Source organism: Kitasatospora sp. NPDC043949, from assembly GCF_056435365.1.
In genome coordinates this window covers 1-55,821 of record NZ_JBWKEQ010000011.1, presented here as the reverse complement: position 1 = coordinate 55,821, position 55,821 = coordinate 1, and the positions used below count along the sequence as shown (strand labels likewise).

The 55,821-nt window shown below is 72.7% G+C and carries 54 protein-coding genes (1 of these 54 only partly in view); 18 read left to right on the top strand and 36 right to left on the bottom strand.

The window, feature by feature from the left end:
* The 5 genes from ftsH to dacB form a co-directional block, all read right to left on the bottom strand.
* Window positions 1-1,790, bottom strand: partial view of an ATP-dependent zinc metalloprotease FtsH gene (ftsH, locus tag AC07AL_RS11790; RefSeq protein ID WP_363586576.1) — the 5' portion only. The gene continues 265 nt to the left of window position 1, outside the view; the window shows 1,790 of its 2,055 coding nt (coding positions 1-1,790); the start codon lies at window positions 1,788-1,790; its stop codon lies off the left edge, out of view.
* A gap of 228 nt (window positions 1,791-2,018) precedes the next feature.
* On the bottom strand, window positions 2,019-2,573 hold the full coding sequence (gene hpt / locus AC07AL_RS11785) for a hypoxanthine phosphoribosyltransferase (RefSeq protein WP_063348252.1): 555 nt from the start codon (window positions 2,571-2,573) through the stop codon (window positions 2,019-2,021).
* A gap of 70 nt (window positions 2,574-2,643) precedes the next feature.
* Window positions 2,644-3,771 carry a tRNA lysidine(34) synthetase TilS gene (gene tilS, locus AC07AL_RS11780; RefSeq protein WP_363586575.1) on the bottom strand — a complete coding sequence of 376 codons (1,128 nt, stop codon included), beginning with the start codon at window positions 3,769-3,771 and terminating at the stop codon, window positions 2,644-2,646.
* 301 nt (window positions 3,772-4,072) lie between these two features.
* Window positions 4,073-5,248 carry a zinc-dependent metalloprotease gene (locus tag AC07AL_RS11775; protein WP_363586574.1) on the bottom strand — a complete coding sequence of 392 codons (1,176 nt, stop codon included), beginning with the start codon at window positions 5,246-5,248 and terminating at the stop codon, window positions 4,073-4,075.
* A gap of 102 nt (window positions 5,249-5,350) precedes the next feature.
* Window positions 5,351-6,991: a D-alanyl-D-alanine carboxypeptidase/D-alanyl-D-alanine endopeptidase gene (gene dacB, locus AC07AL_RS11770; protein WP_478317369.1), complete on the bottom strand. Its 1,641-nt coding sequence runs from the start codon at window positions 6,989-6,991 to the stop codon at window positions 5,351-5,353.
* Between the two features lie 76 nt (window positions 6,992-7,067).
* Between dacB and AC07AL_RS11765 the strand changes: the two genes are divergently transcribed.
* Entirely contained in the window at window positions 7,068-7,559 is a 492-nt protein-coding gene (locus AC07AL_RS11765; protein WP_063348256.1) for an inorganic diphosphatase, read from the top strand.
* Window positions 7,560-7,774: 215 nt separating this feature from the next.
* On the top strand, window positions 7,775-8,443 hold the full coding sequence (locus AC07AL_RS11760) for a biliverdin-producing heme oxygenase (RefSeq protein ID WP_363586572.1): 669 nt from the start codon (window positions 7,775-7,777) through the stop codon (window positions 8,441-8,443).
* A 94-nt stretch (window positions 8,444-8,537) separates the two neighbouring features.
* Here the strand turns inward: AC07AL_RS11760 and AC07AL_RS11755 are convergent, their stop codons facing one another.
* Both AC07AL_RS11755 and AC07AL_RS11750 read right to left on the bottom strand, forming a co-directional pair.
* Entirely contained in the window at window positions 8,538-10,181 is a 1,644-nt protein-coding gene (locus AC07AL_RS11755) for an HtaA domain-containing protein (protein WP_478317368.1), read from the bottom strand.
* A gap of 57 nt (window positions 10,182-10,238) precedes the next feature.
* A complete protein-coding gene (locus tag AC07AL_RS11750) occupies window positions 10,239-11,789 on the bottom strand; it encodes an HtaA domain-containing protein (RefSeq protein ID WP_363632088.1) in 1,551 nt (516 codons plus the stop codon).
* A gap of 185 nt (window positions 11,790-11,974) precedes the next feature.
* On the opposite strand from AC07AL_RS11750, the gene AC07AL_RS11745 reads away from it, so the two are divergent.
* Genes AC07AL_RS11745 through AC07AL_RS11735 form a run of 3 tightly spaced genes read left to right on the top strand, consistent with a single transcriptional unit; the run spans window position 11,975 to window position 14,870 of the window.
* Window positions 11,975-13,000: a heme/hemin ABC transporter substrate-binding protein gene (locus AC07AL_RS11745; protein WP_400808916.1), complete on the top strand. Its 1,026-nt coding sequence runs from the start codon at window positions 11,975-11,977 to the stop codon at window positions 12,998-13,000.
* Entirely contained in the window at window positions 12,997-14,058 is a 1,062-nt protein-coding gene (locus AC07AL_RS11740; protein ID WP_363586567.1) for a FecCD family ABC transporter permease, read from the top strand. Before AC07AL_RS11745 ends, AC07AL_RS11740 begins: the two co-directional genes overlap by 4 nt.
* The gene (locus tag AC07AL_RS11735; RefSeq protein ID WP_363586566.1) at window positions 14,055-14,870 is read left to right on the top strand and encodes a heme ABC transporter ATP-binding protein; all 816 of its coding nucleotides are present in this window, start codon (window positions 14,055-14,057) and stop codon (window positions 14,868-14,870) included. Before AC07AL_RS11740 ends, AC07AL_RS11735 begins: the two co-directional genes overlap by 4 nt.
* A gap of 61 nt (window positions 14,871-14,931) precedes the next feature.
* Here the strand turns inward: AC07AL_RS11735 and AC07AL_RS11730 are convergent, their stop codons facing one another.
* From AC07AL_RS11730 to AC07AL_RS11720, 3 genes are all read right to left on the bottom strand, one after another.
* Window positions 14,932-15,141, bottom strand: coding sequence for a dodecin (locus AC07AL_RS11730; protein WP_063348261.1), 210 nt, complete (start codon window positions 15,139-15,141; stop codon window positions 14,932-14,934).
* Window positions 15,142-15,323: 182 nt separating this feature from the next.
* Window positions 15,324-16,286 (bottom strand): asparaginase, encoded by a 963-nt coding sequence (locus AC07AL_RS11725; RefSeq protein WP_363586565.1) that lies wholly within the window; start codon window positions 16,284-16,286, stop codon window positions 15,324-15,326.
* 74 nt (window positions 16,287-16,360) lie between these two features.
* Window positions 16,361-16,981, bottom strand: coding sequence for an RsiG family protein (locus AC07AL_RS11720; protein WP_363632086.1), 621 nt, complete (start codon window positions 16,979-16,981; stop codon window positions 16,361-16,363).
* A 500-nt stretch (window positions 16,982-17,481) separates the two neighbouring features.
* Here AC07AL_RS11720 and dtd point away from each other — a divergent pair, with 500 nt between their 5' ends.
* Window positions 17,482-17,922 carry a D-aminoacyl-tRNA deacylase gene (gene dtd, locus AC07AL_RS11715; protein WP_363586563.1) on the top strand — a complete coding sequence of 147 codons (441 nt, stop codon included), beginning with the start codon at window positions 17,482-17,484 and terminating at the stop codon, window positions 17,920-17,922.
* A gap of 19 nt (window positions 17,923-17,941) precedes the next feature.
* On the opposite strand, the gene ygfZ is transcribed toward dtd, so the two are convergent.
* The 3 genes from ygfZ to AC07AL_RS11700 all read right to left on the bottom strand — a co-directional run bounded on the left by ygfZ (window position 17,942) and on the right by AC07AL_RS11700 (window position 20,088).
* Entirely contained in the window at window positions 17,942-18,904 is a 963-nt protein-coding gene (gene ygfZ / locus AC07AL_RS11710) for a CAF17-like 4Fe-4S cluster assembly/insertion protein YgfZ (RefSeq protein ID WP_363586562.1), read from the bottom strand.
* 10 nt (window positions 18,905-18,914) lie between these two features.
* Window positions 18,915-19,379, bottom strand: coding sequence for a Fur family transcriptional regulator (locus AC07AL_RS11705; protein WP_363586561.1), 465 nt, complete (start codon window positions 19,377-19,379; stop codon window positions 18,915-18,917).
* Between the two features lie 106 nt (window positions 19,380-19,485).
* Window positions 19,486-20,088, bottom strand: a complete 603-nt coding sequence (locus AC07AL_RS11700; protein ID WP_063348266.1) for a heme-binding beta-barrel domain-containing protein — start codon at window positions 20,086-20,088, stop codon at window positions 19,486-19,488.
* Window positions 20,089-20,436: 348 nt separating this feature from the next.
* Between AC07AL_RS11700 and AC07AL_RS11695 the strand changes: the two genes are divergently transcribed.
* On the top strand, window positions 20,437-20,799 hold the full coding sequence (locus AC07AL_RS11695) for a DsrE family protein (protein ID WP_063348267.1): 363 nt from the start codon (window positions 20,437-20,439) through the stop codon (window positions 20,797-20,799).
* A 3-nt stretch (window positions 20,800-20,802) separates the two neighbouring features.
* On the opposite strand, the gene AC07AL_RS11690 is transcribed toward AC07AL_RS11695, so the two are convergent.
* From AC07AL_RS11690 to AC07AL_RS11660, 7 genes are all read right to left on the bottom strand, one after another.
* Window positions 20,803-21,075, bottom strand: coding sequence for a DUF3099 domain-containing protein (locus AC07AL_RS11690; RefSeq protein WP_350885170.1), 273 nt, complete (start codon window positions 21,073-21,075; stop codon window positions 20,803-20,805).
* Between the two features lie 118 nt (window positions 21,076-21,193).
* Window positions 21,194-21,484 carry a DUF1416 domain-containing protein gene (locus AC07AL_RS11685; RefSeq protein WP_030059605.1) on the bottom strand — a complete coding sequence of 97 codons (291 nt, stop codon included), beginning with the start codon at window positions 21,482-21,484 and terminating at the stop codon, window positions 21,194-21,196.
* A 38-nt stretch (window positions 21,485-21,522) separates the two neighbouring features.
* Entirely contained in the window at window positions 21,523-22,359 is an 837-nt protein-coding gene (locus AC07AL_RS11680; RefSeq protein ID WP_363632085.1) for a sulfurtransferase, read from the bottom strand.
* A gap of 231 nt (window positions 22,360-22,590) precedes the next feature.
* Entirely contained in the window at window positions 22,591-22,671 is an 81-nt protein-coding gene (locus AC07AL_RS11675; protein WP_350517234.1) for an Ms5788A family Cys-rich leader peptide, read from the bottom strand.
* Window positions 22,672-22,971: 300 nt separating this feature from the next.
* Window positions 22,972-23,697, bottom strand: a complete 726-nt coding sequence (locus tag AC07AL_RS11670; protein ID WP_363586559.1) for an LmeA family phospholipid-binding protein — start codon at window positions 23,695-23,697, stop codon at window positions 22,972-22,974.
* Between the two features lie 180 nt (window positions 23,698-23,877).
* On the bottom strand, window positions 23,878-25,254 hold the full coding sequence (locus AC07AL_RS11665) for a hypothetical protein (RefSeq protein ID WP_363586558.1): 1,377 nt from the start codon (window positions 25,252-25,254) through the stop codon (window positions 23,878-23,880).
* 5 nt (window positions 25,255-25,259) lie between these two features.
* Window positions 25,260-25,553, bottom strand: coding sequence for a MoaD/ThiS family protein (locus AC07AL_RS11660; protein WP_363586557.1), 294 nt, complete (start codon window positions 25,551-25,553; stop codon window positions 25,260-25,262).
* 679 nt (window positions 25,554-26,232) lie between these two features.
* On the opposite strand from AC07AL_RS11660, the gene AC07AL_RS11655 reads away from it, so the two are divergent.
* The 5 genes from AC07AL_RS11655 to AC07AL_RS11635 all read left to right on the top strand — a co-directional run bounded on the left by AC07AL_RS11655 (window position 26,233) and on the right by AC07AL_RS11635 (window position 31,732).
* Window positions 26,233-26,964, top strand: a complete 732-nt coding sequence (locus tag AC07AL_RS11655) for a response regulator transcription factor (RefSeq protein WP_350885162.1) — start codon at window positions 26,233-26,235, stop codon at window positions 26,962-26,964.
* A gap of 126 nt (window positions 26,965-27,090) precedes the next feature.
* Window positions 27,091-28,152, top strand: coding sequence for a LacI family DNA-binding transcriptional regulator (locus AC07AL_RS11650; RefSeq protein WP_363632082.1), 1,062 nt, complete (start codon window positions 27,091-27,093; stop codon window positions 28,150-28,152).
* Window positions 28,153-28,277: 125 nt separating this feature from the next.
* Window positions 28,278-29,414 carry a S1C family serine protease gene (locus AC07AL_RS11645; RefSeq protein ID WP_478317367.1) on the top strand — a complete coding sequence of 379 codons (1,137 nt, stop codon included), beginning with the start codon at window positions 28,278-28,280 and terminating at the stop codon, window positions 29,412-29,414.
* Window positions 29,415-29,477: 63 nt separating this feature from the next.
* Window positions 29,478-30,248, top strand: a complete 771-nt coding sequence (locus AC07AL_RS11640; RefSeq protein ID WP_363586554.1) for a response regulator transcription factor — start codon at window positions 29,478-29,480, stop codon at window positions 30,246-30,248.
* A complete protein-coding gene (locus AC07AL_RS11635) occupies window positions 30,245-31,732 on the top strand; it encodes a sensor histidine kinase (protein WP_478317366.1) in 1,488 nt (495 codons plus the stop codon). The genes AC07AL_RS11640 and AC07AL_RS11635 overlap by 4 nt, the downstream gene beginning before the upstream one ends.
* A 74-nt stretch (window positions 31,733-31,806) precedes the next feature.
* Here AC07AL_RS11635 and AC07AL_RS11630 read toward each other — a convergent pair whose 3' ends face one another.
* The 6 genes from AC07AL_RS11630 to AC07AL_RS11605 form a co-directional block, all read right to left on the bottom strand.
* Window positions 31,807-33,606 (bottom strand): bifunctional metallophosphatase/5'-nucleotidase, encoded by a 1,800-nt coding sequence (locus tag AC07AL_RS11630; protein ID WP_363624999.1) that lies wholly within the window; start codon window positions 33,604-33,606, stop codon window positions 31,807-31,809.
* A gap of 248 nt (window positions 33,607-33,854) precedes the next feature.
* Complete coding sequence (locus AC07AL_RS11625; protein WP_363586551.1) at window positions 33,855-35,204, bottom strand: ATP-binding protein; 1,350 nt, start codon at window positions 35,202-35,204, stop codon at window positions 33,855-33,857.
* 54 nt (window positions 35,205-35,258) lie between these two features.
* Window positions 35,259-36,833 carry an SCO6880 family protein gene (locus AC07AL_RS11620; RefSeq protein ID WP_350885148.1) on the bottom strand — a complete coding sequence of 525 codons (1,575 nt, stop codon included), beginning with the start codon at window positions 36,831-36,833 and terminating at the stop codon, window positions 35,259-35,261.
* A 7-nt stretch (window positions 36,834-36,840) separates the two neighbouring features.
* Window positions 36,841-38,130, bottom strand: a complete 1,290-nt coding sequence (locus AC07AL_RS11615; protein ID WP_400808940.1) for a hypothetical protein — start codon at window positions 38,128-38,130, stop codon at window positions 36,841-36,843.
* Entirely contained in the window at window positions 38,120-38,935 is an 816-nt protein-coding gene (locus AC07AL_RS11610) for a hypothetical protein (protein WP_478317365.1), read from the bottom strand. The genes AC07AL_RS11615 and AC07AL_RS11610 overlap by 11 nt, the downstream gene beginning before the upstream one ends.
* 172 nt (window positions 38,936-39,107) lie before the next feature.
* A complete protein-coding gene (locus tag AC07AL_RS11605) occupies window positions 39,108-39,458 on the bottom strand; it encodes a hypothetical protein (RefSeq protein WP_350885142.1) in 351 nt (116 codons plus the stop codon).
* Window positions 39,459-39,706: 248 nt separating this feature from the next.
* Here AC07AL_RS11605 and AC07AL_RS11600 point away from each other — a divergent pair, with 248 nt between their 5' ends.
* Both AC07AL_RS11600 and AC07AL_RS11595 read left to right on the top strand, forming a co-directional pair.
* Complete coding sequence (locus tag AC07AL_RS11600; protein WP_478317364.1) at window positions 39,707-40,924, top strand: C40 family peptidase; 1,218 nt, start codon at window positions 39,707-39,709, stop codon at window positions 40,922-40,924.
* Window positions 40,925-41,109: 185 nt separating this feature from the next.
* Window positions 41,110-41,823, top strand: coding sequence for a phosphatase PAP2 family protein (locus tag AC07AL_RS11595; RefSeq protein WP_363586549.1), 714 nt, complete (start codon window positions 41,110-41,112; stop codon window positions 41,821-41,823).
* Between the two features lie 14 nt (window positions 41,824-41,837).
* On the opposite strand, the gene AC07AL_RS11590 is transcribed toward AC07AL_RS11595, so the two are convergent.
* The gene (locus AC07AL_RS11590) at window positions 41,838-42,035 is read right to left on the bottom strand and encodes a hypothetical protein (RefSeq protein ID WP_363586548.1); all 198 of its coding nucleotides are present in this window, start codon (window positions 42,033-42,035) and stop codon (window positions 41,838-41,840) included.
* Between the two features lie 162 nt (window positions 42,036-42,197).
* Between AC07AL_RS11590 and AC07AL_RS11585 the strand changes: the two genes are divergently transcribed.
* Complete coding sequence (locus AC07AL_RS11585) at window positions 42,198-43,097, top strand: SCO4651 family lipoprotein (protein ID WP_363586547.1); 900 nt, start codon at window positions 42,198-42,200, stop codon at window positions 43,095-43,097.
* Window positions 43,098-43,293: 196 nt separating this feature from the next.
* A complete protein-coding gene (locus tag AC07AL_RS11580) occupies window positions 43,294-43,494 on the top strand; it encodes a hypothetical protein (protein WP_363586546.1) in 201 nt (66 codons plus the stop codon).
* Window positions 43,495-43,564: 70 nt separating this feature from the next.
* Here AC07AL_RS11580 and AC07AL_RS11575 read toward each other — a convergent pair whose 3' ends face one another.
* Window positions 43,565-43,957, bottom strand: coding sequence for a metal-sensitive transcriptional regulator (locus tag AC07AL_RS11575; protein WP_363586545.1), 393 nt, complete (start codon window positions 43,955-43,957; stop codon window positions 43,565-43,567).
* Between the two features lie 414 nt (window positions 43,958-44,371).
* Between AC07AL_RS11575 and AC07AL_RS11570 the strand changes: the two genes are divergently transcribed.
* Both AC07AL_RS11570 and AC07AL_RS11565 read left to right on the top strand, forming a co-directional pair.
* Window positions 44,372-44,992: a DUF47 domain-containing protein gene (locus AC07AL_RS11570; protein WP_063348282.1), complete on the top strand. Its 621-nt coding sequence runs from the start codon at window positions 44,372-44,374 to the stop codon at window positions 44,990-44,992.
* 5 nt (window positions 44,993-44,997) lie between these two features.
* Window positions 44,998-45,993 carry an inorganic phosphate transporter gene (locus AC07AL_RS11565; protein ID WP_063348283.1) on the top strand — a complete coding sequence of 332 codons (996 nt, stop codon included), beginning with the start codon at window positions 44,998-45,000 and terminating at the stop codon, window positions 45,991-45,993.
* 157 nt (window positions 45,994-46,150) lie between these two features.
* Here AC07AL_RS11565 and pstB read toward each other — a convergent pair whose 3' ends face one another.
* The 8 genes from pstB to mshD form a co-directional block, all read right to left on the bottom strand.
* Window positions 46,151-46,927: a phosphate ABC transporter ATP-binding protein PstB gene (gene pstB / locus AC07AL_RS11560; RefSeq protein ID WP_063348284.1), complete on the bottom strand. Its 777-nt coding sequence runs from the start codon at window positions 46,925-46,927 to the stop codon at window positions 46,151-46,153.
* Window positions 46,928-46,970: 43 nt separating this feature from the next.
* Window positions 46,971-48,047, bottom strand: coding sequence for a phosphate ABC transporter permease PstA (pstA, locus tag AC07AL_RS11555; protein ID WP_363586544.1), 1,077 nt, complete (start codon window positions 48,045-48,047; stop codon window positions 46,971-46,973).
* Complete coding sequence (gene pstC / locus AC07AL_RS11550) at window positions 48,044-49,021, bottom strand: phosphate ABC transporter permease subunit PstC (protein WP_363586543.1); 978 nt, start codon at window positions 49,019-49,021, stop codon at window positions 48,044-48,046. Before pstC ends, pstA begins: the two co-directional genes overlap by 4 nt.
* Before the next feature lie 149 nt (window positions 49,022-49,170).
* Window positions 49,171-50,301, bottom strand: a complete 1,131-nt coding sequence (gene pstS, locus AC07AL_RS11545; protein WP_363586542.1) for a phosphate ABC transporter substrate-binding protein PstS — start codon at window positions 50,299-50,301, stop codon at window positions 49,171-49,173.
* Window positions 50,302-50,544: 243 nt separating this feature from the next.
* A complete protein-coding gene (locus AC07AL_RS11540) occupies window positions 50,545-51,003 on the bottom strand; it encodes an NUDIX hydrolase (RefSeq protein ID WP_400808967.1) in 459 nt (152 codons plus the stop codon).
* Between the two features lie 52 nt (window positions 51,004-51,055).
* Window positions 51,056-52,144, bottom strand: coding sequence for a CHAD domain-containing protein (locus AC07AL_RS11535; RefSeq protein WP_363586541.1), 1,089 nt, complete (start codon window positions 52,142-52,144; stop codon window positions 51,056-51,058).
* A gap of 103 nt (window positions 52,145-52,247) precedes the next feature.
* Window positions 52,248-54,425 (bottom strand): RNA degradosome polyphosphate kinase, encoded by a 2,178-nt coding sequence (locus AC07AL_RS11530; RefSeq protein WP_363586586.1) that lies wholly within the window; start codon window positions 54,423-54,425, stop codon window positions 52,248-52,250.
* A gap of 321 nt (window positions 54,426-54,746) precedes the next feature.
* Complete coding sequence (gene mshD / locus AC07AL_RS11525; protein ID WP_363586540.1) at window positions 54,747-55,709, bottom strand: mycothiol synthase; 963 nt, start codon at window positions 55,707-55,709, stop codon at window positions 54,747-54,749.
* Between the last annotated feature and the right edge of the window lie 112 nt (window positions 55,710-55,821).

Here is a 55,821-nt window from a genome sequence, read left to right as displayed (position 1 = left end):
TCGCGGTTCTCGACCAGGATCTCCCAGGCCTCGTTGTGCGCGTTCTCGATGAGCTTCTTGACCTCTTCGTCCACCAGCCCGGCGACCTCTTCCGAGTAGTCGCGCTGGTGGCCCATCTCACGGCCCAGGAACGGCTCCGCGTTGTCCGAGCCGAACTTGATGGCACCGAGCCGCTCGGTCATGCCGTACTGGGTCACCATGGCCCGGGCGGTGGCGGTGGCCTTCTCGATGTCGTTCGACGCGCCGGTGGTCGGGTCGTGGAAGACCAGCTCCTCCGCCGCGCGCCCGCCCAGCATGTAGGCCAGCTGGTCGAGCATCTCGTTGCGGGTGGTGGAGTACTTGTCCTCGTCCGGCAGCACCATGGTGTAGCCGAGGGCCCGGCCGCGCGAGAGGATCGTGATCTTGTGCACCGGGTCGCTGTTGGGGCACGCCGCCGCCACCAGGGCGTGGCCGCCCTCGTGGTACGCGGTGATCTTCTTCTCCCTCTCGGACATGATCCGAGTGCGCTTCTGCGGACCGGCCACGACGCGGTCGATCGCCTCGTCCAGGATGCCGTTGTCGATCAGCTTCTTGTCCGAACGGGCCGTCAGCAGAGCGGCCTCGTTGAGGACGTTCGACAGGTCCGCGCCGGTGAAGCCGGGGGTGCGCTTGGCGACGGCCGAGAGGTCGACGTCGGGCGCGATCGGCTTGCCCTTCTGGTGCACCTTGAGGATGTCCAGCCGGCCCTGGAGGTCGGGGCGCTCGACCGCGATCTGGCGGTCGAAGCGGCCCGGGCGCAGCAGCGCCGGGTCCAGGATGTCGGGGCGGTTGGTGGCCGCGATCAGGATCACGCCACCCTTGACGTCGAAGCCGTCCATCTCGACCAGCAGCTGGTTGAGGGTCTGCTCGCGCTCGTCGTGACCGCCGCCCAGACCCGCACCGCGGTGCCGGCCGACGGCGTCGATCTCGTCGACGAAGACGATCGCCGGGGCGTTCGCCTTGGCCTGCTCGAAGAGGTCGCGGACGCGGCTGGCGCCGACACCCACGAACATCTCGACGAAGTCCGAGCCGGAGATCGAGTAGAACGGCACCCCGGCCTCGCCCGCGACGGCACGCGCCAGCAGGGTCTTGCCGGTACCGGGCGGGCCGTAGAGCAGCACACCCTTGGGGATCTTGGCGCCGACGGCCTGGAACTTGGCCGGCTCCTGGAGGAACTCCTTGATCTCGTGGAGCTCCTCGACCGCCTCGTCGGCGCCCGCGACGTCCGCGAAGGTCGTCTTCGGGGTGTCCTTGGTGAGCAGCTTGGCCTTGGACTTGCCGAACTGCATGACCCGGGAGCCGCCGCCCTGCATCTGATTCATCAGGAACAGGAAGACCAGGACGATGATGACGATCGGGAGCATCGACAGCAGCAGGCTGACGAAGGTGCTCTGCTTCTCGGGGCTGATGGTGTAGCCCTCGGCGAGCGTGCTCTGGTCGTTGTCGTTGATCTGGGCCTGGAGCTTGTCGGCGATCGCAACACCCTGGTCGCCGATGTACGAGGCCTGGAACTTGCTGCCGGACGGCGTCTTGCCGGTACCGGCGTTGGACAGCGTGGCGCCGTCCTTCAGCTGGATCTTGATCGTGTTCGAGTCACCAGTGGTGATCTGCGCCGACTTGACCTGCTTCGCGTCGATCGCCGCGACGACCTGACCGGTGTCCACCGTCTTGTAGCCGTTCGAATCCGAAACGACCTGCATCAAAACGATGACGGCGAGGACGGCCAGCACGATCCACATGATCGGCGCACGGAAGTATCGCTTGACGTCCATCCATGCGGGGCGTTGCCGCCCCGTCCCTCCTGCCACTCAGCGGCGCCGCGGGCTGGGTGCCGCCGGCGCATCCTGGTCGGTGCTCATGTGAAGAGCGGTTTTAATGGACCGTACCGCAGTCGCACCCGCCCATGGCGGGAGCGCAGCGACACGGCCGTCGTTCTTGGTCCCCCCGGTCCAACGGGCGGGAACCGGCTCCTGTTCCCACCCGTAGCCCGAACGGAGCCCTCAGCCCCCGTAGACGTGCGGGGCGAGCGTCCCGATGAAGGGCAGGTTACGCAGCTTCTCCGCGTAGTCCAGGCCGTAGCCGACCACGAACTCGTTCGGAATGTCGAAACCGACGTACTTCACGTCGATCTCGACCTTGGCCGCGTCCGGCTTGCGCAGCAGGGCACAGACCTCCAGCGAGGCCGGGCCGCGCGAGCTCAGGTTGCCCAGCAGCCAGGACAGGGTCAGACCGGAGTCGATGATGTCCTCGACGATCAGGACGTCCCGGCCGGCGATGTCGGTGTCCAGGTCCTTCAGGATGCGGACCACGCCGGAGGACTTGGTGCCCATGCCGTAGGAGGACACCGCCATCCAGTCCATGGTGACCTGCGAGTGCAGGGCCCGGGCGAGGTCGGCCATGACCATCACAGCCCCCTTGAGGACGCCGACGATCAGCAGATCCTTGCCTGCGTAGTCCCGGTCGATGCGCTCGGCCAGCTCCAGGAGCTTGGCGTCGATCTCGTCCTTGCTGATGAGCACCTTCGCGAGGTCAGCGCCCATGTCGTTCTGGTCCACCGGGGATACGTCCTCAAACGTTCGGGGTCTGTGTGGCCGGCGGCCGACTACCCCGGGACATGCCCGCCCGTCAGTCGCCCTGCCGCCGAAAGACCAGCGTGCCACACCTGCGGGTGGCCTCGACGCCCCCGGGTAGGTGCAGCGGCCCCTGGCCGCGCCATCCGGTGACCAGCAGGTCGATCGTCTCCAGGTGCCGCGCGAACAGGTCCCCGGCCGGGCAGCCCGCCCGCAGCGCGGCCCGGCGCAGCACCCGGCGGCGGACCGCGGGCGGGAGCTCGGCGAGTTTCACCGCGTCCAGGGCGCCCTCACCCGTCCGGAGGTCGCGTTCGGCCAGGGAGGCCCACTGGTCGAGGGCGTCCGCGTCGTCGCGGAACAGCCGGGCGGTGCGGGCCAGCGCCTCGACCACCCCGCCGCCCAGGTGCTTCTCCAGCACCGGCAGCACCTCGTGCCGGACCCGGGAGCGGGTGTAGGCGGGATCACAGTTGTGCGGGTCGTCCCAGACCGGGATCGCCTGGGCGGAGCAGGCCTGCCGGGTGGCCGCCCGGTCCAGCTCCAGCAGCGGGCGGCGGTAGCGGCCCTTCTGCGCCGGCATCCCGGCCAACGAGCGGGAGCCCGAACCGCGCGCCAGGCCCAGCAGCACCGTCTCGGCCTGGTCGTCCCGGGTGTGGCCGAGCAGCACCGCGAGCGCGCCGAGCCGCTCGGCGGCCGCGTCCAGGGCCGCGTAGCGGGCGTCCCGGGCGGCGGCCTCCGGGCCGCCGGACCGGCCGACGCGCACCGGGATCGCCTCGACCGGGTCCAGGCCGAGCGAGCGCAGCCGTTCGGCCACCTGGGCGGCCCGGTCGGCGGAGCCGGGCTGCAGGCCGTGGTCCACGGTGACGGCGCCGACCCGCAGGCCGATCTTGGGGGCTTCGAAGGCGGCGGCGATGGCCAACGCCATCGAGTCGGCGCCGCCGCTGACGGCGACCAGCACCAGCGGCGAGCCGGGGGCGGCCGGGGTCCGGGGCAGTCCGGACGGGTGCCGGGCGGCGTTGCCGATCAGGGTGGTGCCGACGGCGGCACCCACCAGGGGCGCCCCGGCCGGACGCTGGCGGGGCTCACGCACGGGCGCGGTGAAGGTGGTACCGGCCTCGGCGGCGAGGTCGGTGAGCGTGCGGCGGACGGCCAGGCGTATCGCTGCGACTGCGGGGTGTGGACCCACGGCGGACGACTCCTCGACGGAGGGGACAGGACGGCGGCTCGCGCGGCGGGGCCGCGCAGCTTCATGAGCGCCCTGTTACCGGGCGCTCACAGATGGTGGCAGAAAGGAGCACCCCGCTACGCCACCCGCGCCACCGGTACGACCACCGTCCCACGTTCGGGTGAATGGAGAAACGTATCTTCACCCTCCGTCTGCCCGATTGGACCACTCGTACGAGCGGGTTTGACCACCACCGACCACCGCCCGGCGCTTGGGGTCCGAGCCCCGTCCGAGCCCCGTCCGAGCCCCGTCCGTGCCCGCCTCAGCGGGCGACGCGGGCGACCCAGGCGGCCGGATCGTGGATCTCCTCCTTGGTCGGCAGCGTGTTCGGGGAGGTCCAGACCCGGTTGAAGCCCTCCATGCCGACCTGCTCCACCACCCCGCGCACGAACACCGCACCGTCCTGGTACTGGCGCAGCTTCGCGTCCATCCCGAGCAGCCGGCGCAACAGCAGGTCGAGCCGGTTCGCCCCGCGGTCCCGGCGCTGCTGGAACTTCTCCCGGATCTCCGCCACGGTCGGCACCACCGCCGGGCCGACCCCGTCCATCACCACGTCCGCGTGGCCCTCCAGCAGCGACATCACCGCCGTCAGCCGGCCCAGGATCTCGCGCTGCGCCGGCGACTGGACGACCTCCATCAGCCCCGCCGACGGCATGCCGTCCCGGCCCCCGGCACCCGGCAGCCCGCCGCCGAGCGAACCCGCCGCGTCCCGCAGCCGCTCCAGCAGGGCGCCGGGGTCCACGTCGGTCTCCGCCAGGAAGGACTGCACCTCGGACTGGATGTGGTCGCGCAGCCACGGCACCGCGGTGAACTGCGTCCGGTGCGTCTCCTCGTGCAGGCAGACCCAGAGCCGAAAGTCGGACGGGTCGACGTCCAGCTCCCGCTCGACGTGCACGATGTTCGGCGCCACCAGCAGCAGCCGGCCCGGCCCCGGGCCCTCCGGCCCCAGCCGGGGCTTGTCGAACAGCGCCGCCGGGCTGTCCGGGGCCTCCAGCGAAGGCTCCGCCGGGGCGAAGGTCTCGTACTGGCCGAGCACCTTCCCGGACAGGAACGCCAGCAGCGCGCCCACCTCGATCCCGGTGGCCTTCTCCCCCACCGCGCCGAACACCCCGGCCGTCGGGCTGCTCGCCCGGCGCGCCTGGAGCTTCTCCACCAGCGGCTGGACCACCGTGCGGAAGCCGGCCACGTTCGCCCGCACCCAGCCCGGGCGGTCCACCACCAGCACCGGCGTCGCGGTGGCCGCCGTCAGACTGCTCGACCGCATCCCCGTGAACGCCCGGACGTGCTCCTCGGCCTCCAGCGCGTGCCGGCGCAGTTCGGCGACCACGGCCGCCGCCTCCGCCCGACTCACCTCCGGCCCCGGCCGCACCAACCTGGTCGCGGTTGCGACCGCGAGATTCCAGTCGACCATGCCAGCACCGCCACTCGCGCTCGTCATGCCCTCACCGTACGTGCTCCCACCCACCAGCGGCAGCCACCCGCCACGAACACCCTCACCCCGCCCCCGGCGGGGCGGGGGCCGCGGGCGGGCGGGGGCGGGTCAGTGGCAGCCGCAGGCGGCGAGGCGGGCGGCGATGCGGTCCATGGCGGCGCGCGCGGTGTCGGCGGGGGCGGTGGTGCGGGTCATGACGGCGAAGGCGAGGAGGCGGCCGTCGGCGTCGACGACGGTGCCGGCGAGGGTGTTGACGCCGCTGAGGGTCCCGGTCTTGGCACGGATCAGGCCGGCCGCGTCGGCGGCGCCCGAGCCGGTGCCGTAGCGCTTGCCGAGGGTGCCGGTGAAGCCGGCGATGGGCAGGCCGGTGAGGACCGGGCGCAGGGTCGGGTGCTGGTCGGAGGCGGCCAGGGCGAGGAGTCGGACGAGGACGGCCGGCGGGACGGCGTTGCCCGGGTGCAGTCCGCTGCCGTCGTTCAGGGACACGCCCGCCATCGGCACGCCGAGCTTGGCGAGTTCCCGGGTGACGGCGGTGGCGGCGCCCTCGAAGCTGGCCGGTTGGCCCGCGGCGAGGGCCGCCTGACGGGCCATCGCCTCGCCGATCTGGTTGTCGGAGGTGGTGAGCATGCGCTCGACCAGCCGGGCGACGGTCGGCGAGTCCACCCGGCCGAGGACGGGGGCGGCGGAAGCGGCCGGGGCGGCGGCGGGCCTGGCCGTGCCGTCGACGGTGACGCCCTGGGCCTTGAGCAGAGCGGCGAAGATCTCGGCGGCCTTCCCGGCCGGGTCGGCGACCCGGGCCGGCGCATCGTCACGGCTCTTGGGGTCCACCTTGGCCTCGTCGACCATCAACGGGACGACCAGGGCGATGTTCTGCCCGTCGTGGTTCTTGTGCTGCGGGTTGCCCGCGTACATCGACAGGTCGTAGTCGAGCTTGACGGTGGTGGTGCCGGCGGCCTTGAGGGCGGCGGCGGTCTGCCGGGCCAGGGCGTCGAGCGAGGCGGGGGCGGTGTCGGCGTCGGCCGCCCGGCCGCCGATCTGGACCTGGTCGGCGGGCAGTGCGGTGAGCGTCGGGTCGCCGCCGCCGACCAGGGTGATCGTGCCGGGGTCCGCGCCCCGGACCACCCGGGTGGTCAGCCGGGTGTCGCCGGGGATCAGCGACAGGGCCGCGATCGCGGTGGCCAGCTTGGTGGTGGAGGCGGGGGTGGCCGGGGTGTTCTCGCCGGAGCCGTACAGGAGTTGGCCGTCGGCGGCGTCCGCGACGGCGAAGGTGACGGTGCCGAGGCTCTTGTCGGCGACGGCGGCGGCGAGCGCCTGCTGGAGGCCCTGGGCGGTGGGTGCGGCGGCGGGGCCGCCGGCCTCGACGGTGGCCAGGACCGCGCCGGGGGCGGGGGCCGGGCGGGCGCCGCCGCCCGGGGCGGGGGCCGAGCCGGTGGGGCCCGTGGAGCCGGTGCCGGTGGGCGTGGAGCCGCCGGTGGTGCCGGGGGCGGTGGGCTGTTCGCCCGGGCGGGTGGCCGGGGTGTCGCCCGGCCTGGGCTTGCCGTCGCCCCTCCCCCGGCCGCCCTTCCCGCCGTCGCGGCCGTCCCGGCCGTCGCCCTCGCCGTGCTCGGTGCTGTGGCCGCCGGGGCCCGGGGAGGGCTGCGCGTACGCTCCGCCCGAGGTCAGGACCGTTCCGGCGACCAGCAGGGCCGCTCCGAACAGTCCCGCGGCCGTCCCCCTGCGGCGGCGCGCCGCCCCGACCCCTGTTCCCACCGACCGGCCCCTTTCCTGAGCACTCACTCCCGTAGGAGACACTTGGATTCTGTCAGTCCCTACCTTGGAGGAACCGTTGGAATTCGACGTCCTTATCGAAATCCCGAAGGGCTCTCGTAACAAGTACGAGGTCGACCACGAGAGCGGCCGGCTGCGGCTCGACCGGATGCTCTTCACCTCGACCCGCTACCCGGCCGACTACGGCTACGTGGAGGGCACGCTCGGCGAGGACGGCGACCCGCTGGACGCGCTGGTGATCCTGGACGAGCCGACCTTCCCGGGTTGCCTCATCAAGTGCCGTGCCATCGGCATGTTCCAGATGACCGACGAGGCCGGCGGCGACGACAAGCTGCTGTGCGTTCCGGCCACCGACCCGCGCTGGGAGCACCTGCGGGACATCCACCACGTGTCGGAGTTCGACCGCCTGGAGATCCAGCACTTCTTCGAGGTCTACAAGGACCTGGAGCCCGGCAAGTCCGTCGAGGGCGCCAACTGGGTCGGCCGCGCCGAGGCCGAGGCCGAGGTCACCGCTTCGATCAAGCGTCTGGCGGAGCAGGGCGGTCACTGAGCCGTCGTTCCGATCTCGTTCGATCAGATAGTTCTGAGCAGTTCGAGGTAGGTCGGGGCAGCCGGAGGCCGGGGTTCGCGGATTCGTCCGCGGGCCCCGGCCTTCGCCGTGTCCGGGGCCGGGCGCGGCCGTCTTGCCGACAGCCTGTCGGCAAGACGGCTTGTTAGGTTAGGCTAACCAAAACAGTCGGGGCCGAATCCGATCCTGGAGGCCGCATGCCCACGCCCGAGCCCGTCCCGTTCTCCACCGCGCTCCGCACCGCCAGCAGCGAGGAGCACGAGGCTGCGGAGCAGTCCTCGTTCATGAGCCACCTGCTGGGCGGACGGCTCGGGGTCGAGGCCTACGCCGACCTCACCGGCCAGCTCTGGTACGTCTACCGGGCCCTGGAGAACCGCGCCGGACACCTGGCCGAGCACCCGCTCGCCGGGCCCTTCATCGACCGGGCGCTGCTGCGCACCGCCGCCATCGAGCGCGACCTGGCGCACCTGCGCGGGCCGGACTGGCGGGACGGCCTGGCGCCGCTGCCCGCCACCGCCGCGTACGTCGCGCGGGTGGAGGAACTGGCCGAGACGTGGCCGGCCGGGTACATCGCGCACCACTACACCCGCTACCTGGGCGACCTGTCCGGCGGTCAGATCATCCGCGGCATCGCCGAGAAGACCTGGGGCTTCGAGCGCAAGGGCGACGGCGTGCGGTTCTACGTCTTCGAGGAGGTCGACAATCCGGCCGCCTTCAAGCGCGAGTACCGGGCCCGGCTGGACGCCGCCGGGCTGGCGATGGACGAGGTGGAGCGGCGCCGGGTGGTCGAGGAGTGCAAGCGGGCCTTCGTGCTCAACGGCGCGGTCTTCCGGGACCTGGACGCGCGCTACCCCCTGAGCGCCTGAACGTTTCTCCTGAGGCGCACCCGCCCGGGTGCGCCAACGGATCGGCCCCGGCGAGCGGTTGCTCGCCGGGGCCGCCGCGCGTCCCGGGGGTGCGTCAGGAGCGCGCGCCGCGCCGGTTGCGCACCAGCACGGTGGCGCTGCCGCCGACCAGCAGCAGACCGGCCGCGGTGGCCAGCAGCGGGACCACCGGGGTCTCCGAACCGGTGGCGGCCAGCACGCCGCCCGCACCGCCCGCGCTGCCCGCACCGGTCAGGCCGCCGCCGGTGGTCAGCGAGGCGCCGCCGACCGTGCCGGTGCCCGAACCCTGGCCTCCGGCAGGCTGGTTGGCGCCACCGGCACCGGACCCGGCGGTCGGCGGGGTGGCCGGCAGCTTGGCGTCCTTGTCGAACGCCAGGGTGGCGCTGACCGGGTCCAGGGCCGTGCCCGCCGGGTAGTTGGAGAACACCGGGACACCCTCGGCGGTGAGCGTGGCCGGGACGCCGGAGAGCGTCACCACGCCGTTGACCGGCTTCAGGGCGGAGGCGGGCACGTCCAGCTTGGCGATCCGCGCGCCGCTCAGCGACGTCGCCTTGCCGTCGGGGGACTTGCCGTTCACGTCGGCGGTCAGGAAGGCGCCGCCCTGGTCGATCGTCAGGCCCAGCTTGGAGAGCGTGGTGTCGAGCGCCCAGCCGTCCTTGCCGGGGTGGCCGAGGAAGCGGACCGAGCCGTCGAAGGCGGCGGTCAGCGAGTGGTCGGCGGTGTTGTAGCCGCCGGTGGCGCCGCCGAAGCGGTAGTCGGCCGCGCCGCCGCCGAACTCGACCTTGCCGCTCGCCATCGGGGTGGCCAGGTACGCGCGGAAGCTCTCCTTGACCGTCCAGTCGAGGGTCCCGTTCAGCACGGGCAGCCGACCGGGGGCGCCGGTGGGCGCCGGGGTCCCGGTCGCGGACGGGGTGGCGCTCGTGGACGGCGAGGCGGTGGCACTCGGCGACTGCGTCGCGGACGGCGTCGAGGTGGCCGACGGCGTGGCGGAGGGCGTGGCCGTCGGCGTGCCGGTGGCGGACGGCGAGGCGGTCGGCGTGCCCGTGGCGGACGGCGTCGACGTCGGGGTCGGGGCCGTCGGCGAAGCGGTGGCGGTCGGCGACGGCGTCGCCGGGCTCTGCTTCAGCAGCAGCGACAGCGGGTCCATGTCCGCCCCGGCCGCGTAGAAGCCCGCGAAGGCCTTGGCGCCCTGCTCGGTCAGCTTCGCCGCCGTCGGCACCCCGGTGGTGGTGTCCCGCCCGACGGTGAACGTCACCAGCGGCACGTCGTCCCGTCGGGTGACCTCGGTGGCGCCCATCGACTCCTTGGAGGCGGTGTCGGCGGTGAGCGTGCCGGTCGTCCCGGCGGTGGTGACCTTGAGGTCGCTGAGGGCGACGTCCAGCGCGCCGTGGTGGGCGGTGAAGCGGACCCCGCCGGTGAAGGAGGAGCTCAGCGCGTGGGTGGCGAGGTCGTACGTGGCGTTCGCCAGGCCGAAGTGGAAGGTGCCGTCGGCGTTGGTGGTGGCGCCGCCGGTCAGTTCGATGGCGCCGCCCTGGGAGGCCGGGCCGCTGACGTAGCTGCGGAAGCTGGCCTTCACGCCCCAGTCCAGCGAGCCGGTGTCGTACGTGACGCTGCCGGGACCACCCGCGCCGAAGGCCAGTGCGGGGGCGCCGAGGGCGGTCAGGCCGAGGCCGGCGGTGGCGGCCGCGAGGGCGGCCAGCCGGGTGCGGTTGCGGGACATGGTGGGTACTCCGTTCGGATGGGGCGGGGGGAGGGAGCGGGGGGACGCTCCGGGGTGTCAGGCCGCGTCGCCGGGGCCCGGCGCGGCACCGGGGCCGCCGTCGGCGCCCGCGCCCGACGCGGCGGCCGCGCGGCGGCGCCGGACGAGCAGGCCGCCGGTCACGGCGAGCGCGGCCACCAGCACGGCGCCGCCGGCCACGGCCGCCACCGGGAAGCCGCCCGGGGAGGAGGCGGCGGCGACGGGCGCGGCGGAGGGGCCGGTGGCGGGGGTCGCGGTGGCGCTCGGCGCGGTGGCCGGGGCGCTGCCGAGGTCGGGCAGCGGGGGCAGCGCGGCGGCCGGGTCGAGCGCGACGGCGAAGCTCAGCGGGTCCATCTCGGTGCCGGCCGGGTAGAGGCCGCCGAAGGCCTTGGCGCCGCCCTCGGTGAGCTTCAGCGGCACCTCGACGGCCTTCAGCAGGCCGCCCTCGGGCTTGAGGCCGGCCGGGTCGAAGGCGGCCAGCTCGACGCCGGTGAGCTGCTGGGTGGCGCCGTCCGGGGTCCGGCCGGAGACGTCCGCGACCAGTCGGCCCTGGCCTCCGGCCACGGTGACGCCCGGGTTGGCGAGGGTGAGGTCCAGGCCGTAGGTGTCGCCGCTGCGCAGGCCGGTGAAGCGCACGGTGCCGGTGAAGGCAGCGGTGAGGTCGCCGTTGGCGGGGTCGTAGCCGCCCTTGGCCGGGGTCCAGCGGAAGTAGGCGCCGCCGTCCGCCGCGCCGGCGCCGAGTTCCCAGCGGCCCTGGGCGATCGCGCCGGTGACGTAGTCGCGGAAGGTGCGGCGCACGCCCCAGTCGAGGGCGCCGTTCGCGAACTCGGTCCGGGCGGGGGCCTGGGCGACGGGCGGGGCGGTCGGGGTCTCGGCGGTCGCCGACGGCGTCGGCACGGCGGCCGCCGAGGGGGTGGCCGCGGCGGTCGGCGACGGGGTCGACGAAGTCGGCTGCGCGGCGGGCAGGTTGACCGAGAGGGTGAGCGGGTCCAGGGCCGTCCCGGCGGGGTAGAAGTTGCCGAAGGCCTTGGCCCCGGCGTCGGTGAGGGTGCCCGGCACGTTGCTGAGCGTCAGGGTGCCGGCCGCGCCGCGCAGGTCGACGCCGGCCAGTGAGAGCTCGGCCAGTTTGGCCTGGCTCGCGCTGCTGACCTGCCCGGTGTCCTTGGACTTGCTGCTGACGTCGGCGTACAGCCCGGCCGCGCCGCCCTGGACGGCCCGGACGGTGAGCCGGCCGAGGCTCAGGTCGAGCGCGTTGGCGCCGTTCTCCTGGTGCCCGGTGAACCGGACCCCGCCGGAGAAGGCGGCGGTCAGCGCACCGGTCGCCGGGTCGTAGCCGCCGGTCGCGGAGTGGAACCGGAAGGTGCTGCCGCCGACCGTGGCCGCGCCGCCGTTGAGCGTCCAACTCCCCTTGGCGATGGGCCCGGTGATGTATGTCAGGAAGGACTGCTTGATGCCCCAGTCCAGCCGTCCGCCGGCGACCTTGCCCTCCGCCGCGTGCGCCGGGCCGGGCGACAGGCCCACCGCCAGCAGGGCGGCGAGGGCGGCCACCAGGGTGGCGGCCAGACGGCGGAGCCGGCTGGACAGGGGCACGGCGGATCACTCCTCGGCGAGGTGCGGTCAGTGGCGGTGAAGGACGCGGCAAGGGAGGGGTCGGGCGTGGCGCCGACCCCCTTGCGGAACTCAGGTAAGGCTAACCTAATATATGAGTCAAGAGTCCCGCCGCGACCCCTCCACCAGGACCAGAGCGGCGACAACTCCCAGTGAAGGGAAGCGCGTTGAGCAGCAGTACGATCCGAACCGGGGCGGCCCGCGGGCCCGCCCTCCTGCTGCTCGCCCTCGGCCTGCTGCTCGCCCTCACCGCCTGCGGCCCGTCCGGCACCGCCGGCGGAGCGGCCGCGGCGAGCTCCTCCCGGGCCCCCGACGCGGTCGAACCGCTGCCCGTCGAGCCCGTCCCGCAGCTCCCGGCCACCACCGCCTCCGTCGACGGCCGCCAGGTCACCGTCACCAGCGCCGAGCGGATCATCCCGCTCAACGGCAGCCTCTCCGAGCTGGTGTTCAGCCTCGGCCTCGGCCCCAAGGTGGTCGCCCGGGACGTCTCCACCACCTTCCAGCAGGCCGCCGCCCTGCCGGTGATCACCCAGGCCCACGACGTGTCCGCCGAGGGCGTGCTGTCGCTGCACCCCACCGTCGTCCTCGCCGACCGCTCCACCGGCCCGGCCGAGGCCATCGCGCAGATCCGCGCGGCCGGCGTCCCGCTGCTCGTCCTGGACGACGCCAAGCGGCTCGCCGACGTCGGCCCGCGCATCGACACCGTCGCCGCCGCCCTCGGAGTCCCGGACGCCGGACGGCAGTTGAAGGAACGCACCGAACAGCGGATCGACGAGGCCAGGGCCGCCGCCCCGGCCGCCGCCCGCCACCCCAAGGTCGCCTTCCTCTACCTGCGCGGCAGCGCCTCCGTCTACCTGCTCGGCGGGCCCGCCTCCGGCGCCGGCTCGCTGATCGAGGCGGTCGGCGGCCAGGACGCCGGCACCGCCGCCGGCCTCACCGGCGACTTCACCCCGCTCACCAGCGAGGCCCTGGTCAAGGCCGCGCCCGACGCCATCCTCGTGATGAGCAAGGGCCTGGACTCGGTCGGCGGCGTCGACGGCCTGCTCAAGCTGCCCGGCGTCGCCCAGACCCCGGCCGGCCTCGACCGCCGGATCGTCTCGATCGAGGACGGCCAACTGCTCAGCTACGGCCCGCGCACCCCCCAGGTGCTCCGCGAGATCGCCGCCCAGCTCTACCCGGCGGACGCCAAGTGACCACCGCCGTACGGGCGAAGACCGCGCCCGCCGTCAGCAGGACCACCCTGATCACCGCCGGGCTCGCCGCCGCCCTGGTGCTCTGCGCCCTGCTCGCCGCCGGCATCGGCGCCTACCGCATCCCGCTCGGTGACATCCTGGCCTCCGCCGCCCACCGGCTCGGCCTCGGCGGGCACGCCCTGGACCGGGTGCCCGAGTCGGTGCTGTGGAACGTCCGGCTCCCCCGGGTGGTGCTCGCCCTGCTCGTCGGCGGCTCGCTCGGCTGCGCCGGGGCGCTGATGCAGGGCGTGTTCGGCAACCCGCTGGCCGAGCCCGCCGTGATCGGCGTCTCCTCGGGCGGCGCGGTCGGCGCGGTGGCCTGCATCGTGCTCGGCCTGGACGCCCTCGGCAGCTGGACGATCACCGCCTTCGCCTTCGCCAGCGGCCTGCTGACCGTCTTCGCGGTGTACCTGATGGCCCGCTCCGGCGGCCGCACCGAGGTGGTCACGCTGATCCTCACCGGGGTCGCCGTGAACGCCTTCTGCGGCGCGCTGATCGGGATCTTCCTGTTCACCGCCGACTCCGCCGCGATCAGCCAGGTCACCTTCTGGCAACTCGGCTCGCTCTCCCAGGCCACCTGGGGCAAGGTGCTCGCCGTCCTGCCGTTCGCCGCCGTCGGCCTGGCCGTCGCCCCGCTGTACGCCCGCAAGCTGGACCTGCTGGCCCTCGGCGAACGCCCGGCCCGCCACCTCGGGGTGGACGTCGAGCGGATGCGGCTGGTGCTGATCACCGTCGTCGCGCTGCTCACCGCCGCGGCCGTCGCGGTCAGCGGCATCATCGGCTTCGTCGGGCTGGTCGTCCCGCACCTGCTGCGGATGCTGGCCGGGCCCGGCCACCGCTTCCTGCTGCCCGCCTCGGCGCTCGGCGGCGCGCTGGTCCTGGTGGCCGCCGACCTCGCCGCCCGCACCGTCGCCGAGCCGGCCGAGCTGCCGCTCGGGGTGCTCACCGCACTGATCGGCAGTCCGTTCTTCTTCTGGCTGCTGCGCCGGACCAGGAGTCGGCAGGGAGGCTGGGCATGAGATTGCGAACCCCCCGGCAGGTGCCCGAACGGCCCCTGCCCGGAACCGAGTTGCTGACCGCCGAGACCGTCCGGCTGACCATCGGCGGGCGCGCCCTGCTGGACGGCGCGTCGGTGCGGGTCGCCGCCGGAGAGGTGGTCGCGCTGCTCGGGCCGAACGGCGCCGGCAAGTCCACCCTGCTGTCCGTCCTGGCCGGCGACGTCCGGCCGGACGGCGGCGAGGTCCGGCTGCGCGGCCGCCCGCTGGCCGGCTACGGCGCCGCCGAGCTCGCCCTGCACCGCGCGCTGCTGCCGCAGTCCGCCGCGCTGTCCTTCCCGTTCCCCGCCGACGAGGTGGTCCGGATGGGCCGCGCCCCCTGGACCGGCACGGCGTCCGCCGCCGAGGACGAGGCCGTGGTCGCCGAGGCGATGGCCGCCACCGAGTCCGCCGCCTTCGCCGGGCGCCCGTTCACCGCGCTGTCCGGCGGCGAGCGGGCCCGGGTGGCACTGGCCCGGGTGCTGGCCCAGCGCGCGTCGCTGCTGCTCCTGGACGAGCCGACCGCCGCCCTGGACCTGCGCCACCAGGAGCTGGTGCTGCGGGTCGCCAGGGAACGCGCCGCCGCCGGGGACGGCGTGGTCGTGGTGCTGCACGACCTGTCCCTGGCGGCGGCCTACGCGGACCGGGTGGTACTGCTGAACGCCGGGGCGACGGTCGCGGACGGGCCGGTCGCCGAGGTGCTGCGCGCCCCGCTGCTCAGCGAGGTGTACGGCCACCCGGTCGAGGTGCTGGCGCACCCGCGCACCGGGGTGCCGCTGGTGCTGCCCGAACGCTGACCGGGCGCGGGGCCGGCGCGGCGGGGCTGCGGACGGGCCTGGGCGGGCCGCGGAAGCGGGCTCAGTCCTCCAGCCGGAAGCCGAGCTTCAGCCCGACCTGGTAGTGCTTCACCCCGCCGTCCTCCAGGTGGCCCCGGACCTGCGTCACCTCGAACCAGTCGAGGTTGCGCAGCGTCCGGGAGGCCCGCTCCACCCCGTTGCGGATCGCGGCGTCGACGCTCTCGGTCGAGGATCCGACGATCTCGGTCACCCGGTACACGTGGTCAGTCATGGCGGACTCCCTCAGCTGTGCGACGGCCCCCGGTCCACCGTGCACCGCCGCCGCTCCGCCCGCACGCCGACGGCCGCCTCCGGCCTCCCCGCATCCCCTGGAAGGCCGCCGGCAGGCCCCTGGCAGGCCCCGGGGAGGCCGCCGGCGCACCCCGGGGCGGCCGAGGGAGGCCGCGGAGGCCGCTAGAAGGCCGCCCGCACCTGCCCGACCGGGGCACCGCCGCCCAGCAGCGGGGCCGCCCCGATCCGCTCGACGGTCTCGTCCGCGCCGGTCACCCCGAGCCGGCGCAGCGCGGCCGCCAGCACCGGACCGCGGGCCCGCTCGCCGCCGTCGTCGATCTTGAAGGCGAGCGCCCGCCCGTCCGGCAGCGCCACCACCTGGACGGCCTCGGCGCCCATCTTGGACAGCGCGCCGGGGACGGCCCGCATCAGCCAGGTGTCGGCCCGGCGGGTGCCGGCCACGTACTCGGGGTGGGCGCGCATCGCGTCGGCCACCCGGCGGGGCGCCGTGCCCTCGGCGGCCAGCACCAGGCCGCGGTAGCCGCGTGCCAGGCCGGTCAGCGTGACGGCCAGCAGCGGCGCGCCGCAGCCGTCCACCCCGGCGTGCGTGGCGGTCTCGCCGGTGCCCTCCTCCAGGGCCTCGCGGGCCAGCCGCTGGATCGGGTGCCCGGGGTCGAGGTAGCTCGCGGTGTCCCAGCCGTTGGCGACGCAGGCGGCCAGCCAGCCGGCGTGCTTGCCGGAGCAGTCCATCAGGACGGGGGCGCGGCGGCCGCCGGAGCCGAGCAGCAGTTCCGCCTCGGTCTCGTCGAGCGGGAGGTCGGCAGGGGTGCGCAGGGCGGACTCGTCGAGCCCCGCGGAGCTCAGGATGGTCCGGACACCGTCGAGGTGAAACGATTCCGCGGAGTGGCTGGAGGCGGCCAGCGCCAGCAGCTCGCCCTCGATCGCCAGCCCGGCCCGCAGCGTGGCCACCGCCTGGAACGGCTTGGCGGTCGACCGGGGGAAGACCGGCGCGTCGGGGTCGCCGAGCGCGAACTCCACCGAGCCGTCGGCGGCGAGCAGCACCAGGGAGCCGTGGTGGCGGCCCTCGGTGAAGCCCGAGCGTATGACCTCGGCGAGGACGACGGGCGGGGTGGCGGACTGGGACATGGCGGGAGCCTTCCGGGGGTGAGGGTGGACCGGGGGGCGAGCCGGGCCCCGCCCGCCCGTGGTACCTCACCCGGTCAGAGCGGCCCCCCTGCGAGCAGGTCCTCGACCCGTGCTTCCCCATCACGGTACCTGCGGGTGATCTCCGCGCTGCAACCGTCGGCCGTCCGCAGCAGCCGCTGCCGCCGCCCGGACACCTCGCGCTCGTGCGCGCGCAGCCGCTCCAGCGCGGCCAGCAGTTCCTCCGCCGGGTGCGCGGCCAGGTCGGCGAGCTGGACGTCCCCCATCAGTTCGGCCGCCTCCAGCTGGGACTCGTGGCCGCGCGGCGGCCCGAGCGTGACGTGCCGGGCCGAGCGCCGCACGGTGGAGGGCGCGTCGGTCAGGATGGCCGGGAGGCGGTCCAGCAGGTCGCCGGGGGGCCCGTCGGCGCCGCCCGCCCCGGCCGGCCCGGCCGCCCGGACCGGACCGCCGGGCCGGCGGTCGAGTTCGGCGCGCAGGATGTCCATCCGCCCGTGCAGCAGCCGCCGCAGGTAGGAGAGGTCGGCCTCCTGCTCCAGGGTCTCCCGGCGCAGGATCCGCAGCTGGTCCAGGCCCAGCCGCTCCAGATCGGGCTCTATCGCCGTGCCCAGGGCCCCGGCGCCCCCGGCGACCTCCGCCACGTGCCCGGACCGGTCCCACGCCGCGCTGCTCGCGTCCATCAACCAACCCACCTGCCGTCGTCCGATCCCGCCCGCTCGCGGCACTGCGTCCCTGCCGCCGGTCCGGCCCGTCCCCCGACGGGCTCACGCGTCCCGTCCGTTGGCACGCCCGGCCGCCCCCGAAGGTTCCGGTTCCCGGCCGGAACCACCCACCGGGGCGATGCCGCCAGAACGCCTGACCTACGGGCTCGACCGCCCGGCCGAGCCCGGCCCGGTGCGGCGGACCATATGGCGCGCCGGGCCCTCCGTACGGTCCACCAGCGTGCCACCCCGCCCGGCGCGGGCGCACCGCCCGTGCACCCGAACGGCCCCCTGGCGAACGGGGGTGGCTGATATGACCGGACCTTTCCGCAGGAAGAGCGGCGCCCGACCCCGCGCAGGCGCGCACCACCCAGCGTGCACCACCTGTACACGCGCCCCTCCCGCACGCCCCGGGTGCCCGTCGGGCACGGCGCCGGGTGCCCGTCGGGCACGCCCCGGGCCTCCGGCACAATGGCGGCATGCGAGCAGTGGTGCAGCGAGTGACCGAGGCCAGGGTGACCGTGGCCGGAGAGACCGTCGGCGCGATCGAGGGGCCCGGACTCTGCGTCCTGGTCGGCGTCACCCACGAGGACACCCCGGCCAAGGCCGCCCAGCTGGCCCGCAAGCTGTGGACGCTGCGGCTGCTGCCCGCCGACGACGAGGGCGTCGAGCAGTCCTGCTCCGACCTCGGGGCCCCGCTGCTGGTGATCAGCCAGTTCACCCTCTACGGCGACGCCCGCAAGGGCCGCCGCCCGACCTGGAACGCCGCCGCCCCCGGCCCGGTCGCCGAGCCCCTGGTGGACGAGGTGGTCGCCCGACTGCGCGCGCTCGGCGCCAAGGTGGAGACGGGCCGGTTCGGCGCCGACATGCAGGTGGCGCTGGTGAACGACGGCCCGTTCACCGTCCTCGTGGAGGTCTGACCGCAGCCGGGCGCACGGGCTACTGCGGGACGATCACGTCCTGGGTGCCCGGCACCGTCCCGGCCAGCAGCACCGCGTCCACCGGGACGTTCCGCTTGACGATCGCCAGCGCGATCGGCCCCAGCTCGTGGTGGCGGGCCGAGGAGGTGACGAAGCCGAGCGGGCGCCCGTCCGGCTCCGCGGCCAGCCGCACCTGCGTCCCGTGCGGGGGCAGCGTCTCCTCGGTGCCGTCCAGGTGCAGGAAGACCAGGCGGCGCGGCGGCCGGCCCAGGTTGTGCACCCGGGCGACGGTCTCCTGTCCGCGGTAGCAGCCCTTCTGCAGGTGGACGGCGGTGCGCAGCCAGTCCACCTCGTGCGGGATGGTCCGGTGGTCGGTCTCGAAGCCCAGCCGCGGCCGGTGGCCCTCGATCCGCAGCGCCTCGTACGCCCAGACCCCCGCCGCCGGGCCGTACCCGGCGGTCAGCTTCGCCAGCTCGGCGCGCGGCACGAACAGGTCGCGCCCGTACGGGAGTTCGCGCACCGCCGCGGCGCCCTCGACGGAGGCGGTGGAGCCCGCCGGCAGGTGCACCACGGCGTACTCGGCGGTCGCGTCGGCGACCTCCACCCGGTAGAAGAACTTCATGCTCTCCAGGTAGCCCAGCAGCGCCTCCTGGGTGCCCGGCTCGACGTGCGCCCAGGTGGTGGTGCCGTCGTCGACCAGGTAGAGCGCGTGCTCGACGTGCCCGTTCGGGGAGAGCACCAGCGCCTCGGTGGCCTCCTGCGGCGCCAGCGCGCTGACGTGCTGGGTGAGCAGCAGGTGCAGCCAGGCCAGGCGGTCCTGGCCGGTGACGGTGAGCACGCCGCGGTGCGAGAGGTCCACGAAGCCCGTGCCCCGCGCGAGGTTGCGTTGCTCGCGGAAGATGTCGCCGTAGTGGGCGGCGACGCCCTCGTCGGCGCCTTCGGCGGGGACGGCTCCGGGCAGGCTCAGCAGCGGGCTCTTCATACCGGCCAGCTTACGACCGGCCGTCCGCGAGCTTGGCGGTGCAGTCGGCGCAGCGGCCGAAGATGGCGAAGTGCTTGAGGTCGGTGTCGAAGCCGTGCTGTTCGCGCAGGCTGCGGATCAGCGGCTCGGCGATCTCGGTGCCGGTCTCGGAGACCTTGTCGCAGTCCCGGCAGACCAGGTGCAGGTGGTGGTGGCGGCCGGCCAGGTGGTAGGTCGGGGCGCCGTGGCCGAGGTGGGCGTGCGAGACCAGGCCGAGTTCCTCCAGCAGCTCCAGGGTCCGGTAGACGGTGGAGATGTTGACGCCGCTGGCGGTCTGCCGGACGTGGCAGAGGATCTCGTCGGGGGTGGCGTGGTCGAGGCGGTCGACGGCTTCGAGTACGAGCTGCCGCTGCGGGGTCAGCCGGTAGCCGCGTTCGCGCAGGTCGGCCTTCCAGTCGCCGGAGAGCTGCCAGTCGGTGGTGCCGGTGTCCGCCACGGTGCTGTCCCTGCCAAGGTCGGGGGTCCTGAGGCAAGTGTAGGGACCGGCCGGCGGCCGGTCCCTACCTCACGCGAAAGCCGTACCGCTCAGCGGAGCGCCGGGCTCACTTGAAGAACGCGATGCCGTCGTCCGGCAGGTCGTTGATGTCCTTGATCAGCTGGGCCGGGCTGAGCACCTTCTTCAGCTGGGCCGACATGTACGGGCGCAGCGGCACGTTCGGGGCAGCCTTCTCGCCGACCCAGAGCAGCTCCTCGTTGACGAAGCCGTACAGCCGCTTGCCGCCCGAGTACTCCGGCGAGCCCTCGATCCGGGCGACCGCGTCCGTGGAGACGTCGATCTGCGGCTTGCCGTCGGCCAGCTCGCCGTACCAGATCTCCACGGTGCCGTCGTCGCGGACGGACGAGATCTCGATCCCGCGGACGCCGCTGGTGCCGTCGTGGTTGCTGGTGATGCGCCAGAACGCGTGCTCGTTCTCCAGCGGGCGGACCTTCTCGCCCTCGTTGTCCAGCACCCAGGTGCGGGAGCGGAACTCCAGGAAGGGCCGGCCGTCGTGCCGGATCACGATCTCCTGGCCGAAGTTGCACTTCTCGGCGCCAGGGCCCTCTTCATCTGGCAACGGGGCATAGACGCCCGCGCCCTCCCAGGTGCCGAGGAGGAAGGCGAGCGGGACGACGTCCTTGTGGAGGTCGGAGGGGATCTCGATCATGTTCCTGGTCGCTGTCGTCGTCGGTGTGGGCTGCCTCAACCGTACGGCAGGATCAGCGCTGGCCCTGGTAGAGCTTCATCACCGAGAAGATGGCGAACCAGGTGATCAGCACGGCCATGAGGGCCAGCAGACCGTCGAAGAAGATTTCCAGACCGGACACGGGTGGCTCCCAGGCGGCGACAGTGTGGTGGATTTTGCTGCCGCTCACTCTATCCGCCGGTCATCGACCGGTCGCGGTGAGCCCCACCACGTCATCGTTCGCGCCGATTCTCCTCCGCCGTCCAAGGTTTCCCCAAGGGATCCCGGGATGACGGCGAGCGGGGGCCGCGAGCCCTCTAAGGTGGCGCCATGTCGAAGAAACTCGTCATCAAGGTCACCGCCGGGGCCGATGCGCCGGAGCGGTGTTCGCAGGCGTTCACCGTCGCGGCGGTGGCCGTCGCCAGCGGGATCGAGGTCTCGCTCTGGCTGACCGGGGAGTCCTCCTGGTTCGCCCTGCCGGGGCGGGCGGCGGAGTTCGAACTGCCGCACGCGGCACCGCTTCCGGACCTGCTGGAGGCGATCCTCGCGAGCGGCTCGGTGACGCTGTGCACCCAGTGTGCGGCCCGCCGGGGGATCGTGCAGCAGGACACCGTCGAGGGCGTCCGGATCGCGGGCGCGCAGGTCTTCGTCAGCGAGATCATGGCGGACAACGTCCAGGCACTCGTCTACTGACGGCTACGGGTGCTCCTCGTGGTCGGGGCGGTCCCGGTCGTGGCCGGGCTCGTCCCACTTCGGGTCGTCCCAGCGCGGGTCGTTCCACCAGTCGTCGTCCGGGTCCCGCTTGTTGGCGAACACGGCGGCGGCCGGCGGGATCACCATCGCGACCACGCACATGCCGATGGCGGCGGGCACGGAGAAGAACCTCACCACGCCCCAGGCCAGCACGAACAGGCCCAGGCAGACGCCCATCAGGGCGAAGTAGTAATGCCGCCGCCGCCTTGTCTGCACGTCTCCACGGTACGACCGAGGGCCCTGCCGCGGCAGGGCCCTCGGTGCACTCCGCCCGTGGATCAGGCGGATCGGGTGGTTCGGGTGGCTCAGGTGGAACGGGCGGATCGGGTACCGATCAGACCGCGATCGCGACCTCGACGGCGGTGCCCTGGGAGGCCACCACCTGACGGTCCACGGTCTGGCCCGGCACCAGCGCGCGCAGGGTCCACTTGCCCGGGCGGGCGAAGAACCGGAACTGGCCGGTCGCCGAGGTGGGCACCTCGGCCGTGAACTCGCCCCCCTCGTCGAGCAGCCGGACGTAGCCGTTGACCGGCTCACCGTCGCGGGTCACCGAACCCTGGATGATCGTCTCGTTCGCCACGTCAACTCCTGCCAGGTCCGGGCCGCCGGCCTTCGCACCGCACATGTCTTGTCTTCCCTTCTGACGACGGTCGAGCCGCGGGCTCAGTTGCTGCCGAGCTCGATCGGCACGCCGACGAGGCTGCCGTACTCGGTCCACGAACCGTCGTAGTTCTTGACGTTCTCCTGGCCGAGCAGCTCGTGCAGGACGAACCAGGTGAGCGCCGAGCGCTCGCCGATGCGGCAGTAGGCGATGGTGTCCTTCGCCAGGTCGATGCCCTCGGCCTCGTACAGCGCCTTGAGCTCGTCGTCGCTCTTGAAGGTGCCGTCGTCGTTGGCGTTCTTGGCCCACGGGATGTTGCGGGCGCTCGGCACGTGGCCGGGGCGCTGCGACTGCTCCTGCGGGAGGTGCGCCGGGGCGAGCAGCTTGCCGGAGAACTCGTCGGGCGAACGGACGTCGACCAGGTTGAGCTGGCCGATGGCCGCGAGCACGTCGTCGCGGAAGGCGCGGATCGAGGAATCGGCGGCCTGCGCCCGGTACTCGGTGACCTCGCGGGCCGGCACCTCGGCGACCAGGTCGCGGGAGTCCAGCTCCCACTTCTTGCGGCCGCCGTCCAGCAGGCGGACGTCACCGTGGCCGTACAGCTTGAAGTACCAGTAGGCGTACGAGGCGAACCAGTTGTTGTTGCCGCCGTAGAGCACGACGGTGTCGTCGTTGGCGATGCCCTTGGCGCTGAGCAGCGCGTCGAAGCCGGCCTGGTCGATGAAGTCGCGGCGGACCGGGTCCTGGAGGTCCTGCTTCCAGTCGATCCGGACGGCGTTGCGGATGTGGTTCTTGTCGTACGCGGAGGTGTCCTCGTCGACCTCGACGATGACGACCTTCGGGTCGTCCAGGTGGGCCTGGACCCAGTCGGCGTCGACCAGGACGTCGCTGCGGCTCATGGTGGTGTTCTCCATCCGAGGGCGGTGTGCGGAAGGTTCTGCTCGGGAGGTGCTGCTGGGTGCCCGGGCGACTGCGGTCCGAATTCCTGTCCGAATACTGGGACGGGGGTGGCGGTCCGGGCCGACCGGCGGGGAGCTGCGGGGTGCGGCGGCGACGGCCGGCCGGGGTGGCCGGGCAAGGTCACCGGGAAAATCGGCGGCGGGCTTCAACTGCCCAGCCAAAACGCCGAGTTAGCGCATTCGACACAGACAGGCGGCCACGCGGCACAGGTCGACCGCCCGCCGCTTCGTGAGATCCGTCTGTCGCTTCATGTCGACGATGCTAGGGACACCGGAGGCCCGCTGTCATCAGCGTACCGAATGTCGAGACTGAATAGCCCGAATACCGAGATTTGACCCTTTCATGGCCTGCGGGGCCGCCGTCCCGCCCGAGGCCGGCGGCCCCGGGCGGCCCACAACGGGCGGAAACGACACCGCTCCGCGAGAGGCACCGGACGGCGCGTCTCGCGGAGCGGAACGCAGGAGACGGAAGAAATGGAAGGAACGGAGGGAGGGAGCGGGGGGGAGGGAACGGGGGGAGGGAACGGCACGGGAGCGGAAGTGACCGGCCGGTCAGCCCAGCAGGTTGACGCCCTTGCCCTCGAAGGTCAGCTGCAGGCCCTCCGGCAGCGGCGTCGCCCCGTCCTTGTCGGCCAGTTTCAGCCCGGCCGGGAGCGAGTCGAGGGTGAAGCTCATCGGCTTCAGCCGCTGGTCGGTGACCCCGGCGAACATCCCGGCCAGCGCGCTGAGCTGGAAGCCGTCCGCGGTGACGGTGCTCCCGCTGCTGTGCACCGAGCCCTCGCCGACCGCGACCGGCCCCAGCGCGGCCTTGATCTTGCCCGGCCCGCCGTACGACAGGGCCAGCCGGGTGTTGCCGCCCACCGGCAGCTTGCCCGCCCCCGACATCAGCTGGGAGGCCGGCGGCAGCAGCTGCGCGAGGTCCGCGTACGAGATCAGGCCGCTGCCGGTGCCGCTGTCCACCGTGGCACTCCTCAGGCTGTCGCTCACCGTGACGCCGGACAGCCGGGCCTTGAAGGAGCGCAGCGCCACCTGGCGGCCGCCGTCACCGACGGTCAGGCCGTCGGAGGAGATCCGGACGTCGTCCAGCTTCATCGACAGCGCCTGGGTGAGGAACGGGAAGCCCTCGATCGAGATGTCCGGCCGCTGGCTCATCCGGCCGCTGCTCACCATCCGGTCGGCGGCCTGGTCCTCGGCCACCCCGACCGCGATCCGGTCGGCACCGACCAGCAGGCCGGAGAGCACCACCAGGCCGATCGTCGCCTTCAGCCATCCGCGCATCGCACTCCCCGTCGTCGCCGGTCGCCGTCGTCGTTCGCTGTCCTCGTCCGGTGTTCCTCGCCCGGCGTTCCCTGCCCGGCGTTCCATGGCGGCCCCGGCCAAGGCCGTTCCCGCCCGACCGTACGACGTCCCGCCCCGGAGCATGGTTCCGGAGCGGGACTCGCCGTCGTCGGCCGGGTGTCAGCCGGCCAGCAGGTCCGTGGCGATCCAGATCAGCGGCGAGGCCACCGCCAGCGGCAGCGCCACGCCCGCCGTCATGTGCACGAACCGGGACGGGAAGTCGTACGCCGCGACCCGTCGGCCGACCAGCGCACCCAGCCCCGCCAGCACCCCCAGCGCCGGCGGCGCGCCCACCAGCAGACCCAGCAGCACCGCCGCCGCCAGGCCCAGCACCGGGCCCAGCAGCTTCGGGCCGGGCAACGGCGCCGCCGCCAGCACGGTGGCCAGCGCGACCGCGCCCACCCCGGCCGGCACCCAGTCGGCCACCAGCAGCGAGGTGCACAGCGCCGTCACCACCGTGGCCGAGCCGAGCACCGTCAGCGCGTAGAACCGCTCCTTCGGGTCCGAGGGACGGAACGTCTGCAGCACCAGGACCAGCAGGAAGAACCCGCCCAGCGTGCCGACCACCGCCGCCACGCTGCCCTCGGAGTCCGCCAGCAGCACCGCCGCGTCCGCGGTCAGCCCGGCCAGCGCGGCGAGCGCGATGCCCTGGCGGGCCGGCCACATCCCGTTCAGCCGGAACCAGCCGGCCGCCGTCAGCACCTGGAGCAGCGCCACCACCAGTGCCAGCGCCACCTGCCCGAGCGCGGCGCCGCCGGCCAGCAGCGCGGCCACGCCGGCGGTGATCAGCGCGGGCTGAAGGCCCGGATCGATGATCGGCGAACCGGTCCGGCCGCGCGGGCCGGCGGGCGGTGCCACCGGCGCGGGCCGCGCCGGGACGGCCGCGTACGGCGGCGCGGCCGGGGCGCCCGCCGGGCCGCCGGGGGCGACCGGGCGCTTGAGCGTCATGGTCGGCGAGTCGAGGGCGGGCGCTCCCTGCCCCTGCTGCGGGGGCGCCGTCGGCGGGGCCGCCTGCCGCGGGACCGGTGCCGGAGCGGCGTGCCGGGCCTGCGGCGGCGCGGCATGCCGTGCCGCCGGCGGCGGCGGGGCGGGCGTCCAGGCCGGCGGAGCGGTCGGCATCGCGCCGGACACGACCACCGGCGGCAGCAGCGTCGTCGCGGCCGCGTCGTCCATCGGGGGCACGGGCGGCAGCAGCGTGGTGGCCGCGTCGTCCATCGGCGGCACGGGCGGCAGCAGCGTGGTCGCCGTGGCGTCGTCCAGCGCGGGGACGGGCGGCAGCAGCGTGGTCGCCGCGTCATCCATCGGCGGCTGACCGTACCCCGGGTAGCCGTACGGCGGCTGCTGCCCCGGCTGCGGCGCCTGGGCCTGCGGGTACGGCGGCTGCGGGTACGGGGGGTGGGGCTGCTGCTGCGGATGCCGGTAGGGCGGCTGGGGCGGCGGGGGCTGCTGCGGCCACTCGCCGTAGCCGCCCTGGTTCGCGTTGTTCATGTCCGTCACGCCGCTCAGCCTCCCGCGAACGGGGGCAGCACCTCGACCGTGCCGCCCTCGGTGAGGGGCACGGCCGTGTGGTCCCGGCCGCCGACCTGGGAGCCGTCGACCAGGTAGGAGCAGTGCCCGAGCAACTGGACGAGCTTCGGCCGGTCCGCGTGCCGCCGCCTGGCCTGTGCCAGCGCCTCCGCCAGGGTCACCGCCTCGTACGGCTCCTCGGCCAGCCCGGCCTCGGACTTCGCGGCCGCCCAGTAGCGGATCGTCCCGCGCACCCGGGCGCCGCTCGCGGGCTCCGTGGTCGCACCCATCGGGCCACCCCTTCTCGTCGTCCTCGCCCGGCCCCGGTGCCCCGGTCCGGCTCGCCACCGGGCCGCCCGACCACCCGAAAGATGGACTCGCACGGCGCCGCCGATGTGCGTCCCATGATGGCGTGTCCGCCGCCACGAGGGGCAATCGCCCTGGCCGAGGGGGCCCGGAGGACGGCTCGAAGCTGTGTCCAGGCTCACCCGGCGCGCGCCCGGATTGGGCGAACCGCCGGATTCGAGCCCTCCCGGCGCGGAGGGCCGTCGGCTATTCTCGACGTCCAAGAGGGATCCGGGCAGAGTCGCCCCCGGGTCCTTTTGTGCTTTCAGGACGCCAGTACGGACATTCTTGCGATTCGTCGGCCCACCCCCGGCGCGTCGCGGGAACCGCCCCGCCCCACGCGGCACGACGACGTGCCCCGGCCGGCCGGGGTGTCCACCCGGCACCCGGGCCGCCGCCCGGGACCGGAACAAACCGGAGGGTTCGCGGGATGAACAGGGCAGAAACGGTGCGCCAGGGGTTGCGGGACCCTCGGCGCGTGCGCCGTCGCGTCCTGCGCACCGGCCGGTCCTCCGGCGCTCCTCGGGCGTCCGTCCTCCTCCCCCCGCCCTCAGCACGTGCGCCATCCGGCTGTGGCGGCAGCCGTAACGCGACCGCGACGACCCGGAAAGGGGACTACCGGGTATGAGTTCTCTCCTCCTCCTCACCAACGCTCTGCAACCCTCCGCGGAGGTGCTGCCGGCCCTCGGCCTGCTGCTGCACAACGTCCGGGTGGCCCCCGCCGAGGGATCCGCCCTGGTGGACACCCCCAGTGCGGACGTCATCCTGGTCGACGGCCGGCGCGACCTGCCGCAGATCCGTAGCCTCTGCCAGCTGCTGCGCTCCACCGGCATCGGCTGCCCGCTGATCCTGGTGGTGACCGAGGGCGGCCTCGCCGCCGTCACCGCCGAGTGGGGCATCGACGACGTCCTGCTGGACACCGCCGGCCCGGCCGAGGTCGAGGCCCGGCTGCGGCTCGCACTCGGCCGGCTCCACATCAGCACCGACGACAGCCCGATGGAGATCCGCAACGGCGACCTCTCGGTCGACGAGGCCACCTACTCCGCCAAGCTCAAGGGCCGGGCGCTCGACCTCACCTTCAAGGAGTTCGAGCTGATCAAGTACCTCGCCCAGCACCCCGGCCGGGTCTTCACCCGGGCCCAGCTGCTGCAGGAGGTCTGGGGCTACGACTACTTCGGCGGTACCCGGACGGTGGACGTGCACGTCCGACGGCTGCGCGCCAAGCTCGGCGTCGAGCACGAGCAGCTGATCGGCACCGTGCGCAACGTCGGCTACCGCTTCGTCGTCCCGGAGAAGCCGGAGAAGGGCGAGCGCCCGGAGCTCGCCCAGCGCCCCTCGGCGCCGCTGGAGGCCTGACCGGCGGCCGGGCGGGCCGACCCCGCCCGGCTTGTCCGGTTCGCTCCCCCGGCACCTGCCGAAAGCCCTGCCGGAAAGCCCCAGGTCCCACTGCCGACGCGCACGCCACACGCGTAGACTCCCCCCGTGGCCAAAGTGACGCGCGACGATGTAGCCCGGCTGGCTGGTACCTCGACCGCGGTCGTCAGCTACGTCATCAACAACGGGCCGCGCCCGGTCGCGCCCGCGACCCGGGAGAAGGTCCTCGCCGCGATCGAGCAGCTCGGCTACCGGCCGAACAGCGTCGCCCAGGCGATGGCCTCCCGCCGGACCAACCTGATCGGCATGGTCGTCCCGGACGCCCGCCAGCCCTTCTTCGCCGAGATGGCGCACGCCGTGGAACGGGCCGCCTCCGAGCGCGGCAAGCTCGTGCTGATCGGCAACTCCGACTACGTGGACGACCGCGAGGTGCACTACGTCCGGGCCTTCCTCGGCATGCGCGTCTCCGGCCTGATCCTGGTCAGCCAGGGCCCCTCGCAGCGCGCCGCCGAGGAGTTCGCCGCGATGGAGGGCGCCAAGGTCGTGCTGCTGCACCGCCGCCCCGAGGCGATCGACGACGTCGCGGTGGTCACCGACGACGTGGGCGGCGCCGAGGCCGTCGTCCGCCACCTGCTGGAGGTACACGGGCACCCGTACGTGGCCTGCTTCGGCGGCCCGGTCGAGTCCCCCGCCCCCGGCGACCCGGTCATCGACCACGTCGAGGGCTGGCAGCGCGCCATGGACGCGCACGGCCTGCCCACCGAGCCCCACCTGATCGACGCGCCCTTCCACCGCTACGGCGCGTACGAGGTCGCGCTCGGGGTACTGCGCTCGCCGGACCGGCCGCGGGCGATCTTCTGCTCCACCGACGACCAGGCGATCGGCGTGCTGCGGGCCGCCCGCGAGGTCGGCCTGAAGGTCCCGGAGGACCTCGCGGTGGCCGGCTTCGACGACGTCCCCGAGGCCGCGCTCGCCGACCCGCCGCTGACCACCGTCGCCTCCGACCGCGATGCGATGGCCCGGGCCGCCGTGGACCTGGTGCTCGACGACTCGCTGATGGTGCCCGGATCGGACACCGAGCGGGTCCGCAAGTTCCCGTCCCGCCTGGTGATCCGCCGCTCCTGCGGCTGCGGCGGCGCCGCGGCGGTCCCGACCGGGGAAGCGGAGTAGCGCACTCCGCTCCACCCGCCGCCGCACACCGCCTGACCAGGCTTTATGAGAACCCAACGGGCTTCTCGGACCCTTCTGAGCCGGTTCTCATGCCATCCTCATCCACCAGGCGGACTTTGGTCTGCATGAGCGAACAGCAGCAGCACCACGACGAGCAGTACGGCCCGTACGAGCCCCGCGTGGTCGAGGGCACCGTCCTCGGCAGCAGCGCCGCCACAACCGCCTACGGGTACCGCGAGGACCACTCGGCCGGCGGCTTCGACTCCCCGCCCCCGCCCATGCCCCCCGAGCCGCCCACCGCCGGCCGGCCCGGCGGCCACGGCGGCCACGGCAACCGCACCCGGCGCGGCCTGCTGCGCGGGCGGCTCGCCCTGGTCACCGCCGTCGCCGCGGTCGCCGCCGTCATCGGCGGCGTCACCGGCGGGTTCGTCGCCGCCGAGCAGCACGGCTCCGCCACCCGCACCAGCACCGTCGCCAGCCCCGTCTCCGCCCGCTCCGACGGCGGCGCCGACGTGCCGGCCATCGCCGCCGCCGTCTCGCCGAGCGTCGTCCAGATCACCGTCAAGAACGGCAACGGCACCGCCACCGGCACCGGCGTCATCCTCGACACCAGCGGACGGATCCTCACCAACTACCACGTGATCGACACCGCCGCCGACGGCGGCCAGATCACCGTCACCTTCAAGGACGGCTCCACCTCCGCGGCCACCGTCACCGGCACCGACAAGTCCCTCGACGTCGCCGTGATCACCGCCGGCGGCGGCAAGAACCTCACCCCCGCCACCCTCGGCGACTCCTCCGGCGTGGCCGTCGGCGACCCCGTCGTCGCCATCGGCAACCCCGACGGCCTCACCGGCACCGTCACCTCCGGCATCATCAGCGCCGAGAACCGCGACGTCACCGTCCAGCTCGACGAGGGCACCACCAGCAGCAACGGCGGCTTCGGCTTCCCCAGCCTGCCCGGCCTGCCCAACCTGCCCGGAACGCGCGGCAACCTCCCGCAGCAGAACAGCGGCAGCACCACCACCTACAAGGCCTTCCAGACCGACGCCGCCCTCAACCCCGGCAACTCCGGCGGCCCGCTCATCAACGCCAACGGCCAGGTCATCGGCATCAACTCGGCGATGTACGCCCCCAGCGGCGCCAGCTCCACCGCCGGCGGCGGCGGCAGCAGCGCCGGCAGCGTCGGCCTCGGCTTCGCCATCCCGATCAACGACATCAAGCAGGTTCTGCCGAAACTGGAGGCCGGCCAGAACCTGTAAGACGGACAATTACCCCCGGTACTCCCAGCAGGCCCTCCACCCGACGAGAAAGGGCAGCAGCCCATGACCCCGTCCGCCGACGACCGCACCCCCGCCGAGGCCGGCCACCCCTCCGCCCGGCTCCTCGTGGTCGACGACGAACCCGCCCTCCGGGACGCCCTGGAGAGCAGCCTCGCCTTCGAGGGCTACGAGGTCGCCACCGCCACCGACGGCTACGAGGCCCTGGAATCCGTCGAACGCGACCGGCCCGACCTCGTCCTGCTGGACATCATGATGCCCCGGATGGACGGCCTCACCGCCGTCCGCCGGATGCGCTCCCGCGGCGACACCGTCCCCGTCCTGATGCTCACCGCCCGCGACGCCGTCGGCGACCGCGTCACCGGCCTGGACGTCGGCGCCGACGACTACCTCGCCAAGCCCTTCGAGCTCGACGAACTGCTCGCCCGCGTCCGCGCCCTGCTGCGCCGCAACGCCCTCGCCACCGAGGCCGCCGCCCGCGCCGCCGCCGAGGACGAGAGCGAGGTGCTGGCCTTCGGCGACCTGCGGATGAACACCGCCACCCGCGAGGTCACCCGCGCAGGCAAGCCCGTCGAACTCACCCGCACCGAGTTCATGCTGCTGGAGATGTTCCTCTCCCACCCCCGCCAGGTCCTCACCCGCGAACAGATCCTCAAGGCCGTCTGGGGCTTCGACTTCGAACCCTCCTCCAACTCCCTGGACGTCTACGTGATGTACCTGCGCCGCAAGACCGAGCAGGGCGGCATGCCCCGCCTCATCCAGACCGTACGCGGCGTCGGCTACGCCCTGCGCCCGGCCGCCGGCGCCACCACGTGACCTCCCCCACGCCCTACCCGCCCCCGCCACTGGCTCCACCCGGCGTCCCCCGCCGCCGGCGCCTCACCCACTGGCTCCGCTCCCGCTCCCTCCGCAGCCGCCTCACCTTCCTGAGCGCGGCCGCGGTCGCGGTGGCCATCGCCCTGTCGGCGCTGGCCTGCTGGTTCATCGTGGAGAAGCAGCTGTACGACCAGGTCCGGGCGGACCTGGCGGGTGCTCCCGCAGCACCGATCGGGAAGTACCCCCTGACCTGCTACGCCACCCCGGAAGCCGCGCTGGAGAACCAGCGCGGCGTCGGCATCCCGGACATCAGCGGGGCCGTCCCCCGGGACACCCAGTTCCTCCGGGCCGGGGGCGTCTGCCTGCCCCCCGGGGCGACCAAGGCCATCGCGACCACGTCGGAGGACGCCGCCGGATTCCGGCTCAAGCCGGGCCAGTCGATCATCCGGGACGGCAGGTACACCAACGGTGACCCCGCGATCGTCCGGCTGACCCTCAACCACAGCTTCCAGGTGCCCGTCGTCGTCATGGTCGCGACCCCCTCCCAGCCCATCGAGGACTCCCTCCAGCGGCTCGCCCTCCTCCTCGGCGGCGTGGCCCTCGGCGGGATCATCCTCGCCGCCATCGCCGGCCGCGTGGTCGCCCGGTCCGCGCTCAAGCCCGTCGACCAACTCACCGACGCCGTCGAGCACATCGCCCGCACCGAGGAGGTCGGCACCACCATCCCCGTCCAGGGGGACGACGAGATCGCCCGGCTCTCCACCTCCTTCAACTCGATGAGCACCGCCCTCGCCAACTCCCGCGAGCGGCAGACCCGGCTGATCGCCGACGCCGGGCACGAGCTGCGCACCCCGCTCACCTCGCTGCGCACCAACGTCGACCTGCTGATCCGCAGCAACGACACGGGCCGCCCGCTGCCCGCCGCGACCAAGACCAAGCTGCTGGGCAACATGAAGGCGCAGATGCAGGAGCTCACCGTCCTGATCGGGGACCTGCTCCAGCTGTCCCGCCCGGACTCCCCCAAGCCGGTCCACAACCCCACCGTGGTGGCCCTGCACGAGATCGCCGGACGGGCGGTCGAGCGGGCGAAGCTGCGCGGCCCGGGGCTGGTCTTCGAGACCGCGACCGACCCCTGGTTCGTGCACGGCGACGCCCCCGGGCTCGAACGCGCGGTGATCAACCTGCTGGACAACGCGGTCAAGTACAGCCCACCCGGCGGCACCATCGAAGTCCGGCTCCAGCAGGGCGTGTTGACCGTCCGCGACCACGGCCCCGGCATTCCGCCGGAGGAACTGCAGTACGTGTTCGACCGGTTCTGGCGTTCGCCGTCCTCGCGGCAGCTGCCCGGCTCCGGCCTGGGCCTGTCGATCGTCGCGCAGAGCGTCCGGGAGGCGGGCGGCGAGGTGTCGCTGGGCCCGGCCGGGGACGGCGGCCCGGGCGCGCTGGCAACCGTCCGGCTGCCCGGCGGCCCCACCCCCGAATAGGGCGGGACCGGCGGACAACGCAGGACGGGCGGGGCGCCCCGACAGCGCCCCGCCCGTCCCGTACCGGCTCACGGTCAGTCGATGTCGACGCCCGGGCCGATGACCTTGATCCGGTCCTGCGCCGGGGCCTTCAGCGGCGAGGCCGCCGAGCTGTGGGCGCCCAGGTAGGCCGCGAAGACGTCCAGGTCGGAGGCGCCGACGAGCTTGTCGGTGCCGGCCGCGAAGGCCGGGAAGCCGTCGCCGCCGCCGGCCAGGAACTCGTTGGCCGCGACCCGGTACTTGGCGGCCGGGTCGATCGGAGCGCCGTTCAGCCGGATCGAGTCGACGACCACCCGGTCCGCGCCGGTCTTGCGCATGTCCAGGGTGTAGCGCAGGCCCGAGGACGCCTGGAGGATCTTCGGCGCGGCCTCGTTGGAGCCGCTGACCTGCTGCTGGAGCAGCTGCACCAGCTGGGCGCCGGTCAGTGTCTTGACCTGCATCATGTTGGTGAACGGCTGGACGGTGAACGCCTCGCCGTAGGTCACCACGCCGTCGCCCTCGGCGCCGGAGGCCTTGTAGACCAGGTCGGCGCGGATGCCGCCGGGGTTCATGAAGGCGATCTGCGCCCCGCCCTTGGCGGCCGGGGCGAGCCCCTCCACCTGCGCGTCGGCGATCAGGTCGCCGAGCGGCTTCTCCAGGTCGCTGTTGCCGCGGCCGTTGATGTCCGAGGCGATGTAGCCGATCGGCCGGTTGGCGATCGGGGCGGCCAGCTTGGAGTAGTGGTCGACCAGCGCCGTCATGTCGGGCGCCTTCTCGACGGTGCGGCGCACCACGTGGTTCTCGGCCTTGACCGTCGGGCGCACGATCTCGCCGGTGGTCTTGTCCAGCTTCATGTCGATCTCGGTGTACAGCCGGCCGAAGGAGGCGGCGCTGGTGACCGAGCGCGGGACGCCGTTGGGGTCGGGGATGGTGCAGGCGTACGCGTTGTGGGTGTGGCCGGTGACGATGGCGCCGATCGACGGGTCGAGCTTCTTGGAGATGTCGACGATCGGACCGGAGATGCCCTGGCCGGCCGGGCCGCAGTCGTAGTTGTAGACGCTGCTGGCCGGGTAGCCGCCCTCGTGGATCAGCGCGACGATCGAGTTGACGCCCTTGGCCTTGAGCTCGGCGGCGTACTTGTTGATCGTGGTGACCTCGTTGGCGAACTTCAGGCCCTTGACGCCCTCGGCGGTCACGATGTTCGGCGTGCCCTCCAGGGTGACGCCGATGAAGCCGACCTTCACGCCCTGGGACTTGGTCACCCAGTAGGGGGCCAGCAGCGGCTTGCCGGTCTTCTCGTCGGTGACGTTGGCCGACAGGTAGTTGAAGTTGGCGCCCTTGAACGTGCGGCCGGGCTCGTAGCAGCCGTCGACCGGGTGGCAGCCGCCGTCCTGCATGCGCCGCAGTTCCTGCGCGCCCTCGTCGAACTCGTGGTTGCCGACCGAGGTGACGTCCAGGCCGAGCTTGTCCATCGCCTCGATGGTCGGCTCGTCGTGGAAGAGCGCCGAGGTGAGCGGGCTGGCGCCGATGATGTCGCCGGCCGCGACGGTGATCGAGTCGTCGGCCGGGATCCGCGCCTTGCGCAGCTCGGTGGCCAGGTACTCGATGCCACCGGCCGGGGTCGAGACCTCCTTGCCGGTGGCCGGGTCGATCTCCCGGATGGTGCCGGACGAGCCGGCCGGGGGCTCCAGGTTGCCGTGGAAGTCGTTGATCGCCAGCAGTTGGAGGTTGACGGTCTTGTGACGCTTGGCGTTGGCGTCGGCGGCCTGCGCGGCCGTCGGCACGGCCACCGTGCCGAACAGACCTGCGGCGGCGACGACGGCGAGCGCCGCGCGTCGGGATCTGACGGTGAGCATGAGGGTCCCCTGCACCTTGGAGGAGCGCCCGCTGTGGACTGGACCGGGCGTCTGAGCGATGTGTTGCGCCTGTGAAGCCTAGAGTCAACGCGCGTAGCTGTCAGGATGTCGAACGTAACGAGAGGATTACCTCCTGACGAACCGTCGCCGTCCGACCAGGGCCGCTGCCCCCGTCCGAGCCTCCCGGCGCCGCCTGTCCGAGCCTCCCGGCGCCGCCCGGCAGAGCCGCCCGGACCCCCGCCGGCCGCTCAGACTCCCGGCTCGGCCGCCAACTGCCGCTCGGCCCGGTCCCGTTCGGCCACCGCGTCCTCGGTCATCGCGCGGTCGGTGTACACCAGCGGCCGCTCGGCCTCGGTGATGATGTGCTTGACCACCTGGACGTTGCCGTTGACGTCCCAGACCGCGATGCCCGGCGACAGGGTGGGGATGATCTCCACCGCCCAGCGCGGCAGGCCCAGCACCCGGCCCGTGGCCCGCGCCTCCTCCGCCTTCTGCATGTAGATCGTCCGGGTGGAGGCCATCTTCAGGATCGCCGACGCCTCCTTGGCCGCCGCGCCGTCCACCACGTCCGACAGGTGGTGCACCACCGCGACGAAGGAGAGCCCGAGCCGGCGGCCGAACTTCAGCAGCCGCTGGAACAGCTGCGCCACGAAGGGGCTGTTGATGATGTGCCAGGCCTCCTCGACCAGGAAGATGCGCTTCTTCCGGTCCGGCCGGATCCAGGTGTGCTCCAGCCACACGCCGACGATCGCCATCAGGATCGGCATCGCGATCGAGTTTCGGTCGATGTGCGAGAGGTCGAAGACGATCAGCGGCGCGTCCAGGTCGATGCCGTCGGTGGTCGACCCGTCGAACATGCCGCGCAGGTCGCCGTCGACCAGCCGGTCCAGCACCAGCGCCACGTCCAGGCCCCAGGACTGCACCTCGTCCACCGCCACGCCCAGCGACTCCACCGAGGACAGCTCGGGGCTGCGCAGGGTGTCGATGATGTCGTCGAGCACCGGCTGGCGGTCCGTCACCGTCGCCACCACATGGGCGTGCGCGGCCTTCAGCGCGAACCCGGCCCGCTCCTCCAGACCCCGCCCCATCGCCACCTCGACGATGGTGCGCAGCAGCGACAGCTGGCCGGTCTGGGTGATCGCCGGGTCCAGCGGGTTGAGCTTCACCCCGCCGTCCCGGGCGGCCATCGGGTCGAGCCGGATCGACTTTATGCCCAGCGCGTTGGCGATCAGGTTCCACTCGCCGACGCCGTCCTCGCCCTGCGCGTCGAGCACCACGACCTGCCGGTCGCGGAACCTCAACTGCCGCAGCACGTACGTCTTCTCCAGCGCCGACTTGCCGTTGCCGGACTCGCCGAGCACCAGCCAGTGCGGGGCCGGCAGCTGCTGCCCGTACAGCTGGAAGGGGTCGTAGACGTACCCCTTGCCGCTGTACACCTCACGGCCGATGATCACGCCCGAGTCGCCCAGCCCCGGCGCGGCGGTGGGCAGGTAGACCGCCTGCGCCTGGCCGGTGGAGGTGCGCACCGGCAGCCGGGTGGTCTCCACCTTGCCGAACATCAGGCTGGTGAACGCCTCGGAGAGGTTGCCGAGCGCCATGTACGGCCTCCTGGTCTGGTCGACGGGCGGTGGTGGAGCGGTGCGAACCGGGTGTCAGCGGCGGATGCCGGTCGCGAACGGCAGGGTGTTGACGAAGGCCCGGTGGTGCTCGCGGTCGCACCACTCCAGCTTGAGGTAGCTCTTGCCGGCCGAGGCCCGGATGGTGCGCTTGTCCCGGGCCAGCGCGTCGGGGTTGCGCGAGGACACCGTGATGTAGCCGACCAGGTTCACGCCGGCCGCGCCGGAGGCCAGGTCGTCGCCGCGCTGGTCCACCCGGCCGGTGTGGGCCAGGTCGCGCGGGTCGACCGTCCGGTTCATCTTGGCCGCGCGGCTGGCCTCCGCCTCGTCGTTGGTCTTCTCGGTCAGCATCCGCTCGATCGCGACGTCGGTGGGCTCCAGGTCCATCGTCACCGCGACCGTCCGGATCACGTCCGGGGTGTGCACCAGCAGCGGCGCCAGGAAGTTGACCCCCACCGGGGTCAGCGGCCACTCCTTGATCCACGCGGTGGCGTGGCACCACGGCTCCCGGGTCGCCGACTCGCGGGTCTTCGCCTCCAGGTACTGCGGGTTGGTCGCGTCCAGTTCGGCCGGCCAGGCGTTGCGCCGGGACATCGCCTGGATGTGGTCGATCGGGTGGTCCGGGTCGTACATCGAGTGCAGCAGCGAGGAGAGCCGGGCCTGCCCCAGCGGCTGGCGCACCCGGATGTCCGCCTCCGCCAGCCGGGCGCAGATGTCGGTGAGCTCGCGCGCCATCACGGCCGCCAGCCCCTCGTCGTCCCGGGCCCGCCGACCGGTCGCCGTACGGCCCATCGCGTGCGCCTCGGCCGCCAGGTCGCGGGTGTAGTGCATGCACGCGACCAGGTACGCCCGGTGCTGCTCCGAGGAGGTCGACACCATCGACTGCAACTGGTCGTACGAGTCCTGCAGCCAGCGCGGCGCGTCGTGGTCCCCGCGCCGCTCGACGTCCTTGGCGTGCGCGTCCGGGTCGGCCGGCAGCGTCCGGGCCAGGATCTGCAACCGGGTCACGAAGCCGTCCCCGTTCGCGACGTGCTTCAGCAGCGTGCCGAACCGGTCGACCAGCGCCTCCTGGTCCTCCGAGTCGCGCAGGCCGACACCCGGGCCCTCGATCTCGATCGCGGCCGTCACCGTCCGCCGCTCCAGGTGCATCAGCACCCCGACCTCGTCCGGCCCGAACGGCGCGGTCAGCCAGCGCAGCCGCCCCACCCCGGGAGGCGGGCCGACCTCCACCTCGCGGCCGTCCATCCGGGTCCCGGCGTCCATCACATCCGAGCGCCACACCGACCGGCCGCTCCGCACCGTCCGGCGGTAGGTGCGGTTGATCTCCGCCCACTTGTAGAACGTCCGCCTGCGGTACGGCACGTACACCGCCGCGATGGCCACCATCGGCAGGCCGATCAGGCCGCCGATCCGCAGCGGCAGGATCGGCATCAGCAGGCCCCAGAGCATGCCGAGGAACGCCCCGAAGATGATCAGGACGATCTCGCCGGACTCCCGGTTGCGGCCGATCGGCGCGTTCGGGCGGGCCTTGCCGATCAGGTAGGTGCGGCGCTGGTGCACGTACGGCTGGGCGTACTGGGCTCCGTACTGGCCGAGCGGTTCACTGCTCACTTACCCGTCACCCTCCCTTCGCTGAGTTGCTGTCGCGGATCGGAACCGAGGTCTGCGGCGGCCCGGCCTGCGGTGGTGGCGCCGGCGTCCGCCCGGCGTGCGCGGCGATGCCCGGCGCGACGGAACCGCCGCCCGCACCCCCGCCGCCGCCACCCGCACCGACCGGCCCGCGGTCACCGTGGGTGGTGATGCCCTGCTTCATCAGGTTCGCGGTGCCGTTGATCATCGCCGATCCGGCCGACACCGCGCTCGCCCGGGCATGGCGCATGTTCATGATCTCGTCGCCGAAGCCCGGCACGAAGCGGTACACCGCGGCACTCGCGAAGATCGACAGGAACAGGATCGCCAGCCCCGACAGCACCCGCGCGAAGTCGTCGCTGGCCCCGGCACCCGTCGCCACCGCACCCGCCAGGCCCAGGATGACCACGATGATCGGCTTCGCCAGGTCCACCGCCACCATCACCCCCGCCCACCGGCGCACGTGCTTCCACAGCTGCTTGTCCACCAACCCCGCGTACACCGCCGTACCCAGCAGCGCGCCCACGTACAGCATCGCCGCCCGGATCAACAGCTCGATCCAGAGCACCGCCGCCGCCAGCACCGCCACCAGCGACACGATGATCAGGATCAGCGGGCCGCCGCCCATGTCACCCTTCTCCAGGGTGTCGGCGAACGCGCCCAGGTACGACCCGGTGTCCGACTTCGTCCCCACCGCGATCGCCTTGGTCAGCCCGTCCGTCACGCTCACCACGGTGTAGAGGATCAGCGGCGTGAACGCGGACGCCACGACGGTCAGCCACAGGAAGCCGATCGCCTCCGTGAACGCCGTCGCCAACGGCGCCCCCCGCACCGCCCGCTTCGTCACCGCCAGCAGCCACAGCACCAGCGTGATCACCGTCGACACGGCGAACACCACCGCGTACTGCTGCAGGAACGACGCATTGGTGAAGTCCACCTGCGTCGTCCCGTCGATCGCGCTCGACAGCTTCCGCACCACCCAAGCCGCCGCCTGGGCACACCCCTTGGCCAACGACCCCAACGGATCGGTCACACTCCCGACGGTCCCACTGCCCGGGATGACGACCGCGCCATTCGGGGCGCAGCCCGCGTCGCTGCCCGGGATCGGCAGATCGACCTTCTGGCACGTGGGGGTGGCGGACGGCGTGGCCGTCGGTGACGGCTCGGCGAACACCCGCTGGGCCGCCAGCAGCGCCGCGACCTGCAAGGCGGCGAACGCCCCCGCCAGCGTGCCCGCTCGGCGTCCGGTGGAACGGTGTGAGGTCTGGTCAACGGGCATAGCGGAACCCCCCGAACTGCTGGACGGCGCCGGTGATCTCGTCGGCGGTGGCGGCCTGCTGGTCCCCCGGCATCGGCGCGGGACCCTGCTTGCTGGTGAAGTCGGTGAGCTTCCAGTCGCTGCCCGTCCAGTGGAGCGAGAGCGTGAGGGTGAACCAGTTCGTCGTCACGGGCTGGACCGAGTGTTCGCCTGCGAGGCCGGTGAGGCCGGTGCACCAGACCTCGACCTTGGCGTCGCCGTCGCTGTAGCCGGTCGACTTGGCCCCGACCGGGACGGTGCGGCTGACGAACGTGAGGCCCTTGGGCGCGCGGCCCTGGGCGTCGAGGCCGTAACGGGCGGCGGTGTCACCGCCGAACCCCTGGTCCAGGCGGCTCTGCAGGCCGGAGACCGCGCCCGGGTCGGCGATGGTGGCGACGATGGCGTGGCGGCTGTCGGCGTGGAACATGTCGGCGGAGCCGATCGCCACCGCGTAGTTGGCGGCGGCGGACTGGGCGCCCTGGTCGGTGTGCGGGTAGCCGGATCCGATGCCGTTGGTGGTGGTGCCGACGGGCTGGTCGCCGCTGGGGGCGGGGCCGGCGCCGGCGGGCGCGGTGGGGGCGGCGTGGTCGGCGGAGCGGCCGGTGCTGCCGGGGTCGGGTTTGTCGCGGTTGGCGATGGCGATGGCCACGACGAGCAGGGTGACGACGACGAGGACGGTCAGCAGGGTGCGGAGCGGTCGGGCCTGACGCGGGGTCGGCTGGGAGGAGGGCTGTTCGCCGACCGGCAGCCGCGTACGGGTGTGCGGCTGGTCGTCGGACAACGGCACGGCGGCCCTCCTGGTGCGGGGAGCCGGGGGGCTCCGGGGGCCCTCCGCCGGGGGCGGGCGCGGACGGAGGGTGGGAACGGGGGGTGGACTGCTGGCGGGTGGGCTCGGGGCGGTCCGGACGGGGACCTGGCCCCGGGGCGGGCGGGCGGGCCTGACTACTGCTGTCCGATCGTCAGATCGCCATGCCGTAGACAATGGTGAACAGCGTGCCGAGTGATCCAATGATGAACACGCCGGTCAGACCGGCGACGATCAGCCCCTTGCCCTGTTCGGCGCCGAAGCTGTCGCGCATCGCGGTCGCACCGATCCGCTGTTTGGCCGCCCCCCAGACGGCGATGCCGAGGCAGATGAGGATGGCGACGGCCATGATGACCTCGACCATCACCCTGGCCTCCGACCCGAGGGTCGCGAACGGGCCCCAGTCCGGGGCGATCCCGCCGATGATGGTGTCGATATTCGGCTTCTTTGGAGGGTCCTCGGCCAGGTGGCCGATCGCGTTCGTGTGCACGCTGCTCAGGTTCATTTCCATCTCACCGCCCGATCAGGCAAATTCAAGGGCCCTGACCCCGCCCGCGCGAAGGGTCGGTACCTATTCTTGGCCAGATCTGATGTCGACTTGGCTACTTCTCGCGGATTGGTCGTGAGGCACCGGGCACGTACGCGAGGATGTCCACCGTACGAAGGATAGCGCTCACTCTTTGTATCTCTGATGATTGCGGTGAGCAACGCCTTCCGGAACACTTCGACTGACGATTCGTCGGGATGGTGCTGATGGTACTCCGGAAGGCCGGTACGGCCGCCGCCGCTGCGGGAGTTGTGACGTTCGGGTTGCTCGGTTTGGTGACGGTGGGGACGTTCGCGGCGAGTGGGACGCCGCAGCAGTCGGCGAATCGCGCCGCACTCTCGCCGGGGACGGTCCCGGCGGCGTTCCAGGCGCCGATCCAGCAGTGGGGCGCGCTCTGCCCGGAGATCTCGCCGCCGATGCTCGCGGCACAGCTCTACCAGGAAAGCGGTTTCGATCCGAAGGCCCAATCGGGCGTCGGGGCACAGGGAATGGCGCAGTTCATGCCCGATACCTGGGCGGCGTACGGCACGGACGCCAATGGGGACGGCAAGAAGGACGTCTGGGACCCGCTGGACGCGATCGCCTCGGCGGCCACCTTCGACTGCGCGCTCGCGAAGGACGTCGCCAAGGTCCCGGGCGACCGGCAGGCCAACCTGCTGGCCGCCTACAACGCCGGCCCGTACGCGGTGACCAAGTACAACGGGGTGCCGCCGTACAAGGAGACCCAGGGCTATGTGAGGAACATTCAGGCGATGGCCCGCAGCTTCTCGGTGCCCACGGCGCCGGTGGAGGTGTCCGGGCAGTCGGCCGGGGCGATCTACTTCGCGCAGAGCAAGCTCGGGACGCCGTACCTGTGGGGCGGGGAGGGGCTGCCCTCGCAGAACGGGCGGTTCGACTGCTCGGGCCTGACCCAGGCGGCGTACGCCAGCGTGGGCATCACGCTGCCCCGGGTGGCGAACGACCAGTGGTACGCCGGGCCGCACCCGTCGCGCGACCAGCTGCGGCCGGGCGACCTGGTGTTCTGGGCGACGGACCTGAACGATCCTCGGAGCATCCACCACGTCGGGATCTACGTCGGCGGCGGTTACATGATCAACGCGCCGCACACCGGCGCGGTGATCCGCTACGACAAGATCGACACCAGGGAGTACATCGGCGCGACCCGGGTCACCTCGGACGGCGCCCAGGCGCTGCCGGCCCGCAACGCGGACGGCTCCGTGAGCGCCCCGAGCCGCCCGGGCTCGACGGCGCCGACCGGCCCGACCGCGGCGACCACCCCTTCGGCCCCGGTGGCCCCGGCAGCCCTGGTGAGCCCCAGCAGCGCCGCCACCCGGCCCGCCGCAGGACCGCCCGTGGCCGCCGCGCCGCCCGCCCCGACCGGCCCGGACCCCGCCGGGGCGGGGCGGCCGGCGGCGAAGAACTGAGCCGCCCGTGGCCCCGAGGTGTGAGTGCCCTGTGGACGCTGAGTCAAGTTTCCATAACCGCGCGTTTCCGTGGAACGCTGTGCCCCGGCGATGACGTTGGTCCCGATGGCCCACCGTCAGCTTCCCGCGCCGGGAAGGGCCCCGACCGGATCGAACAGCTGCAGCGGACCAGAAGGAGGTGCGGCGTGTCGACGCCGCTTGCCGACACGACCAACCCCGACCTCGGCCTGCTCTACGCCGTCAACGGACTGGCCAAGCGCTCCCCGCAGTGGCTGGACCACCTGGTCTCGTGGATCGGTGAGTACGGCATCCTGATCGGCCTGGCGATGCTGGGCCTGGTGGCCTGGCTGCAGGCGAGACGCCGCCCGGACGCGCCGGTGGCCGTCGCCGGGCTGCTCTGGGTGCCGCTCTCCGTCGCCATCGCCGAGCTGGCCAACCTGCCGATCGCCGCGATCGTGAACCGTCCGCGCCCGTTCGTCGACCACAGCGGGCTGCTGGTGCTGGTGGACGGCAAGGCCGGCACCCACTCCTTCGTCAGCGACCACTCGACCATGACGATGGGCGTGGCGGTGGCGCTGTTCCTGGTGAACCGGCGGCTCGGCTGGATCGCCGGGGGCCTGGCCCTGTTGCAGGGCTTCTGCCGGATGTTCATGGGCGTGCACTACCCGACCGACGTGATCGGCGGCTTCGCGCTCGCCGCCGCGGTGGTGCTGCTGCTGGCGCCGATCGCGATGGCGGTGCTCGTCCCGCTCTGCCACGCGCTGGGCCGGACCGCCCTCGCCCCGCTGATCCGGGCGCCGGAGCGCGCCGGCGGCGGCCCGCGCGGCCGGCGGCGCGGGCGCGAGCGCGGGGCGGTGCGCTCCGAGGAGCAGCCGCCGGAGTCCGATCTGGCCGCGTGAGCCGCCCGGCCCGGCTACCCCGGTCCGCCGCCGCTCTCCGCGAGCGCGAGGTGGTCGTCCCCCTCGCGCCGGACCAGGTCGCGCGAGCGGCGGGCCGGTGAGAACCAGCCGCAGCTGCAGGTCGCGAAGGCGAAGGAACCGCGCTCGCTGACCGCGACGCGGTGTTCGGGCATCCGGGCGGTGCCGGGGGAGGCCGGCAGCTCACTGTGCACGTGGTTCACCGTAACGCGCCGGGCGCCGGGCGCGCGATGCCGTCCACAAGACCTCTTCCGCGTAACCCTTCGCGGCTCAACTCGTTTGCCCGGAAAGAGCTCTGTTCACCTGGTGGTGTCGGCAGGGCAGTCGGGCCCGAGGGGGTTGTCGCGAGGATGAAGATGACCGACCAGCAGCGTGGCGGACGGCCGGGGCGCCGTCCGCGGCCGCATCTGCGTTCGGCGGCCAGGGCCGCCCTGCTCGCCGCCGCCCTGGCCGGCCTGTCCGCCGGCTGCGCGGCCGGCTCCGGTGGCGGCTCCTCCGACCAGCAGTCGGGTGCCCCCGACCAGCTCGCCGCGGACCCGCTGACGGCGGTGCGCAACACCGCCGACATCACCGGCCGCACCGGCTCCGCGCACACCGCCACCGAGTTGGTCACCGAGTCGTCCGAGAAGAAGGCCGTCTTCACCGGGACGGGCGGCTACGACTACGTGAAGCGGATCGGCCGACTGGAGGTCCAGGTGCCGCCGGGCGCGGCGACCACCGGGAAGATCGTCGAGGTGGTCCTGCCGGGCACCGTCTACCTGCAGAACAGCGGCGCCAAGGTGCCCGAGGGCAAGTGGGTCAAGCTGGACGTGCGCCAGCTGCCGGACGGCAACCTGGTCAGCAGCGGCGCCACCGACCCGGCCTCGGCGGCGGGCGCCCTGCGCGGGGCGCAGAAGGCGGACGCAGTCGGCACCGAGACCGTCGACGGGGTGGCGCTGCACCACTACCGCGGCACCCTGGACCTGGCCAAGGCGGCCGACGCGACCGGCGGCCGCGGCGGGGACGGCCTGCGGATGGGGGCCCAGACCTTCACCGTGAAGGAGGTCCCGTACGACGCCTGGCTGGACGACCAGGGCCGGCTGCACAAGGTGGTCGAGGTGTTCACCTTCGCCGGGGTGGCCGGTTCGAAGGAGGCCAAGGACCAGGTGAAGGTGACGTCGACCACCTCGGTGACGGACTTCGGCAAGCCGGTGGAGGCGGCCGAGCCGCCGGCCTCGGACATCTACGCGATGAAGCCCTCGGAAAGTCCGAAGTAGGCCGCCGGGGCAGGGCTCCGGCGCCGGGGCGAACCGGGGCGCCGCCGGAGCGGGTGGCCGCCCGGGGAGCGGCGGTCACCCGTTTCGGCGGCGTCGAGATGGCCCGTCCGTGCCATGTGGACGGGCTCCGAAGTGCCTAGGCTGGACGTCGGGTGGCTGCCGCCCGGGCTGGCGAGGCACTGAAGGGGTGGTGCAGGTGGTGTCGTCCACGGGCGGCCGCAGCGGCGGCCACGACGACGCGGCCCTCGACGAGATCGATCTGGCCGGCGAGCTGATGATCGCCGCGACGGCCAGCACCGGCGACCGGCTGCCGACCGAGCGGATCGACGAGGTGCTGCTCGACCGGACCGAGCCGGGGCGGACCGACGGCGAGGCCTGGCGGCAGGCCGACGGGTAGGGCGTTCGCGGCTCGGGGGTGTCGGCGACCGGGGGCGTGCGCGGCCCGGACCCGCTCGCCCGGCCCGGCCTCAGCTGCGCAGCAGCCGGCCGATCGCGGCCGTGGCCTCCGCGACCTTGGCGTCGAGTTCGGCACCGCCCTCCTCGGCGGCGGCCGCGACGCAGTGCCGCAGGTGCTCCTCCAGCAGGGACAGCGCGAAGGACTGCAGCGCTTTGGTGCCGGCCGAGACCTGGGTGAGCACGTCGATGCAGTAGACGTCCTCGTCGACCATGCGCTGGAGGCCCCGGATCTGGCCCTCGATCCGGCGCAGCCGCTTGAGGTGGGCGTCCTTCTGCGCGCTGTAGCCGTGCGGACCGTGCCCGCCCTGATGTCCTGCGGCGGCCGCGGGGGCGGCGGGTGCGTCGGCCTGCGCGTCGGTGCCGTGCCCGTGGTCCGGCTCGGTGCGCGCTTGCGTCGTGGTCATCGGCCCGCCTTCGTCTGGATGCCTGGTGGCTGCGTCGGCCACCAGTGTCCAACACCGGGGCCGTCCGTGGTGTTCCGACGGCCGACGCGGCATGTGCCGAAGGGTTCCGGACGGGTTCCGGACGGTTTGCGAACGGGTTCCGGATGGTCTGCGAACGGGCTGCGGGCGGGCCGCCGCGCGGTTCACCCGTCTGAGCGGCGCCCCCGTCTTCCGTACGTACCACGGGGACAATCCGGGCGAGGTTCCGTCAGACTGGGGGCTCACGTCCGCACCTGGGTGTGCGGTCCGGGTCAGCTGGTGCGGCAGCCGAACGGAAGAGGAGGTTCCGCCTCCACCATCACCACCCCGTTTGCGCGATTGCGCTTGGTTGCACCTAGCATCGTTCAGTCCCTACCCCGCACATCGGAGATTTCCGTGCGTTTTAGCCTGACCCCGAAGGAGACGAGCTTCTACGACATGTTCTCTGCCGCCGCGGAGAACCTCGTCGTCGGTTCGAAGCTCCTGCTGGAACTGCTGGGATCAGACGTGTCGGCCCGCGCGGAGATCGTCGAGCGCATGCGCGCCGCCGAGCACGCCGGGGACGACACCACCCATGCCGTGTTCCACCAGCTGAACTCGTCCTTCATCACGCCCTTCGACCGCGAGGACATCTACAACCTCGCCTCGTCGCTGGACGACATCATGGACTTCATGGAGGAGGCCGTCGACCTGGTCGTCCTCTACGACATCCAGACGCTGCCGAAGGGGATCGAGCAGCAGATCGAGGTGCTGGCCCGGGCCGCCGAGCTCACCGCCGAGGCGATGCCGAACCTGCGCAGCATGTCGAACCTCACCGAGTACTGGATCGAGGTCAACCGGCTGGAGAACCAGGCCGACCAGATCCACCGCAAGCTGCTCGCCCACCTGTTCTCCGGCCAGTACGACGCCATCGAGGTGCTCAAGCTCAAGCAGGTCGTGGACGTTCTTGAGGAGGCGGCGGACGCGTTCGAGCACGTCGCCAACACGGTGGAGACCATCGCCGTCAAGGAGTCCTGACCCTCGTGGACATGGCAGCACTCATCGCCGTCGTCGGCGTTGCGTTCTTCTTCACCTACACCAACGGCTTCCACGACTCCGCGAACGCGATCGCCACCTCGGTCTCCACCCGGGCGCTGACCCCCAGGGCCGCGCTGGCGATGGCCGCGGTGATGAACCTGGCCGGCGCCTTCCTCGGCAGCGGCGTGGCGCACACCGTCTCCCAGGGGATCATCGAGACCCCCACCGGCGACCGGGGCATGGTGATCCTGTTCGCCGCACTGGTCGGGGCGATCGCCTGGAACCTGGTCACCTGGTACTTCGGCCTGCCGTCCTCCTCCTCGCACGCGCTGTTCGGCGGCATGGTGGGCGCGGCCATGGCCGGCGGCATCGACGTGATCTGGGGCGGCGTCCTCGACAAGATCGTCATCCCGATGATCGTCTCGCCGGTGGTCGGCCTGGTCGGCGGCTTCCTGGTGATGCTGGCGATCCTGTGGATCTTCCGCCGGGCCAACCCGCACAAGGCCAAGCGCAACTTCCGGGTCGCCCAGACCGCCTCGGCCGCCGCGATGGCGCTGGCGCACGGTCTGCAGGACGCGCAGAAGACCATGGGCATCGTGGTGATGGCGCTCACCATCTCCGGCCACCACTCCGGCGAGGGCATCCCGGTGTGGGTGAAGATCTCCTGCGCCACGATGCTCTCGCTGGGCACCTACGCGGGCGGCTGGCGGATCATGCGGACGCTCGGCCGCAAGATCATCGAGCTGGATCCGCCGCAGGGCTTCGCCGCCGAGGCCACCGCCGCGACGGTCATGTACGTCACCTCGTTCGTCTTCAAGGCGCCGATCTCCACCACCCACGTGATCACCGCGGCGATCATGGGCGCGGGAGCCACCAAGCGGATCCGCGCGGTGCGCTGGGGCGTCGCCAAGAACATCGTGCTCGGCTGGTTCATCACGATGCCGGCGGCCGCCATCGTCGCAGCGCTGGTGTACTGGTTCGCCCACCTGTTCTGGGGCTGACCGGCCCCGCACGTGACAGGGCCCGCCCCCACATCTCGGGGGCGGGCCCTTCTTCATGCTCCACGGCGGCACCGCCATGCAGCACCGCGGAGCAGCCTGTGTGCTCGCCGTTCGCCTCCGGACACCGCGGTCCGTCGGCTCGTGGCGGGGGTACGGCCTAGCCGAAGCGGCCGGAGATGTAGTCCTCGGTCGCCTGGACCGACGGGTTGGAGAAGATCCGCTGGGTGTCGTCCAGCTCGACCAGCTTGCCCGGCTGGCCGACGCCGGCCAGGTTGAAGAAGGCGGTGCGGTCGCTGACGCGGGCCGCCTGCTGCATGTTGTGGGTCACGATGACGATGGTGAACTGCGACTTCAGCTCACCGATCAGGTCCTCGATCGCGAGGGTGGAGATCGGGTCGAGCGCGGAGCAGGGCTCGTCCATCAGCAGGACCTGCGGCTCGACCGCGATGGCACGGGCGATGCACAGCCGCTGCTGCTGGCCGCCGGAGAGGCCGGCCCCCGGCTTGTTCAGCCGGGTGTGAACCTCGTTCCAGAGGTTGGCGCCCTTCAGCGAGCGCTCGACCACCTCGTCCAGGACGGACTTCTTGCGCACGCCCGCGAGCTTGAGGCCGGCGATCACGTTGTCGTAGATCGACATGGTCGGGAACGGGTTCGGGCGCTGGAAGACCATGCCGACCGAGCGGCGGACGGCGACCGGGTCGACGTTCGAGGCGTAGAGGTTCTCGTCGTCCAGGAGGACCTTGCCCTCGACCCGGGCGCCGGGGATCACCTCGTGCATCCGGTTGAGGGTGCGCAGGAAGGTGGACTTGCCGCAGCCGGAGGGGCCGATGAAGGCGGTCACCGAGCGGGGTTCGATGCTCATCGAGATGTCCTCGATGGCCTTGGTGGTGCCGTAGTAGGCGGACAGTCCGCTGACGTCGATGCGCTTGGCCATGATCGTTGCTTCTCTCGTCTGTCTTCGTACGTCAGTCGGTCGCTCAGTGTCCGCCCTTGGGCGAGCGCCAGCGTGCGATGCCCCGGGCGATGAGGTTGAGCCCCATCACGAAGGCGATCAGCACCAGCGCGGCGCCCCAGGCGCGGGCGTAGCCGAAGTCGTTGTTGACCACCGAGTACTGCTGCCAGATGTACATCGGCAGGGACTGCTGCGGTCCGTCGAACGGGTTGCTGTTGATGGCGTCGGCGCCGAAGACCAGCATCAGCACCGGGGCGGTCTCGCCCGTGATGCGGGCGACCGCCAGCATCACGCCGGTGGTGATGCCGCCGATCGCGGTGGGGAGGACGATCCGCAGGATGGTCTTCCACTTCGGCACGCCGAGCGCGTACGAGGCCTCGCGCAGCTCGTTCGGGACGAGCTTGAGCATCTCCTCGGTGGACCGGACCACGACCGGCATCATCAGGATCGCCAGTGCGAGGCTGCCCGAGAAGCCCGAGTAGCTGAAGCCCAGGGCGATGTTCCAGAGCGAGAGGACGAACAGACCGGCGACGATCGACGGGATGCCCGTCATGACGTCGACGAAGAAGGTGACGGTCTTGGCGAGCGTGCCGCGGCCGTACTCGACCAGGTAGACGGCGGTCAGCAGACCCACCGGGGCGGCCATCGCGGTGGCCAGGGCGACCTGCTGCATGGTGCCGAGCAGCGCGTGGTAGATGCCGCCGCCGGGGCCGGAGGCGATCACGCCCTTCATCGAGTGGCTCAGGAAGTTCCCGTTCACCACGCCGATGCCCTGCTGGACCGTGTAGACCGTCAGGGAGATCAGCGGGACGACGGCCAGGATGAAGGCGACCCAGACCACCGAGGTGGCGAACCGGTCCTTGGCCTGGCGGCGGCCCTCGACCTGGGCCGAGACGCCGTAGCTGACCAGCAGGAACAGCAGGGCCGAGATCAGGCCCCACTGCAGGTGGCTCTCCAGCCCAGCGGCGGCGCCGGTCCCGCAGCCGACCGCGATCGAGCCGACCGCGACGGCGGCCGGGGCCCACTTGGGCAGCCGGTTGGCGGTCAGCGACCGGCTGAGCGGCCGGGCGTCGGCCGTGACGGAAGTCGTTGCCGCGGTCATGCGTTGGCCCCCGAGTACTCCTTGCGGCGGGCGATGATCAGTCGCGCGGCACCGTTCACCAGCAGGGTGATGACGAACAGGACGAGGCCGGAGGCCATCAGGGCGTCGCGCCCGTTGTTGCCGGCCTCGGCGAACTTCAGCGCGATGTTCTGCGCGAAGGTGCCGCCGCCCGCGTCGAGGATGTGCAGCGAGAGCACGTTGCTCGCGGACAGCACCACCGCGACGGCGATGGTCTCGCCGAGCGCGCGCCCGAGGCCGAGCATCGAGGCCGAGATGATGCCGGGGCGGCCGAACGGCAGCACCGCGGTGCGGATCATCTCCCAGCGGGTCGCGCCGAGCGCGAGCGCCGCCTCCTCCTGCATCCGCGGCACCTGGCGGAACACCTCGCGGGAGACCGCCGTGATGATCGGCAGGACCATGATCGCCAGCAGGATGCCGACGGTGAACAGGTTGCGCGGGGTGCCGGTCTTGGTCTGGTCGAAGAGGTACGTCCAGCCGAGGTACTGGTTGAGCCAGCTGGTCAGGCCGTCCATGTGCGGGACCAGGAAGAGCGCGCCCCACAGGCCGTAGACGATGCTGGGGACGGCGGCGAGCAGGTCGACCAGGTAGGCGAACGGCTGGGCGATCTTCCGCGGCGCGTAGTGCGAGATGAACAGCGCGATCCCGATGGCCACCGGGACGGCGATCGTCATCGCGATGACGGCGCTGACGAGGGTGCCGAAGGCCAGGACGGCGATGCCGAAGACCGGCTTCGTGGCGTCCGGCGTCCACTCGAAGGTGGTGAGGAAGTTGCCCTCGTTGGTGCTGAGGGCCAGGCCCGCGCGCCAGGCCAGGAAGCCGGCGATCGCGGCCATGATGACCAGCAGCAGGATGCCCGAACCGCGGGCGAGGTTCATGAAGATCTTGTCGCCGAAGCGGCTGTCGCGCGGTCGGCGTTCCCTGCCTCGCGGGGCGGCAGGGGAGGATGAAGTCATTGTCTACTCCGGTCTGGTGGTGCCGCCCCGGAAGGGGGACGGCACCATGGCGGCGGTGCCCCGGACGTTGGTGCTGGGTCGGTGCGTTCCGGTGGGACGACCCCGGCCCCCCTCGCTTACGGGGCCGTCCCACCGGTGCTCCTGTCGGGTCAGGCCAGGGAGGAGACGGCGGCCTTGACCTTGTCGCTGATGGCGGCGGGGAGCGGGACGTAGCCCTTGTCGCCGATCGCCTTCTGCGCGGCGTCGCTGATGGCGTAGGTCAGGAAGGACTTCAGGTTCTCGAGGTTCTCCGGCTTGTTGCCCTTGTCGCAGGCGATCTCGTAGGTCACCAGGATGATCGGGTAGGCGTTGTCGGCCTTGGTCCCGTAGTCCAGGGAGAGGGCGAGGTCGCCGTCGGTGCCCACGACGGTGGAGGAGGCGAAGGTGAGGGCGGCGTTGGCCGCGGTCGCCTCGACGGGCTTGGCCGCACCGGTGGCGATCTTGGCGCTCTTGAGGTTGTTGCTCTGCGCGTAGGACAGCTCGGCGTAGCCGATGGAGTTCTTGACCTGCTTGATCTGCGCGGAGACGCCGGCGCTGCCCTGGGCGGACTGGCCGCCCTTGCCCTTCCACGCCTTGTCCGGCGCGGCGCTCCAGGCGCCACCGGAGGTCTTGGCGAAGTAGGAGGTGAGGTTGTACGAGGTCCCGGAGTCGTCCGAGCGGTGGACGGTCTGGATCTCGGCGTCCGGCAGCTGCACGCCCGGGTTCAGGGCGGCGATCGCGGGGTCGTTCCACTTGGTGATCTGCGAGTCGAAGATCTTGGCGGAGGTCGGGCCGTCCAGGACCAGGTTGTCGACGTTGTCGACGTTGTAGACCAGCGAGACGAGACCCGCGACCAGCGGCAGGTCGATCGCCTTGCCGCCGGTGCAGACCGTCTTGGAGGTGTCGACGTCGGCGGGCTTGAGCGCGAAGTCGGTGCCGGCGAAGGCGACCTTGCCCTGGTTGAACTGCTGCACACCGGCGCCGGAACCGCCACCGCTGTAGTTGACGGTGGTGCCGGAGCAGGACGCGCCGTAGGTGGTCTTCCACACGTCGATCGCGTTGGCCTGAGCCGTCGAGCCCGCAGCGAGCAGCGTCCCGCCCTTGCCACAGTTGACCGCGGCGGCCGAAGCGGAGCCGCTGGAGCCACCGGCGGCCTTGGCGCCGTTGTCGTCCGAGCCGCAGGCAGCGAGCGACAGCGAGCTGACGAGCGCCATGGCACCGATGGCGAGGGCCTTGGAGCGGCCGTTCCGCTGGAGCTTCACAGGGGTGTCCCTTTCTGTGGCATTGCCCGTCGCGCGGGCCGTGCGAGGACGGCGGGCGCGGGTTCTGCTGTGGTCCGGGGCCCGTTCGGCCCTCCGGTAAACCCGAAGTTAGGCCGGGTAGGTGACACGACAGCCGGTCACAAGTGAACGGAGAGTGAACCTCGAAAGGATGACAGGAAACTACGCCAGGTAGTCACGGTTGCGTCACGGCGAGGGCGCGACGAGATCACTTCCACCGTCCCGTCACCGAGGGTGATCACTCGCCCGTACGGGCTTCGCACCCAGGATCGCCAGCAGGGCGTCGACCAGCAACCGGTCGCGGTCGTGCGTCAACCGGGCGCGGGCCTTCCCGGCGGGCAGCCACTCCAGCCGGTCCACCTCGCGGTTCGGCCGGAACGCCCCGCTCGACGGCACCGCCGCCCAGTAGCGCACCTCCTTCGGCCGGCCCTGCGCCAGGTAGTGCTGGGCCGGCAGCTCCGGACCGAGCAGGCAGGCGAACCCGGTCTCCTCGCGCACCTCGCGCAGCGCCGCCGCGACCACTCCCTCCCCCGGGTCGAGCTTGCCCTTCGGCAGGCTCCAGTCGTCGTACTTGGGCCGGTGGATCACCGCGATCCGCGGCCGCCCCAGCCGGCCGCTCTTCTTCGGCCGTCCCGGCAGCCACAGCACCGCACCCGCCGCCAGGATCACCCGGGCATGCCCCACCCCGGTCGCGGGTGCGTCCGCTGCCGGCCCGGTGCTCAGGCGATCGCGCAATTCAGGCCGTCCGTGGTGCGGGGGAATGCCCCCAGCCCTCGGCAGGGGGGAGGTCCGGCCAGCCGTCCAGGCCGGGCGGGAGGTCGGACCACCGGCGGCCGAAGGCGTACCGCGCCGCCTCCACCTCCAGTCGCTGATCAGCATGCACCACGCCCAGCACGTAGGCGGTCGCCGGGGTGATCCGCGGGGTCCGCGCGGCGGTGGCCGCGGTGACCGCAGCGTCCGCCGCCTCCTGGTGCCGGCCCAACACCCCGTCCAACTCGTCCAGTTCGGCGGACCCGCGACCGCACACCTCCAGCGCGTACCGGGCCCGCTTCACCAGGATGCGCGTCCGTGCCCACGGCGCGTCGTCGGCCGCCAGCGCCGTGTCCGCGTCCACCGCGCCGCGCGCCGCCGGGACAGCGCCCAGCCGGCGCAGCCCGTCACCTCCGTACGGCGTGGCCGCCCGGTGCAGCGGCAGCTGCTGGGCGCTCGCCGACAGCGCCGTGAACGCGGCGGCCGCCTGCGGCAGCAGCACCGCGGGCGCCCGGCCGCCCGCCGACTCCAGCAGCGGGGCGTCGCCGACCAGCAGCGTCATCCGGTCCGCCAGCGCGTGCAGCCGGGCCGACCGGAGCTCCTGGAGCACCGAGGAGTGCGCCCTGGTCCGGGCCAGGGTCAGCTGCCGGTCCAGCAGCGCCCGCGCCTTGGGCGCCCCGACGTGCCCGGCCAGCATGCCCGTCCCGTCCGGATCGCTGCCGCTCAGCGAGTCCAGCGCGCCCAGCAGCCGGGCCGAGCGGCGGACGTAACCGGGCTCCAGCGCCAGCAGGTTGAGCAGCCAGCGCAGCTCGGTGCGCGATTCCTGGGCCCAGGCCTGCTCGAAGACGGAGCCGAAGGTGTGCAGCAGCCCGCCGATCCGCCGGACCGCCCGCAGCAGGTCGGCGGTGCCGGCCGCCGGGACGACCGCGGCCGTCCCCGGTCTGGCGCCGACCTCGCCCACCGTCAGCGGCAGGGCACGCAGGAACGCGCCGGCCTGGGCGGTGAGGTGGCTGGAGAGGATGTCCCCGGCGGTCGTGGTGGCGGCCGCCTGGGCCGTCATCGGCGCATCGGTCATGGCGTGGTAGATCCCCGTTCCCCCGGGTTCGTCCCCCCGGGGCTGGTGGCCGACCGCCGGAACCGGTCCCCTGCGGTTCCAGCGGCTCGCATCAGTGGTCGCGTCAGCGCGAGGCGGCGGCCCGGCGGCGCAGGCGCGAGTCGATCAGCAGATCCTGGACGTGCCGCAGCGGCCGGCTCTCGGCGTCCTGCGAGTGGCGGGTCCACGCGCCGTCCTGCCCCAGGTGCCAGGACTCGGTCTCGTCCGACATCCCGAGGTCGATCAGGCCGGACAGCTCGGCCCGGTGGGCCGGGTCGGTGATCCGCATCAGTGCCTCGATCCGGCGGTCCAGGTTGCGGTGCATCATGTCGGCGCTGCCGATCCAGACCTCCGGATCGCCGTTGTTGCCGAACACGAAGACCCGGGAGTGCTCCAGGAAGCGACCCAGGATGCTGCGGACCCGGACGTTCTCGCTCAGCCCCGGCACGCCCGGCCGGATCGCGCAGATCCCGCGCACCCAGACGTCGACCGGCACGCCGGCCTGCGAGGCCCGGTACAGCGCGTCGATCACGGCCTCGTCGACGATCGAGTTGACCTTGATCTTCACGTACGCCGGCCGACCGGCCCGGTGGTGGGCTATCTCGTTGTGGATCCGGGAGACCAGCCCGTCGCGCAGGCCGCGCGGGGCGGTCAGCAGGCGGCGGTAGGACTCCCGGCGCGAGTAGCCGGACAGCCGGTTGAAGAGGTCCGAGAGGTCGGCGCCGACCTGCGGGTCCGAGGTCAGCAGCCCCAGGTCCTCGTACAGCCGGGCGGTCTTCGGGTGGTAGTTGCCGGTGCCGACGTGCGAGTAGCGGCGCAGGGTGTCACCCTCCTGCCGGACCACCAGCGACAGCTTGCAGTGCGTCTTCAGCCCGACCAGGCCGTAGACGACGTGGCAGCCGGCCTCCTCCAGCTTGCGGGCCCACTTGATGTTGGCCTGCTCGTCGAAGCGCGCCTTGATCTCGACCAGGACCAGCACCTGCTTGCCCGACTCCGCCGCGTCTATCAGCGCGTCCACGATCGGCGAGTCGCCGGAGGTGCGGTACAGCGTCTGCTTGATCGCCAGGACGTCCGGGTCGGCGGCGGCCTGCTCCAGGAAGGCCTGCACCGAGGTGGAGAAGCTGTCGTACGGGTGGTGCAGCAGGACGTCCCGCTCGCGCATCGCGGCGAAGATGTCCGGTTGGGACGCCGACTCGACGTCCGTCAGCCCGCGGGCGGTGCCCGCCACGAACTTCGGGTACTTCAGCTCCGGGCGGTCCAGTTCGGCGATCCCGAACAGACCGGTCAGGTCGAGCGGACCGGGCAGCGGGAAGACCTCCGCCTCGGTGATGTTCAGCTCCCGCACCAGCAGGTCCAGGATGTAGGGGTCGATCGACTCCTCGACCTCCAGCCGCACCGGCGGGCCGAAGCGCCGCCGCATCAGCTCCTTCTCCAGGGCCTTGAGGATGTTCTCGGTGTCGTCCTCCTCCACCTCCAGGTCCTCGTTGCGGGTCACCCGGAAGGCGTGGTGCGCGAGCACCTCCATGCCCGGGAACAGCTCCTCCAGGTGCGCGCCCATCACGTCCTCCAGCGGGACGTAACGCTGCGGCGAGGCCTCCAGGAAGCGGGCCAGCGACTGCGGCACCTTCACCCGGGCGAAGTGCTTGTGCCCCGAGACCGGATTGCGCACCACCACGGCCAGGTTGAGCGAGAGCCCCGATATGTACGGGAAGGGGTGCGCCGGGTCGACCGCCAGCGGGGTGAGGACCGGGAAGATTTTCTGCCGGAACAGGGTGTGCAGCCGGGCCTGCTCCTTCTCGGCCAGCTCCGGCCAGCGGACCACCTCGATGCCCTCGGTGGCGAGGTCCGGCAGCACCTCCTGCTGGAAGGCGGCGGCGTGCCGCGCCATCAGCTCGCGCGAGCGGGTCCAGATCAGGTCCAGCACCTCGCGCGGCTGGAGGCCGGACGCGCTGCGCTGGGCGACGCCCGTCGCGATCCGGCGCTTCAGCCCGGCCACCCTGACCATGAAGAACTCGTCCAGGTTGCTCGCGAAGATGGCGAGGAACTTGGCCCGCTCCAGCAGCGGGATCCCAGGATCCTCTGCCAGCTCCAGGACGCGCTCGTTGAACGCGAGCCAACTGCGCTCGCGGTCCAGGAAGCGGCCCTGCGGCAGTGCGTCGAACTCCTGCTCGTCCTCGGCCGGCAGCTCGGGCGGTATCCCCAGCGCACCGGACATCCTGGCCGGCGGGGACAGCGAGGCAGAGACGGGGCGGGGGATGCTCATGGGCTCCAGCTCCTCCAGCAGCAGGACGTCGTCCGGACGCGAATGGCTCTGCGGGCCGTCGTCCTCGCCCAGGGCCAACGCCCACCCGCCGGGCGCGGTCCGTACAGGGCCGGCCGACGCGTGGCGGTCGACTCTGCACGAGCGAGACACTACGGACTTCATCCTGTGATCTTCGCGGCAGCAATTGAATCCACGGTAAACACCGCATGGCCAGGAGGAAAGCTGAGTCGGTCGGGGCAAGGGCCGGTGACGTCCGGCCCCTTGCCCCGGACCGCCCGGAGCCGCTAGGTCCTGCCCGGTCCCGTAGGTCCTGTCCGGGTCCTAGGCCGCCTGGTCCTCGCGGTACTGGACGCGGTACATGAGGTCCACCTCGTGGATGGTGAACCCCAGTCGTTCATATACCCGCACCGCGGCCGGATTGTCGGCGTCGACGTAGAGCAGGACCGTCTCCAGTCCGCGCTCGCCGGCGTCCGAACCGGTCAGGTGACGCAGACCGGCAGCGGTCAGGGCACGGCCGAGACCGCTGCCCTGCTCCGCCGGGTCCACCCCGACCACGTAGACCTCGCCGAGCGCAGGCTCGGTGGCGGTGGCCGGGTGCACCTTGGTCCAGTGGAAGCCGACCACCTTGCCGCCCCGGGTGGCGAGGAAGAAGCCGGCCGGATCGAACCAGGGCTCGGCCAGCCGCTCGGCCAGGTCCCGCTCCGTCCAGGAGCCCTGCTCCGGGTGGTGGGCGAAGGCCAGCGCGTTCAACCGCAGCCACTCGGCGTCGTCCTCGCCGGGGCGGAAGGTCCGGAGCTCGACGCCCTCGGGGATGGCGACGGCCTCGGTCTGCGGCCCGCTGCGGCGCATCTGCCGCAGCTCGCGCACCAGCTCGGCCCCGTACCGGCCGGCCAGGTGCCGGGCCGCCGGGTGACCACCGTGCACCCAGAAGTCCACCGCGTCACGGCCGGCCCGGTGGGCCTGTGCCAGCACCGCGTCCACCAGCGGCCGGGCCAGGCCGCGGCCGCGGGCGGCCGGGTCGACCACCAGCTCGGCGGCGGGGTTGGCCCCGGGGCCCTCCGGGACTTCGAGCTGTCCGTAACCGACGGCGGCGCCGTGCTCGCTCTCGATGAAGTGGCTCACGCCGGGGCGCGGAGTGTCCGAGGAACGCAGCCGAAGCCGGCCCTGCTCGGACACGGCAGCCCGGCCGTCCACCGCCTGGGCGTCCGCCAGAACGCGCAGGGCGCCGTCGCGCTGCTCGGGGCGGAGCACACTGTTCGCAATGACCGCTGTCTGATCGTCCATGCCCCGACGATACGTCACCGGAAATGCAGAGAACCCCCATCCGGTTTCCCGGATGGGGGTTCTCTGTGAATGATTGTTCGGCGGCGTCCTACTCTCCCACAGGGTCCCCCCT

Bases quoted from the DNA above. Each gene is read 5' to 3' on its own strand.
- AC07AL_RS11775 (WP_363586574.1), bottom strand. From the start codon at position 5,248: ATGACGAGCGCGAGTGGCGGTGCTGGCATGGTCGACTGGAATCTCGCG.
- AC07AL_RS11760 (WP_363586572.1), top strand. From the start codon at position 7,775: ATGCCCACGCCCGAGCCCGTCCCGTTCTCCACCGCGCTCCGCACCGCC.
- AC07AL_RS11755 (WP_478317368.1), bottom strand. From the start codon at position 10,181: ATGTCCCGCAACCGCACCCGGCTGGCCGCCCTCGCGGCCGCCACCGCC.
- AC07AL_RS11735 (WP_363586566.1), top strand. From the start codon at position 14,055: ATGAGATTGCGAACCCCCCGGCAGGTGCCCGAACGGCCCCTGCCCGGA.
- AC07AL_RS11730 (WP_063348261.1), bottom strand. From the start codon at position 15,141: ATGACTGACCACGTGTACCGGGTGACCGAGATCGTCGGATCCTCGACC.
- AC07AL_RS11725 (WP_363586565.1), bottom strand. From the start codon at position 16,286: ATGTCCCAGTCCGCCACCCCGCCCGTCGTCCTCGCCGAGGTCATACGC.
- AC07AL_RS11720 (WP_363632086.1), bottom strand. From the start codon at position 16,981: ATGGACGCGAGCAGCGCGGCGTGGGACCGGTCCGGGCACGTGGCGGAG.
- dtd (WP_363586563.1), top strand. From the start codon at position 17,482: ATGCGAGCAGTGGTGCAGCGAGTGACCGAGGCCAGGGTGACCGTGGCC.
- ygfZ (WP_363586562.1), bottom strand. From the start codon at position 18,904: ATGAAGAGCCCGCTGCTGAGCCTGCCCGGAGCCGTCCCCGCCGAAGGC.
- AC07AL_RS11700 (WP_063348266.1), bottom strand. From the start codon at position 20,088: ATGATCGAGATCCCCTCCGACCTCCACAAGGACGTCGTCCCGCTCGCC.
- AC07AL_RS11695 (WP_063348267.1), top strand. From the start codon at position 20,437: ATGTCGAAGAAACTCGTCATCAAGGTCACCGCCGGGGCCGATGCGCCG.
- AC07AL_RS11685 (WP_030059605.1), bottom strand. From the start codon at position 21,484: ATGTGCGGTGCGAAGGCCGGCGGCCCGGACCTGGCAGGAGTTGACGTG.
- AC07AL_RS11680 (WP_363632085.1), bottom strand. From the start codon at position 22,359: ATGAGCCGCAGCGACGTCCTGGTCGACGCCGACTGGGTCCAGGCCCAC.
- AC07AL_RS11675 (WP_350517234.1), bottom strand. From the start codon at position 22,671: ATGAAGCGACAGACGGATCTCACGAAGCGGCGGGCGGTCGACCTGTGC.
- AC07AL_RS11670 (WP_363586559.1), bottom strand. From the start codon at position 23,697: ATGCGCGGATGGCTGAAGGCGACGATCGGCCTGGTGGTGCTCTCCGGC.
- AC07AL_RS11660 (WP_363586557.1), bottom strand. From the start codon at position 25,553: ATGGGTGCGACCACGGAGCCCGCGAGCGGCGCCCGGGTGCGCGGGACG.
- AC07AL_RS11655 (WP_350885162.1), top strand. From the start codon at position 26,233: ATGAGTTCTCTCCTCCTCCTCACCAACGCTCTGCAACCCTCCGCGGAG.
- AC07AL_RS11645 (WP_478317367.1), top strand. From the start codon at position 28,278: ATGAGCGAACAGCAGCAGCACCACGACGAGCAGTACGGCCCGTACGAG.
- AC07AL_RS11640 (WP_363586554.1), top strand. From the start codon at position 29,478: ATGACCCCGTCCGCCGACGACCGCACCCCCGCCGAGGCCGGCCACCCC.
- AC07AL_RS11630 (WP_363624999.1), bottom strand. From the start codon at position 33,606: ATGCTCACCGTCAGATCCCGACGCGCGGCGCTCGCCGTCGTCGCCGCC.
- AC07AL_RS11625 (WP_363586551.1), bottom strand. From the start codon at position 35,204: ATGGCGCTCGGCAACCTCTCCGAGGCGTTCACCAGCCTGATGTTCGGC.
- AC07AL_RS11615 (WP_400808940.1), bottom strand. From the start codon at position 38,130: ATGCCCGTTGACCAGACCTCACACCGTTCCACCGGACGCCGAGCGGGC.
- AC07AL_RS11605 (WP_350885142.1), bottom strand. From the start codon at position 39,458: ATGAACCTGAGCAGCGTGCACACGAACGCGATCGGCCACCTGGCCGAG.
- AC07AL_RS11600 (WP_478317364.1), top strand. From the start codon at position 39,707: ATGGTACTCCGGAAGGCCGGTACGGCCGCCGCCGCTGCGGGAGTTGTG.
- AC07AL_RS11585 (WP_363586547.1), top strand. From the start codon at position 42,198: ATGACCGACCAGCAGCGTGGCGGACGGCCGGGGCGCCGTCCGCGGCCG.
- AC07AL_RS11575 (WP_363586545.1), bottom strand. From the start codon at position 43,957: ATGACCACGACGCAAGCGCGCACCGAGCCGGACCACGGGCACGGCACC.
- pstB (WP_063348284.1), bottom strand. From the start codon at position 46,927: ATGGCCAAGCGCATCGACGTCAGCGGACTGTCCGCCTACTACGGCACC.
- pstA (WP_363586544.1), bottom strand. From the start codon at position 48,047: ATGACCGCGGCAACGACTTCCGTCACGGCCGACGCCCGGCCGCTCAGC.
- pstC (WP_363586543.1), bottom strand. From the start codon at position 49,021: ATGACTTCATCCTCCCCTGCCGCCCCGCGAGGCAGGGAACGCCGACCG.
- AC07AL_RS11535 (WP_363586541.1), bottom strand. From the start codon at position 52,144: ATGACCGATGCGCCGATGACGGCCCAGGCGGCCGCCACCACGACCGCC.
- AC07AL_RS11530 (WP_363586586.1), bottom strand. From the start codon at position 54,425: ATGAGCATCCCCCGCCCCGTCTCTGCCTCGCTGTCCCCGCCGGCCAGG.
- mshD (WP_363586540.1), bottom strand. From the start codon at position 55,709: ATGGACGATCAGACAGCGGTCATTGCGAACAGTGTGCTCCGCCCCGAG.